This is a genomic window from Streptococcus sp., from assembly GCF_030825805.1.
In the GTDB taxonomy this organism is placed as follows: Bacteria; Bacillota; Bacilli; order Lactobacillales; family Streptococcaceae; genus Streptococcus.
This window is the reverse complement of record NZ_JAPJPF010000010.1, coordinates 1-44497: the sequence shown is the minus strand read 5'-3', so window position 1 is coordinate 44497 and position 44497 is coordinate 1. Positions and strand designations below refer to the sequence as shown.

The window sequence follows — 44497 nt, the reverse complement described above, 5'->3', positions numbered from 1 at the left end:
CAACTTTAACAGTATAACAAAACTTTTTTGTAAAGTAAAGTTACTTGACAAAAAATTGTTAAAAAAATCTCCCACCCCATCAAATGGGACAGGAGTTCTCCTTAAAGGTCTATTTCAAATGGCTCATCAATCGTTTCCGAAACGTATTTGCCATCCTTTTTTCGTTGTTTGACACATTCTGTCAGCAGGTACTCGATCTGCCCATTGACCGATCGAAAGTCATCTTCTGCCCATGATGCGATAGCAGCATATAACTTGGCTGACAATCTAAGTGGAATCTGTTTTTTCTTTTGGTCAGCCATTCTTAATAGAGACTTCCCGTATTAACAATTGGTTGTGCATCATGATTGCCACAGAGAACGACAAGAAGGTTCGAAACCATGGCTGCCTTCCGTTCTTCATCTAGCTCTACAATTTCTCCTTCGCTCAGGCGTTCAAGGGCCATTTCAACCATCCCAACTGCTCCGTCGACAATCATCTTCCGCGCATCGATAATGGCAGAAGCTTGTTGGCGTTGAAGCATGACAGCTGCGATTTCTGGAGCATAGGCCAAGTAGGTAATACGAGCTTCTAGAATTTCAAGCCCAGCATCTTTTACACGTGCTTGAATCTCTTCTCGAATACGACTGGCCACAATTTCACTGGAGCCTCTTAGGCTACCCTCATCTGCCTGGCCGTCTCCTGTCGTATCGACATTAGGAGCTACATCATAAGGATAGATGCGGACAATATTACGAAGAGCACTATCACACTGCAACGAGAGATATTCTTTGTAGTTATCCACATTGAAGACTGCTTTAGCAGTATCCACTACACGCCAAGTGACTGCAATACCGATTTCTACAGGATTTCCCAAACAGTCATTAATCTTCTGACGAGAGTTGTTCAAGGTCATCACTTTTAAGGAAATATTCTTTTTACCTGTCTCGATAGAAATACTGTTACCTTCTGCTGTTTTACTGACAGACATGGGTGACTTGGTGGTGACATCACCACTTTGGCCCAAGCGGGTGTTATTGGCAGGATTGACAGCGACACAGAAGGGATTGACAAAGTAAATACCCGCTTCTCGAATGGTTCCAATATAGTTCCCAAACAAGGTCAAAACCAAGGCCTCTTGCGGTTTAATAATTTTGATCCCCGCATAGCACACCAGACTAGCAATAAAGAGAAAAATACAGGTAATAACTGCAATCGCAAGTGGAAAACCTTCTGGTAGACTAGCAATTGCACTAATAAAGGCTAAAACTAAGACAAGATCCCCAACTAGCAAGCCTATAAGGGCAGCTAAGCCGTTTTTCTTTTGGGTTAAAATTTTTTCTTCCATGGGACAAACCCTTCTTTCTTTGTGATATCTAAATGATATCACTTTGCTTACAAAAGTCAAGATATAACTGTAAATTATTTTAGCAAGAAACCGAGCAAGCTGAATTGTCTGAAAATTCAAGAATTTTCTTCTGTCGTTGGGCCGTAAATTGTGCTATAATAATAAAAAATACGATGAGAGGGAATCAGATGACAGAATTAGATACACGCCATCGCAGTAGTGTCTACGACAGCATGGTCAAGTCCCCTAACCGGGCCATGCTTCGGGCAACTGGGATGACAGATGAAAACTTTGAAAAACCAATCGTAGGGGTAATCTCTACTTGGGCTGAAAACACGCCTTGTAACATGCACCTGCATGATTTTGGGAAACTAGCCAAAGAAGGCGTCAAAGATGCGGGAGCTTGGCCAGTCCAATTCGGAACCATTACGGTTGCCGATGGGATTGCTATGGGAACGCCTGGGATGCGCTTCTCCTTGACTTCTCGTGATATCATTGCGGACTCTATCGAAGCGGCCATGGGTGGTCACAACGTCGATGCCTTTGTAGCCATCGGCGGTTGTGATAAGAACATGCCTGGTTCGATGATTGCCATTGCCAATATGGATATCCCTGCGATTTTTGCCTATGGTGGTACCATTGCACCGGGTAATCTGAATGGCAAGGATATCGACTTGGTTTCTGTTTTCGAAGGGATCGGGAAATGGAACCATGGTGATATGACTGCTGAAGAAGTGAAGCAACTGGAATGTAATGCCTGCCCTGGCCCTGGTGGCTGTGGGGGTATGTATACGGCCAACACCATGGCGACAGCGATCGAGGTTCTTGGGATGAGCTTGCCAGGTTCCTCTTCTCACCCTGCTGAATCAGCTGATAAAAAAGCCGATATCGAAGAAGCAGGTCGTGCAGTTGTGAAAATGCTTGAAATGGGACTAAAACCATCTGACATCTTGACCCGTGAAGCCTTTGAAGATGCGATTACAGTGACCATGGCACTGGGTGGCTCCACCAATGCGACCCTTCACTTGCTTGCGATCGCTCATGCGGCCAATGTGGATTTGACCCTTGAAGACTTCAACGATTTCCAAGAGCGCGTGCCTCACTTGGCTGACTTAAAACCATCAGGTCAATACGTCTTCCAAGACCTTTACAATGTCGGTGGTGTGCCAGCCGTCATGAAATACCTTCTTAAGAATGGTTTCCTTCATGGGGATCGCATCACATGTACTGGTAAAACAGTAGCTGAGAACTTGGAAGCCTTTGCTGATTTGACACCAGGTCAAAAAGTCATCATGCCACTTGAAAATCCAAAACGTGCGGATGGTCCATTGATCATCTTGAAAGGGAACTTGGCTCCAGAAGGGGCGGTTGCCAAAGTATCAGGTGTGAAAGTTCGTAACATCACTGGTCCTGCTAAGGTATTTGACTCGGAAGAAGCTGCCATTGAAGCGGTTCTTTCGGATGAGATCGTGGATGGCGACGTTGTTGTTGTTCGTTTCGTAGGTCCGAAGGGTGGTCCTGGTATGCCAGAAATGCTGTCCTTGTCATCCATGATCGTTGGGAAAGGCCAAGGAGATAAGGTGGCCCTCTTGACAGACGGACGCTTCTCTGGTGGTACTTACGGCCTCGTTGTTGGACACATCGCGCCTGAAGCTCAGGTCGGCGGTCCAATCGCCTACCTCCACACAGGGGACCTGGTGACAGTTGACCAAGATACCAAAGAAATCACCATGCATGTCTCAGACGAAGAGTTAGCCAAACGGAAGGCTGAAACAACTCTACCACCACTGTATAGTCGTGGGGTTCTGGGTAAGTATGCCCACACGGTATCCTCTGCTTCACGCGGTGCCGTGACCGACTTCTGGAATATGGAACAGTCTGGTAAACAATAAGATATGAAAAAACTCACTTTACGAATTTGTAAAGTGAGTTTTATTGATTTATCGCGGAGGAAGGCCAAGTGCAATACGCCCATAACGGCTGATCCGTGTAATTTTCCAGGCGGGCGACCAGGTTACTTCTACTTTGACGTCTTCAATACCGTCAATTTCTTTTAGGCGAGCGACGATTGCAACAGGCAAACTTTCCGCACAGTCACAAGCGGTATCGGTAAAGGTCATGACTACCTTGCAAGTCCCTTCCTCATCCAGATCCAACTCATAAATCAAACCAAGGTTGTAGACGTCCAATTCAACATCGGTATCAAACACAAGCTCTAACTTTTCAATCAATTGTTTCTCCAGTGCTAGGGCACGGTCGTTAATCTTGATATCCTCTCTCATCTCGCTATCCTTTCCCTCCTTTAATGAAGACTATTTTCTCACAATTCTGACAATAATGCAAGTTCACCTAGAATGAGATTGAATGACAGCTACAAATCAAACCATCCGTCTTAAGACTGATTTAAAATTACAGGAACTTATCTTAAGTTTTCTTTAAGTTTTCCGATTTATACTAGTACCATCAAATGAAGACCTCCTAACTTTGTTTGATAGAAAATCCTAAACTTTTTCATAATAATCTCCCATAAAGGCCACCAAATCAGGTGGCTTTTTTCTATGTACCTTGGCGAACGTTAGTGAGCTTAGGTACATTGATGCAGTTCGAACGCTAGTGAAAACTACGTTCCTTATTTTTTTACGAGCATCAGCGAGTTTAGGTACGTTGACGCAGTTTGAGCGGAGATAACTAGACTCCTATAAAAAGTATGTGTGAAGAAAGTTTTAAAACCTTCAAAAATTTTTTTCAGCTCTATCTTTCTATTATTTCCTATATTTGTAGGCGAAATAGCTATTTTACGGGCTTTGTCTCCCGATAATTCCTTTTGCCTCCTCCAAGTTCTTGTGCTATAATGATACGGATGCTGTTCATTTTCGAACAAGGAGGTACATTATGAAACAAAGCCATTCACGTTTTCTCATTCCAGGGATCCTTTTACTAGGAGTGGTCTTGCGGGCCCCATTTACGACCCTCTCCACTGTCTTATCAGATATTGCTGCTAGCTTTGGTGTCGAGGTGAGTTCTCTCGGCCTTTTGACGAGTCTCCCCCTCCTGACCTTTGCTATTTTCTCTCCTTTTGCTACTAGCTGGGCGAGACGCTTTGGGATTGAGCGACTCTTTCTCGGAGTTTTGATCCTGATGACGATTGGATCTGCTCTACGCACCATCAATCTGCCTCTCCTCTATGTGGGAACTCTTTTGATTGGTGCTGCGATTGCCTTTATCAATGTCCTTCTACCAAGCTTGATCCAAGCTAATGAACCAAAACGTCTTGGCTTCTTAACAACCCTTTATATCACAGCAATGGGCTTGTCTACTGCGGTAGCTTCTTCTGTTGCTGTTCCTATCACTCAAGCCACCTCTTGGCAAGGCCTAGTCTGGGTGCTGACCGTTGTCTGTGCGCTTGCACTTGTGATCTGGCTCCCCAATGCTCGTCACAATCATTATTTGAAAAAAAGCTCCTCTTCTAATGAAAATAAGACTAGCTGGTATAAGAATGGTAAGGTCTGGGCTATTATGCTCTTCTGTGGTCTACAGTCTCTCTTGTACTATACGACGATGACCTGGCTTCCTACCATGGCAACCCAAGCTGGTATCGATCAAGCCAATGCAGGAATTTTAGCATCTGTATTCACCCTGATGAGTCTTCCTTTCTCTATGACTATTCCAAGTCTCACCACCAGCCTTTCTGAACGAAACCGTCGCATCATGCTGATAACGACTGTTTTAGCTGGTTTTACTGGAATTGCCATGCTGTTACTAAAGACAGACAACTTCATTTACTGGTTGATCCTGAATATCTTGATCGGAAGTTTTACGAGTATCTTATTCCCTTACCTCATGGTTACCTTCTCCATGAAGTCCAGCTCTCCTGAGAAAACTGCTCAGCTCTCTGGACTGGCTCAAACGGGAGGATACGTCTTTGCTGCACTTGGACCTATCTTATTTGGTTCAAGCCAACAAATCTTCCACTCTTGGACACCTGGTATTTTAATCCTTCTTGTCGTTGCTTTGTTTATGAGTATGGCTCTCTATCAAGTTGAAAAATCTGATATCATCCTTTAATCCACTAGGTCCCATTGAGCAATGGGATCTATTTTTTGTACGAAAAAAGAATCAGGACATTCCTGATTCTTTGCTATGTCTTAATTATTCGTAAAATGATACGTGTACGTGGTCATAGTGATTTTCTGTTACGCTACCACGGTCTGGCATTTCATTCCAAGTGTTTGCTGGTCCATAAATGTTGTCTACTGGAGCATAGAAACGTTGTTTCCAGATGATGTAAGAAATTCCATTTTCTTGCATGTGATCAATTGCATATTGAGCTACTTGGTCACCGATTGCTGAACTTTCTGGAACCATAACGTCGACCGCAAGACCTTTACCGTGATCTTCTGGGTCACCAGGACGGTAACCACCGATGTCAGTCAAGCCAAGTTCATTAATCACTTGTTCTTTGAATTTAATTGTTTGAGGTCGAAGACCTTCATTTGAAGTTGGAGTTGCTGTTGAAGGAGTTGAAGCTGTCGTATCAACAACTGGTGCTGGTGCACCATATTGTGGTGTTGAAGCAACCGCAGTAACTTCTGGTTCTGCTGGAACTTCTACGACTGGAGCTGGTTCAGCTACTGGAGCCGCTGGTGCTTCCTCAACAACTGGTGCTTCTACAGGAGCCGCTACTTCAGCTGGCGCTGCAGCAGGTTGCGCAGGTGCTTCTTCAACAACTGGTGCTTGTGCTTCCTCAACAACTGGTGCTGCTGGTGCAGGTGTTTCAGCTGGTGCTTCTGGAGTTGGCAAGCTTTCTGATACTTGCTCTGCCACTGCTGCTACAACTGCAGGTGCTTGAGGGAGTTCTACAGCTTGGTTGCTTTCATCTGCTACTGGTTTTGTCAAATCACCCACTGCAACAGTTTGGTTGTCTACTTTGATTTGATTGTTTGTCAAATCAGCAGAAGTTGTCACAGTTGCATCAGCATTTCCTGCTGTAGGAGTTTGGATTTCTACACCTGTCACTTGGTTTTGATCATTGACAGTTGTTGTCAAGACAGTTCCTGGGAAAATCAAATCAATGTTGCTGATTTGGTTCAAGTTTGCCAAAACAGTTACGTCAACATTCAAAGCTTCCGCAATCGTGCTTAGGGTATCCCCATATTTGATAGTGTAGGTTTGTTTGTTTTCTGAAGTTGAAATATCTGCACGAATTTCATCTACAGAACGGGCAACCCAATCCCCATTTGATTCTGCTTTACCAGTTGTAAATGGCAAGACCGCCATAGCAACAGTCGAAGCAATTAAAGCCTTTTTATTTACTTTCTTCATACGTTCTTTCCTCGTTTTCTTATTATCGGAGATTTATCTCCAGACAGATACATTTAATATTCTACCACATTTTTTGTCTTTAAAATGGCTCTTCTTTTCTTTTAATCTAACTGACCCTAATTTGTAACATTAGCCCTTTCTTGTTACATTCTCTTAACAATTAATTACAGTTAGTACTATTTGGATAATCAAACAAATTCATTGTTTCAGAAGCCTTTGGAAGTCATGAACGAGGGAATTTTGAAAGATTTTTCAGTTGAATAAAAGCTAAAAAACACCCCAAGTTCGTGTCTTGTAGACATCACTTGGGGTGCTGTTTTTAACGGCTTGTATCTTATTTGACTTTCATCATTCGGACCAAGTTGGCGCGTTCGGCTTCTTCGAGTTTCATTTCGATATAGTAAATGGTTTCTTTGAGGTCTGGAATCGTCGCATATTCCAATCCATTGACCCGACGGCGTGTCTTTTCGATCTCATCGGCCATGAGCTGACAAGTTTTTTCAATCTCTGCCAGGCGCAACAGGTCTGGAAGGAGTTCTTCCATTTCTTGAATGGTATTGTCCATCTGGCTATTGGAAGCCACGTAGCTATAGACCACGTCTCCCTCATCGTCTCCATATGGATTATCAATATGGGCATGCATCTTGGGCACGCGCACACTCATGATGTTCTCCGTCTCGATATGCAGGCTGACTTCCCGCGTCGGAACTGCAAAGATTTCCTGGACCATGAGGTCGTTTTCCAGACATTTGGCCAGGACAAATTCTTGCATATTGCCAATCAGAGCAGCTTCAACCTTCTGACGGAGGCGGTCATTTTCACGGACCGACTCGATGAAGCGTCGCATGAGCTCGTCTCGTTTGTCCTTGAGAAGTTTGTGTCCTCTGGTTGCCGTTTTCAGACGCTCTTTGAGGGTGTTTAACTCCATCCGAGTGGGTTTGACATTTAATCGTGCCATCTGACTTCCTCCTTTCTACTCCTAGGCTTGTGCTTCCTGAGAAGTTTTTGGGAGGTATTCGTCAATCATGTCATCCTTGATCCGCTTGAGCTCTGTCCGTGGCAAGATAGCCAACAATTCCCAACCTAGATCCAGACTTTCTTGAATGGTCCGATTGGTGGTAAAGCCTTGGTTGATGTACTCCTTCTCAAAGCGATCGGTAAACTTAACATAGAGCTTATCTGTATCGGACAAGGCGGATTCTCCGAGCACCACGGCTAATTCTTTGGCTTGTTTTCCTTGGGCATAGGCCGCAAAGAGCTGGTTCATGGTCGCCGCATGGTCTTTCCGAGTCTTTCCTTCACCAGAACCCTTGTCCTTCAAACGAGAAAGGGATGGAAGAACATTGATCGGTGGGCGGTAACCACTATTGTAGAGATCGCGGGACAAGATAATCTGACCTTCGGTGATGTAGCCTGTCAAGTCAGGGATGGGGTGGGTGATGTCATCTTCTGGCATGGAGAGGATCGGAATTTGGGTCACAGATCCTTTCTTTCCAACCAAGCGTCCTGCACGTTCGTAGAGGGTTGAGAGGTTGGTATAAAGGTAACCTGGATAGCCCCGACGTCCTGGAACTTCCCGGCGGGCAGCGGAGACTTCCCGAAGGGCTTCACAGTAGTTGGTCATGTCGGTCATGATAACCAAGACGTGCATGTCTTTTTCATAGGCCAAATATTCTGCCGCGGTCAAGGCGATCCGAGGGGTCGCAATCCGCTCGATAGCTGGGTCATTGGCTAGGTTGATGAAGAGGACAGAGCGATCAATCGCACCTGTTTCCCGCAGGTCGTTCATAAAGAACTCGGCTTCTTCAAAGGTAATTCCCATGGCCGCAAAGACCACGGCGAAGTTTTCCTCCGAATTAAGCACCGTCGCTTGACGAGCAATTTGAGCAGCCAATTCTTTATGAGGAAGCCCTGATCCAGAGAATACCGGAAGCTTTTGCCCCCGAACTAGGGTGTTCAAATGGTCAATAGCTGAGATCCCTGTCTGGATAAATTCATCCGGATAGTCCCGCGAAACAGGATTGATGGCTTGCCCATCAATGTCCAAGTACTTTTCTGGGATAATCTCTGGACCGCCATCGATGGGTTTGCCCATCCCGTTAAAGATGCGTCCCACCATGTCTTCAGACACTGGGAGTTCTAGGGGACGTCCGGTAAAGCGGACTTTGGCTTTTTCTAAGTTGATCCCGCTAGATCCTTCAAAGAGCTGGACCATAGCCTTATCTTCTTGGACTTCAAGGACTTGTCCCTGGCGGGTCGTTCCGTCATGGAGCTTGATTTCTACCAGTTCATTGTAGTGAACCCCTTCGACCTGATCGACAATCATCAAGGGGCCAACAACTTCGCTGACAGTACGGTATTCTTTAATCACGCTCATTGTCTACTCCTCCTTTTGCGACGATTTGGTGTAGGGTTTCTACGATTTCTTCTTTCAAAGCTTGGATGGTGGCCAACTGATCCTCATGGATGAACTTGCTTCGGGCAATGCGGTCCCGAAGGTCTACAGTTCCTTCCATGATTTCTGTGAAGTAAGCTCCCAATTCTAGTGCTTTTTGACTTTCTTGATCAAAGGTCAAAATGTTGGTCAACAAGGCCACCTGCTTGCTGAAGGAGGTATAGGTATCGACCTCATCAAAGGCATTTTGTTGCAGGTAATCTTCGCGGATCATCTTGGCCGCATTCATGGTCAAGCGGTCTTTTTCAGACAGGGAATCCAGACCAACCAAACGCACGATCTCTTGCAATTCACTCTCTTTTTGCAACAGGTTCATGGCGCGGGTCACTTTTTCTGCCCAGCTAATCTGTTCATGCTGATCAATATATTGGCCCACTTCATCTTGGTAAAGGGAATAAGAACTCAACCAGTTAATGGCTGGGAAGTGGCGGCGTTGCGCCAACTGAGCATCTAGTCCCCAGAAGACCTTGACGATCCGCAGGGTATTTTGGGTCACCGGCTCTGAAATGTCTCCACCTGGAGGGGAAACGGCACCGATGGCGGTAATCGAACCTTCACGCGCAGTAGTTCCGAGTGTCTTAACCCGACCTGCACGCTCGTAATATTCAGCAATCCGGCTACCAAGATAGGCTGGGTATCCTTCATCCCCTGGCATTTCTTCTAGACGACCAGACATTTCACGGAGAGCTTCTGCCCAACGCGAAGTAGAGTCCGCCATGATGGCAACGGAATAGCCCATGTCACGGAAGTATTCGGCAATGGTAATCCCTGTGTAGATGGAAGCTTCACGCGCCGCTACCGGCATGTTCGAAGTATTAGCGATCAGAACCGTCCGTTGCATAATGGATTGACCTGTCGTTGGATCGATCAATTCAGGAAATTCATTTAGAACGTCCGTCATTTCATTTCCACGTTCCCCACAACCCACGTAAATTACGATGTCTACATTGGCAAACTTGGCCACCTGGTGTTGCACAACTGTTTTCCCAGCTCCGAAAGGACCAGGAACAGCTGCAGCTCCACCTTTAGTCACTGGGAAGAAGGTATCAATAACCCGTTGGCCTGTAACCAAAGGCTCTACTGGAATCAGTTTTTGTGCAAAGGGACGGCCTCGACGAACCGGCCATTTTTGCATCAAGGTTCCAGTAAAGAGGCTACCATCTGCCTGCTCGATCTCATAAACTGGCTCTTCCACTGTGTAAGAACCTGCTGCGATCTTGGTCACACGTCCACTGACACCGAAGGGCACCATAATGCGGTGTTCCACCATATTGGTCTCCTGGACCGTACCAACGATGTCTCCGGCAACTACCTCTGTTCCTTCTGCCACGCTTGGTTCGAAGGTCCATTTGGTGTCACGGTCTAGATTTGGAACTTGCACACCACGAATAAGGAAGTCACTGGCGGTGACTTCTTGGAAACGTTCCAAGGGACGTTGGATCCCGTCAAACATCTGAGAAATCAAGCCTGGCCCTAACTCGACAGAGAGGGGAGCTCCGGTTGTTACTACTGGTTCTCCTGGACCGACTCCAGACGTTTCTTCATATACTTGGATAGAGGCTTCGTCACGCCGCATCTCAATAATTTCGCCAATCAAACCAAGATCGCCGACCCGGCAAATGTCTTGGATATTGGCCTCCTGCATCCCTGATGCAACCACCAAGGGACCGGAAACTTTGATAATTTTTCCTTGAGTCATGTATTCCTCCTGGGAATCCTTTGTTTCTTTGTTTTACTTTTGTGCTATCTCTCTTAGAGATTGCTTTTGTTGGCCATTGGCATCGAAATTGCTTGGATCCAACCAAGCTTCGAAGCGCTGTTTGATTTCTGGCCATTCTTGGTCAATGATGGACAACCAGTCTGTATCACGGGTACGACCTTTATAAACAACAGCCTGACGGAAACAGCCTTCATAGGTGAACCCTAAGCGCTCAGCTGCTTTGCGAGATGCTTGGTTTAGGGCATCACATTTCCACTCATAGCGACGGTAGCCTAAATCTTCAAACACGTAGCGCGCTAACAAATACTGGGCTTCCGTAGCCATGCGTGTTTTTTGGAGCGCTGGTGAGTAGGTCACTGCTCCGACTTCGATCACCCGATTAGCTTGATCGATCCGCATGAGAGAGAAAGTCCCCAAAGCCTTGCCTGAATCTTTGTCTACAATCGCATAGTAAAAGCGACCTTGGGCTGTCATGAGATCATCTAATAAGCGGTCCCACTCCTCTTCATTGCGGGCAGGACCTTTGAACAGAAAGGTCCACATCGTTGCGGGAGAGGCTGGTCCGTAGACCTGATAAAGATCTGCTCCATGTTTTTCTTTTGAGAGGCGTTCGATCACAGTATAGCGACCCTCGATCCGCTCAATAGCTGGCAAACGCCCTGGTGTAAAATCAGGCAGTGCATCGCCAATCGCTTGGCCAAATTCATTTGTTCTCATAAAATATCCTGTCCAACTGCTTTTTCGACATTGTCTCGAATTCGCTGCCGTCCCAGTCCAGTCGTTCCCTTATGAGTAGGGATCAAGATGACGGCTGGGGTTACTTGGCGATCATAGTGGGCAATGGTATCTGGGATTTCCTGAGCCATATCCTCCGTCAGATAGATGATGCCAAAATCTTCTTGGCTCAAGTGACGTAAGGTATTGATGGTTTCCTGAGCCTCTGCTACGGGAAAGGTCTGAAAGCCAATCATTTGAAAAGGAAGGATGGCATCTCGGTTTCCCACAACGGCAATTTTTTGCGTTTTACTGGCCATAGATTGGTCTCATCCTTTCTTTTATTTTGTCAATCGGGAGCTGATTATCCAGACCCGTCAAGACCAAACGAAGGTTCTTCACCTCCAGCTCTTTTCCAAAGAGATAGCGAGCTAAAGGTAAGGGCCCGTCTATCTCAAATGAAGCTTGTTCCAATATTCGGTACTTAAGCACATGCTCCAGGTATTCCACTGTCTCAGCAGTTACTCTGCCTGCTCGCATCTGCTCCTCATACTGTGTCAATTCCACATCATAAGGCAAGGGATTGACTTGTTGGAACCAACTGATGAGGTTGCCCTGCTCGACGCACTGGATGACTTCTCTTGCTGAGAAGGTCCCTGCATCGGACAAGAGTTGCTTCATAAAGCTGTTCGGCTTTTTCAAACTGAGGGCTCGTTCAACTGTGATGACATTGTAACAATCAATGGTCAAGGTGACCAAGGATTTTAAAAGTGGATGGTCCAGATCTTTCGCCAAGCATTTGAGATGATCAAAGTAAGCCAAATCCATGCCGATCTCCAGAACCCGAATATCCTGATAGTCGACATATTCCTGCCAGGTTGCTGCGACTTCTTGAGCCATAAACTCTGGGCAGTTCTCTGAAGAAAAGGTCTTGGCTACTTGTTCAAGAACTGCTAAGGAATAGGGACCTGCATCCAATAATAGGAAGTTCAAATCCCGCCCCGTTGCTCGCTCTTTCAAGAAGACCTTGAGATTGTGATAGGTGTACTTGAGGGCAAAGAGGTCGACCACCGCAGGGTTCGGAGCTACCTGATAAGCCCAATCGTACTCTGCCAGAAGGTGCTTCATCAAGGCTTGCTCGACCACTTGGACTTGACGCAGTTGATCTGCCTCCAAGGCATAGGCCGTCCCTTGCAAGAGATTAGCACGCGCTTCTGCATCGGAGCTATTCAGAAGGGCATCAAACTGAGCCGGGCTCAAAAAACTAGCTTCACGTACACTAATCCCGGTATTTACTTGAGAATACGTCCGTTCACTCATAGCCCCTCCTAGTTTTTCTCTTCTTTAAAAATGCTGGCTGCCATATGGAAGCTTTGATCCTCCCGCACAGCATCAACCAAATCACGGTAGAGGTAGCTGGCATCCACTTTGCCAAAGGAAAGGACAAAACCAGCCTCTTGGGCAAGCGTTTCTTTTGCTAATTGAAGCTGTGGATAGGCCTCTATCAAATCCTGACGATCTTGATCTGTCATTTTTTCTGCCGTCACAGCACCAAACGTTAAGAGCATTGCTTGATCTGCATAGCGAGGAAGAATGCGATGCAGAAATGCGAGCTCTTCTTGGCGTGACCAAGTCGCCATTTTCTGGTAGGCTTCCGCAAACAACTCTTTTAAGACCCGTTGCTTGGTGACCAATGTTGATTGGCGCTTTTGATTTTCTATTTGTTGGCTTTCACGTTGCAAGCGGCGCTCAATGGTCTGCAATTGAACCGCCCGTTGGTGTAACTTTTCTTCTACCAAACGAGCTTCCTGCAACTGGGCTTCTGCTTGGACCTTAGCCGTCGCTTCTGCCACTAATTTCCGGCCTTTTTCATGGGCCTGTTCAAGGATGGAATCCTTTAATTGGGAATAATCCGTCATTGTTTTTATTTCCTCCTTTGGAGTTCTTCGCCACCGATAATAGACGAAGAGAACATTCCTCTTCTTTGACTGAGGTGTGTCTAGATTAGCCGACGCGAAGAGTCAAAAGGAAGGACACAACGAAGGCCAAGATGGCATAGGTTTCAACCATGGCCGCAAGGATAACCCCTTTCATCATGTCTTCAGGGCGTTTTGCCAAGATTTGCATCCCAGCAGTTGCGACATTTCCTTGATGTTTCGCTGAGAAATAGCCGACGATCGCTACTGGAAGGGCTGTGAAGAAGTAAGCAACTCCTGTTTCAAGAGCCATATCTGGTTTAATTTGCAACCAGATCAAGATCCCGATAACGAAACCGTACAAACCTTGTGTACCTGGCAACAATTGCAAGATCAAGGCTTGGGCAAATTTTTCTGGTTGTTCTTTCAAGAGTGCGGCAGCTGCTTGACCGGTCTTACCAACACCGAGGGCTGAACCCATTCCACTAAGAGCCACTGCAATGGCTACACCAAGTGCTGCAAAGAAGGCACCCCCATGGGTTGAGAAATATGAAGCTAAAGATTCCATGAATATACTCCTATAAATTTTTTTATGATTGATTTACTGAATTATTTTTTTGTTTTGACATAGCGTTCCGACGGTTTTAGAGGTCGGAAGGGCTTGCCACCACCCTCGTAGAACTTGCCAAAGAACTCGACAAAGATCAAACGCGCTCCATGCACATAGCCTGATAAAAAGGACAGAAACATGTTGATGGCATGGAGGAGGACAAAGAGTACAAGGCCGACGGTGAATCGTCCCAGGGTTGGGAAGAGATTGACAATCAGGTTAAAGGCTGAACCGATGCTGGCCCCTGATAAACCAAGCGCCATCAAACGAGTAAAGCTGACCAAGTCTCCGACATAGCTGCTAACGTTGTAGAGATTAAAGAGACCTGCTGCAAGTCCTGATAATTTCTTTGCACTGACAATGGACACGACCAAAATGCCAATCGCATTGAGAATGGCTAGCCACTGGCCAATGGGGACTAGATAGGATAAACCTGGTAGGATGTTTCCGACTGCTAAGAGCATCAAGCCTAACAAGATCAAGACCCAAGCAAAGCCTGCGTTGTAGGCTTCCGTATAGTCTTTCAGGCGAACGTTTTTCATTCCACCTAGGAAGAGACCGACCAAAACGGTGATGAAACCAAAGACAACCGATAGGATCAAGATAGTCATGGCATTGGTCGTCGTACTGATCAAAGCAAAGGGCATCTCAAAGCCGAAGAAGGAACCGTAGACGATTCCCCAAAGGGCTACCGAGATTCCTAAGAGGCAGAAAAATCGAAGGTTTTTTGCTGCGCTCGGCTGAAGCTGGAAAGCTTTTAGAGCAAAGCCAGTTGCCAATGTCAACAAGAGACCATAGCCGATATCTGCTACCATCATGCCGAAGAAAACAAAGTAGAAGAGAGAGACGATTGGGGTCGGATCTTTCTCGTAATACTTGGGCAAAGCATACATCTCCGTCACTAACTCGAAGGGCTCCACCAAGGCATTGTTTTTCAGTTTGATGGGTACCTGGTTCCATTCTTCTTGAGCGACTTCACGTGTCTGCAAGACGACTTGGTTCCCAAACTCCTTTTGAAGTTTGGCTTTTAAAGCATCGAGTTGAGTAGTTTCAATCCATCCCTCTAGGGCAACCAAATGGGCTGTACTGGCAAGAGAGCCTTTGGCCTCTTCCCGGGCTCCTAGACTCAAGACATAATCGAGTTGGTACTTGAGCTGGTTGAGGTCTTCCTTGGCTTGACTGAGCGTTTCCAACGTAGCTGCTTCGACAGCACCTTGTTCTTTGATTTCTCTCTTGAGTTGCTCCAAACGTTCTTTTGGTAGCGTTTCTCCTTGGTAATCAAACTCTTTGAAATGCGAACTGGTCAGCGTATCTTGAAGGTCTGTTAAATCCCCAGACTTATACAAGACTACCACCCCATGCTCCGTTTCCGAGCTAAAGACCACATCGACCTCTACATCTGGATGAGCCAGCAAGGCTTGTCGCGCCTGATCCTGTTCACTATTCGGAATGGTACCGATTAAGCCACGAACATAACGGAAACGCTTGAGCTGATCAGGTGTTGTCGTCAAGGCAGCCCATTTTTCTAAAGAGGCGATTTCCTCTTGGGCTTGCTGGACGCGATCCCGAGCCTTTGCTAAGACAGCCAATTGTTTTTGTACGGACTGTAAAAGACGTTGCTCATCACGGATGACCCCATGAGACTCTAAATCGTGAAAAGACAAGGACAAGGGAGCTTCTTTTAGTTTTTCTAATCCCTTCTTCTGAGGAATAAAAGGCTCCAGGGCCTGAATAGCCTTTTCTAACTGCTCTTCCCGACGTCTTAGTTCATCCATTCTTAGAGCTGATCCTTTGGAACCATCACTCGTCTGAAAGGCAACCTGCCAATCCTCTTGCTCGCTCAAATCATAGATTTGGACCGACTCCTCTGACTGGAGCGACAAGAGAAGCTCGTCCATTAGATTTGTGGGCAAGACCAGAGAAAGGTGTTGCATTGGACTAATTGCCATAGGTTGCTACCACCTTTTCTACAATTTCGTCTACCAAAGTTGCACGCTTATCTGTCATGGCTTGCTGCACCTTTTCGTCATTGTGTTGACTGGTCACTGCCAGGTCTGCTTCCAAGCCAGCAATCGTCGCTTTCGAGGACTCTTCCCGCTCTGCAACCAGCTTAGCAGTCTCTTTGTCATAGGATGCTGCTACCTCCTGTAGGTGATTACCTAGCTGTTGGCGCAAATCTTGGACCTGATTCTCGTAACTTGCGACAACGGCTTCTGCTGCCATTTCAATCTCTTGCATCATTTCGAGAGTTGCGTTGGCCATCACTCCACCTCCTTACCTCTTCCTTTACAAGAAGGAACAAATTCTTGTGTAAATTATAACATATTTCATCAACTTTTTTCAGCGTCTTTCCTTTGTTTCCAGAGGTTATTTTTTTAACAAAGGTGATTCAAAAAAGATGCGGATTCTGTTCCTTCTTTCAGTCGTTCGCTGGTCGTATTCCTTGTATATCCCGGTTTTTTATGTTATACTGTGAAATATATTATAGGATTTTCTCCGGGTGTAACCTCGGTTGAAAGGAGGACTGCTGTGAAACAAGATCGTGATCTCCGAAGCATTATTAAGAGCCATCAAGAAGAAATGACGGAGCTAGAGCTAGACATTGCCCGCTATTTTTTATCTCCCGAAGCACAGCAACACTCTCTTTCCTCGTCTAGAGTGACGGAACTTTTGCATGTATCAAAAGCTGCTTTGACCCGTTTTTCCCAAAAGTGTGGCTTCACAGGCTACCGGGAATTTATATATCACTTTAACGAAGAAACCAAATCTCAAAAGCAACAATCCCCGCACGGCGAATTAACACAGGATGTCTTGCGTCGCTACCAGCAGGTCCTTCAGGCTACAGAAACCCTAGCAAAAGATGAGCAAATCAAAGAAGTCGCTAACTTAATTACTCAAGCAGATCGGGTCTACTTCTTTGGAAAAGGAAGCTCAGGATTGGTGGCTTCTGAGATGAAACTTCGCTTCCTTCGACTGGGCGTTGTTTGCGAAGCCTTAACCGATCAAGACGGCTTTGCATGGACGACCAGTATCTTGGATAAATCCTGCCTGGTCATTGCCTTCTCTCTATCAGGAACTACCCGCTCGATTATCCATAGCCTTCTGGATGCTCAAGAAATGGGAGCAAAAACCGTTCTTCTTACTGCTCAACCGGACGCTATCAAAGAGGACTTTACGGAAATTTTACCAGTTGCTCCCCTACCTGGAAGCACCTATATCGACCGTATTACGGCGACCCTTCCCTTCTTGACTATGATTGATTTAATCTATGCTCACTTTCTCGAAATGGATCGGGAGCGTAAAGAGAGAATTTTCAATAGCTATTGGGAAAACAAAAAACTCAATGGCTACGATTCACGTAGACGCTAGTCTTCTGATTTATCACCAGGAGCTGAGGATCCTTTCCTTGGTCTCCTGGTTTTTTCTTTTCCACAAAAAATGTTTACTACTTCGGTGAGCATTTCAGATTGAAAATAAAGTCTTCTGAAAAACTTTCCTTAGGTGAGTACGGACGTCAGCGAACTTCGAAGAAGTTCCATGACTAAATCAAGATACAAAGGGCGTCTGCGGATAAAGTCAAAATAGGAAGTTTGACGCAGAATCTTTAGATTCTAGGAGAACTTATCTTTTTGACACAATCTGCAGCCCGTGTTCAATTCGTTTTGGACCTCTTCGCTCTTTTATTTCCGGGCTCAGGCTCAAACAGTTTCCCAAACTGTTTTACTCCCAAAACTCCCGAGTTCCTGAAACACAAGTGTTTCAGGAACTTTTCTCACAGCGGAAAGTTTTTAATCTTCTTAAATGACTATAGATATAAGTCCTTTTTTGAAAATTATCTAGCTGTTTTATGTAAAACAATAGTTTGTCTACATTCAAAAAATGCTCACCTAAGTGGTGAGCATTTTTGATTTAATTGCGTCTGGCTTGTTGTTGTTTGAAATGGTAGTAAGCTCCTATCATCCCTGCCGTATTTTGATGATGCGCAAACTCCAATTGCGTCTTGTCTGCTAGGCTTGGAACGAGGGAGTCTTTGAGGGCTGCTGAAATCTTTGGTTTCAAAATAGCTTCCTGTCCCATAACTCCACCACCAAGAATAACCACTTGAGGATTGACAACATAACAAATATTGGCAAGCCCCTTGCCTAGGTAGTCGACCATGCGATCGATTCCTGCCATACAGATGGTATTTCCTTGGGTCGCTTCCTTGAATATGCGACGACCACTCCATTGTTCGACAGGATCTCCATGTTGCTTGGCAACATATTCAACCAAAGCTGTCGTCGAAGCCAAATCTTGGAAGGCGCCATCTTGAAGATGAAGGTAACCTACCTCGCAGGCAGAATTGCTAAAGCCATGGAAAATCTCCCCATTGATCAAGAGACAGCCACCAATGCCAGTACCGACCGTTAAACAGACGGCAACTTGAGCCCCCTGGCCATTCCCTGACATCACTTCTGCTAAACCAGCACAGTTGACGTCATTTTCAATTTCGCAGGGGATTTGATAGGTCTCTTCAATTTCTTTTTTGAACTGAGTTCCTGCATAATTGGGAATCTGAGGGCCCGCATAAAAGATTTCCCCCTTATCGGGGTCAACCATCCCAGCTGACGAAATACAGACTCCAAGGATGGTATTTTCTTCGAGGTAAGATTCTACTAAAGCTTTGGTTTTCCCTAGAATCGCAGGTCCCCCTTTTTCAGCTTCTGTCGGCATTTCATGCGACTCGATCAGATTCTCTGCTTCATCAATCAGACCATATTTGATATTGGTCCCACCGATATCAATCGCTAGGTAATAGGCCATACACCTCTCCTTTCCGATTTACACTCTTTTTTAAAGGAAACGTTCCTTGACTTCACGGATTAAGCTAGCTGCTTTTTGAACCACTTCCTGGTCTCCTTCAGTTACTGGGGTTAATGGACTCCGAACAGATCCCAGTTCTAGACCTTCATTGATCCGCAAGACTTCTTTAATGACGCCATACATGTTTCCATGAGCAGACGTCAAGGCTCCGATAATACCATTAATGGCAAATTGCAAGTCACGCGCAGTTTCCAAGTCTTTCTCAGCAATCAGCTGATTGAGTTTCAAGAAGAGCTCTGGCATAGCACCATAGGTGCCCCCAATACCAGCTCCTGCTCCCATAAGACGGCCACCTAAGAATTGTTCATCTGGACCATTAAAGACGATATGGTCATCGCCTCCCAAAGAAGCAAAGGTCTGAATATCCTGAACAGGCATAGAGGAATTCTTCACCCCAATCACCCGTGGGTTTTTCAACATTTCTGTATACAGACTCGGTGTCAAAGCTACCCCTGCCAATTGCGGGATATTATAGATGACAAAGTCTGTGTTTGGTGCTGCTGCGCTGATTTCATTCCAGTAGTGGGCAACACTGTATTCTGGCAAGCGGAAATAAATTGGCGGAATGGTCGCAATGGCATCTACTCCTAGCTCTTCTGCATGTCGTGCCAATTCCACGCTGTCCTTGGTATTGTTGCAGGCCACGTGAGCGATGATGGTCAATTTTCCTTTAGCCACTGCCATGACTTCTTCTAAGACCAGCTTGCGATCGGCTACGCTCTGGTAGATACATTCGCCGGAAGATCCGTTGACATACAAGCCCTGCACACCTTTCGCGATAAAATATTCTACCAGCGCACGTACCCGCTCCGGGCTAATTTCTCCTTGGTCATCATAACAGGCATAAAAAGCCGGGATGACTCCTTCATATTTTTTTAAATCTGACATTCTTTTCTCCTTTCACGAATGTTTACCAAATCCTATTTTTCTTTTTTATTCTTTAAAACGAGCAAATATCTTTTCCATCAATCCAACCTGTAGGAAGGTCAGGCTAGAAAAACCAATCAAGAAGAAGACCATGAGTCCTAGTAGAAAGCTTAAGACAGAAGTCACAAACACCATAGCTACTAGCAACAAGAGAGCCCCCATAACGAAGAACCATGGGAAATACAAACCAGATACAATCAGAGCTTTTTGTAGACACTCTGTCCAAGTCAATCGATAACGCGCCGCAATTGGATAGGCCGCTAGCATGACCAGAACTAGGAAGATAAAGAGCCCTAGACAAACAGCTTTTAACACCTGCATTGGCAAGGCTGTCTGACTCCAAAAGAGGAACAAGTCAAAGAGACAGATCCCTGAAATGAGCAACTCTATCCCTCCGAGCTGAAGCCCCAACTTCCAATTTTCTCGAAAGGCGTTGATATAAGTCCGAATGACTGGTAGGCGACGCTGGTGTTTGATGGCAAAAACCGTTTGATACAAACTAATCTTTGCGATCCCGATTGTGACAATCGGCAGACAGCTCAGCACAAAAAGAAGATTGACTGTGACTAAGTCCGCTATTTTCTCGCTGATTCGCATCACCAGATTGTCAGTATTAAAAACTGTTTTGATCAATCCTGTTTCTCTTTGTGACATACCGTCTCCTTTCTGACTCTCTTAATCGATTAAAATTTTCACTAACTGTTTTCGAACGACTTCTTCTTGACCCGCATAACCATTGGGCTGATGAGGTTCCCCTGGGAAGAAAATCGCAAAATTATGATACCCCAAATGAAGTGGATAAGATTCCTGGCAATGGACAAAACCGATGTCCGATGCTTCATCAAAGGCGAGCGCTTCACCTGTCACACGAGATCCATAACTCGAAAACTCATGTCCTTCTACCAAAAGATGCAAATCGGCATATTTTTTGTGGTGCTCAAAGCGATTGCTTTCTTCTTTATTGAGGGTGTTTTCTTGAACGACGAGAAAGACCTTATCCCCATCAATATCATATCTCCCCAATTCAAAAGAATCCTTCCGATGCTCATAGAGAAAATCAATGGCCTGATCTAGATTGGGATGGATCCCTTTGTAAAAGGTGATGTTTTTTAAATCATCAAATATCATACACTTTTCCTTTCGACACTTCTTAGGACGAGAAAAGAAAACAAGTGATTTCTTCCCTAGCCCCTTCTAGGGCACCGATGAAGTGTAGAACCTGCAAGAGCCCTACACCTCTCAGCCTAGAAAAAAGTATCTGTACACTACTATCGTTTGTCCAAGCAGACGGCTTATCCCTTGACCGCTCCCATGGTAATCCCTTGAGTGAAGGATTTTTGGAAGACCAGGAAGACCGTAACGATTGGCACCGCAGCCAAAGCTGCTCCAGCCATGATCAAGCCATAGTTGGTGGCCATTTCAGCCTGCATGGTCGCAACCCCTAGTGAAATAGTCAGGTTTTGACGAGAGGTCAGCATTACCAATTGCATAAAGTAGTCGTTCCAGGTGTTGATAAAGGTAAAGATGGCAAGGGCTGCAAATCCCGGCTTGACAATTGGGAAGGCAACGCTCCAGAAAGTCCGCAACTCTCCACAACCATCGATCTTAGCAGATTCTAAGAGTTCTGTTGGGATGTTTTCACTAAATTGTTTCATCAAGAAAACCCCGAATGGCCATCCGACCAGTGGCAAGATCACCGCTGCAAGAGTATCGTGGATTCCCATAAAGTTGATAATGCGTACCAATGGAACCAAGACAACTTGTTTCGGAAGGGCCATGGCTGCGATAAAGGTAGCAAAGAGAATCCGCTGACCATAGAAGCGTTTCTTAGCCAAGACATAGCCTGCCAAAGAAGAGGTCATACATACCAAAAGCATGGTAGCAAGGGAGATGAAGACACTATTCCACAACCATTGCAGGGCTGGGTTTTGTACCATCAACTGTTGGAAATTTTCCATGGTTGGTGTCTTTGGCCACCACTGAGGTGGGATCATAATGGTATCTGGCTGAGACTTAAAGGCCCCTGTCAAAATCCAATAGAATGGGAAAATGAACAAGACTGTCAAAAGGAGCAAAATGATCGTTGAAATCACTGTAAAGGCAGTGATGGGTTTCTTTTGTGTTGGTTTCATCTGAGGCTCCTTTCTTTAGTATTCTACGTCGTTTCCGAGGATCTTGAATTGCGCAAAACTGATAATAGCAATCATCACCGCAAGGAAGACACCCATGGTGTTGGCATAACCGTATTCAGAGAGCTTAAAGGCTTTTTCATATAAGTAGTACATGAGGGTACTCGTTGAGTAGTTTGGACCACCGGATGTCAACAATTGGATCAGGGCGAAACATTGGAAAGAGTTAATGGTCGTAATGATCGCAATGTACAAGGTTGTTGGCAATAAGCTTGGCCATTTGATCTTCCAGAAAACTTGCAGTTCTGTCGCACCATCGACACGCGCTGCTTCTACGAGAGAATTATCAATATTTCCCATAGCAGCGATGTAGAGGATGATCGGTTGACCAACAGAGGTGGTCAACAAGATGATGATGATGGCCATCAAAGCCCAGTGTTTGTCCCCCAACCAAGAAATGTTTTGGTTGATGACATGTCCAGATTTCAATACAAAGTTCAAAATCCCTGATAGCGGATCATAGATCCATTTCCACACAACCGTTACCGCTACACTCCCTGTAACAACTGGAAGAAAGAAGACGAAACGATAGAAGGAACGCGCAATGGCATTTTGATGATAGGTCTGAGAAGCCACAAACAAGGAGAACAATACTACGATTGGAACGGATCCGATAACGATGATGACGGTATTGATCAAGGACTTGATAAAGACCTTATCCGCAAACATGCGGGAGTAATTTTCAAGACCAACAAATTTGAAGGAGGTCATCGAGTAGTTGAAGAAACTAGTGACAAACCCCATAATCATTGGTGCTAATACAAAGACAATAAAGAAGATTAAAATGGGTGCTAAGAATGCGTAGGAAACCAGCGTCTCCCTCATTCGGATTTTGTTTACCTTCACAATAAGGCACCTCCTGATGTTCTTTTTCTATTTTTTCCTTGATTCCTATGTGGAACGGATAGCACTGCCCTTTCCTACATATGATAATTAGGAGAGCGAAAACACGAAGGCCCCCTCTTTCAATCTACACATGGAGATAAGAAATCGAGGGGGCATATGCTTTCTTATTTCTATGAAAGAATCATTTGAGTTTCATAGATGATCTATTTTTTCTTGATCGTTTCGTTTGCTTTTTCAGTAAAGGTCTTCAAAGCTGGTTCTGCTTTTTCATCCCCGTTTGAAACAGATTGCAACATTGGGAACCAAAGTGTACGCATTTCTGCAAAGCCGTCGATTGTGTTGTAGTATGGTGAGTAGTATTGAGTCCAAGTACTGATGGTTTCCATCCGTTTGTCATCATACAATTTACCAAATGAACTACGAACTGGGAAGGCACCTGTACGAACAACGTTCTTAGGACCCCATTCTTTGTCATCCGCGATGAATTGAACAAATTTCTTAGCTGCTGCTACTTTCTTTTCATCCTTGTTGTTGAAGACTGCAAAACCATTGACAAGGTATTCCAATTTTGGTTTACCGCTATCAGATGGGAATGGTACTTCGACTACTTCAACTTTACTTGCATCCAACAATTTAGCTTGGATACCGTTTTGTGAAGGTGCCCACAAGATAGTGTAAGAAGTTTGACCGTTAGCGAAGTTTTGGATGTCTGCTCCACCGTCGAATTGAGAACCATTCATCATCAAACCATCTTCAATCCATTTAGATGCTTTTTCCAAACCTTTGACAAATTTTGGATCATCTGTTGTATACTTGGTTACTTTTTCATCTGTTACAGAACCACCGTAAAGGTTAGCGATAAAGGCACGAGTACCTTGGTCTCCACCTTGACCGTTACTGAAGAGTGATCCTGGTGTGTAACCTTTGTCTTTCAAAGCTTTCAAGACTTTTTCAAAGTCGTCTGTTGTCCAGCCTTCTTTGACAAGGTCTAGAACTCCTGCATCTTCCAACATCTTCTTGTTCATCGCCATGTAGAATGGTGCTGAACTGATTGGGTACATGTAAGCAGTGTCGCCGGCCTTGCTAGCTTGGATGATATTGTCGTTGTTGACATCTTTTACAAAATCTTCAGTAAAGAGGTCGTTCAAGTCAGCCAATTTACCATTTTTACCGTATTGAATAATCCGCCCTGGTGCGTCAAAGAGAACGTCTGGAGCAGTTCCAGCTTCGATGGCAGTAGTGATCTTTTCAGGACCAGATTTGAAGTCGATGGTTTCTAGTTTAACTTTGATATCTGGATTAGCTTTTTCGAAAGCTTCGATAATTGATTTTTCGTAAGTTCCTACGCCATCTTCAGCTTTTTCTTGTGTAAAGACTGGGAAGGCCCACCAAGTGATTTCTGTTTTACCAGAATTGTCACTTGAAGATTCAGACTTAGATCCTCCTCCAGATCCACAAGCTGCAAGTGCTAGCACCGCTGCACCAGCTACCAACGAGTACAGTACTTTTTTCATTTTCATGTGATTTCTCCTCACGTTTGCGGTAAGATTTCTCTTACTTAGTGTATCCTCACCGAGGACAGTGGTCATTAAATATTTTCTTTTATACTGGGTGACTTCTCTCTTCCTAGCTTCCTCCTTGTCTCTTTTTGCTGTTCTTTTTCTATTTTAATGCTGCGACGAAGCGTTCTGTAATTTCTTTAGGTCGTGTGATAGCTCCCCCTACTACAACTCCTCTGACACCCAGGTCATGAATTTCTTTGGCTTGTGCAGGATAATGAATCTTACCTTCAGCAATCACATCGACACCCGCTTGGCAGAGTTGGCGAATCAAGTCAATGTCAGGTCCGTCTACTTTCGGGCTATAATCTGTGTACCCAGATAAGGTCGTTCCGACAAAATCAACCCCTGCTTCGACAGCTGTTAAGCCTTCTTCAAAGGTGCTGATATCTGCCATCAAGAGTTGATCAGGATATTTCTCCTTCACTTGCTGGATAAAGTCGACAATCGATAGACCGTCATGACGCGGACGTTTGGTACAATCCAGGGCAATCACTGCGATATCTAATACGGCCAATTCATCTACTTCTTTCATAGTAGCAGTAATGAATGGTTCCTCAGGAGGATAATCTCTCTTGATGATCCCGATAATCGGAAGTTTTGTCACTTCCTTGATTTCTTTGATATCGCAGACACTATTCGCTCGGATTCCAACCGCCCCTCCTTGCTCAGCTGCTTTGACCAAGAGAGGAATCACACCTCCTGCCTCTGTGTAGAGAGGTTCATGAGGAAGCGCCTGACAAGAAACGATAATGCCGTCTTTGATCTGTTGAATTAATTCTTCTTTCGTGATCTTGGACATACATTCCATCTCCTTTATTTATTACGTCAACTCGAGTACTTGTAAAGTTATTATATAGTATTTTTAAAGCGCTTACAATATTGTAGAGCTATTTTGATTATAGTTTCATATTTTAAACTATCATCCCTTTCCTCTGAAACTAGTTTCAGAGAAGCAAACATTCTAAAACTTTTTTAAAAATTTTTTCCATTTCCAGATTTTTATACGAATAGTATAAGTGACCAAACAAAAAGAAAGGAGGACTACAGATGTACTATACTCCCATTATCATCCCATGGTTTTTGTATTACTTCTTCCGTAAATAAATAAGGAAAGGGAATACCGAACATGAAAAAGAATACCAAAGCTTTTGTTCTATTAATCTTGCTTTCATTGATCTTGTTTTAAACTCAAATCTTGAAACGTAAGAAAAACACAGCATTGGCTATTGACCTTATCCTTGCTTCATCTAATCAGCTTAGCTGACACAAGATGAATAAAAGGCTACCCATACAAGCTAGCTCTATTGGAAAATTACCCTAGCTTTGCTTCTCAACAAAAATTAGGATTATTAAAATATGAGATGGCCTATCCACACTATAATCTTTGCAATCATCATCGCATTAACTGTTTTACATGATGCACATCTGATTGCGTTTCAACCACAGATTAATCTAGCCATTGCGGCTACAATCTATCTAGCAGTTGATGCTAGATGGCGACAAACAAGAAAGAAAGAGGAAAATTAAATGACAACAGAATTCACACAAAAATTCACACCCTTAACAGAAGAAGAATTGACACAAGTTGATGGGGGAGCTATCCCATTGGTTGCTTGGATCCTTGCTCATCCCTATCTATCTGGCACTATTGCTGGTGGTGTAACAGCTGTCGGAACTGCCATTTGGGGAGCATTTAAATAATCAATTTGAAGGAGAAAAGCAATGATAGACCAAGTACAATTTAAAGATCTCACGCATGAAGAATTAAGTGATATTAATGGTGGAGGACTCCCTTTTCTATTAGTTTTCGCTTACGGTTTTTCTTCTGCTTATATCGGGACAACAAAACTGATCGATGCATTTCATAGTAATATGACACGGAAATGGTAAAGGAGGAGACCAATGAGTCTGGTATTTATCACCCTCATCCTTTTGACGGGATACTGCATTCTTGATAAAAAAGCACCCAAACAGGTAGAAGGGTACTTTCCTAAATTTGCTATTGCCTTCATGGTCACTTTCACCATTCTCAACGAGGCAATTGATTTACTCTACACAATCTTACATTAAGGAGGACACTTATGGATACAAGCATCCATTATACTTACCTAACAGAAGCTGAACTGGCGACCATTGATGGAGGAGCCTCCGTTTTTGACTCGGCAAAATTCATCGTTCAAACATGGAATATTTTATACAATTCCGGACGTGATTTTGGCCGTAGTATCATCAATGGCATCATGCACTAGAAAGGAGCAAGCATGAAACTCGAAGAAACACGTTTTAGAAGCTTGTCCGAGCAGGAACTCAGCCATGTAGATGGTGGATCCGTCTGGATCACTGTCGGACTGATCGCTACTCCCCTGCTCATGGGAACCTTCGCTGGCGCCTTTGACGAATACGCTCGCAAACGAGGCAAACAGTAACACTTCTTTATCATCTCACTAAACAGTACAAAAAATCCCAGCTTTTAAAAAAGCTAGGATTTTTTCGTTTGAACGAAGCAAGCCCTTTTTCTATTCTCCCTCTTCATCATCGAGGAGAGAGATCCCAAATAAATGTCTTCTAGAACTTTCGATGCACTAGGCCGTTTTTTGAATCGGTTTTTCCTTTACGACAAACACAAAGCCAATAGAGCCGACGAATGCCCCAAGCAAGATCCAATAAACTATATCCGTTGAAGTGAACGGACCTTCTAAGAGACCAGCCAATAAAAAGAGATCAATATACAGTCTGTGTCACGATAAAAGTCCCAATTGAAATGGTAGCTACCTACTGGATGCTGGATGCTGGCGATTGGACACCTGCGGTTGAAAGACCTGAAGAAGAATCAAAATCCCTACAAAAGCAAGATAAGCAAGGCTAACAACCGAAAGCGGATCCTGTGTCGTCATAGCTACAGCCACTAAAAGTAAGACCAAGAGCCAGAAATGGAAGTCCAACCAGAACTCACGATGATATCTGTTAAAAAGGACAGGAACATGAAACTGTTCCTGTCCTTTTTGTTTCAGCATCAAACGATTGAGCCTTCTTAGCTGAGGTCATTATCAATAATGACTTTCAAGGCATTGTTTTCGCCAGCATGTTTGAAGATTTCGTATGCCTTCTCTGCCTCTGAAAGCTTGAAGTGGTGGGTCACCAACTTCGTCGCATCAATCTTACCAGATTTCAATACGTTAAGAAGCATCTCAGTTGTATTGGCATTGACCAAACCAGTGTTGAGCGTAATGTTCTTTATCCAAAGGTCATCAAGATTGAAGCTAACTGGTTTCCCATGCACTCCGACGTTGGCAATATGACCGCCGACAGAGATAATATTTTGGCAGACATCGAAGGTTGCTGGATAGCCCACACATTCCATGGAGATATCGACACCACGGCCATCGGTCACTTCATTGATAAAGGCCTTGATTTCATCAATATCACTTGAACAGATGGTATGAGTAGCTCCAAACTTCTTAGAAGCTTCGAGACGAGATTCTGACAAGTCTACCATGATAATGGTAGCTGGTGAGAAGAATTGTACGGTTAAGAGAGCTGCCAAACCGATCGGCCCTGCACCAACGATACAAACATTGTCTCCAGGTTTCACGTGAGAAGGGAGAACACCAATTTCATAGGAAGTAGGCAGAATATCAGAGAGCATAACCAGGGCTTCGTCATCTACAGAAGCAGGTGCATGATAGAGACTGCCGTCTGCGTGAGGGATATGGACATACTCTGCTTGGGTACCGTTGATCAAGTGACCAAGAATCCAGCCCCCATCTTCACAGTGGGAAGGTAGGCCACGTTTACAATAGTAGCAAGTGTTACAAGCTGTTACGCAAGAGATAATAACCTTGTCTCCTACCTTAAAGTTCGTAACCGCATCGCCGACTTCTTCGACAATCCCAATTCCTTCGTGACCCAGGATGGTCCCTTCTTTACAAGCTGGAACATCACCCCCCAAAATATGGAGGTCTGTTCCACAAATGGTCGTTTTCACTAAACGAACAATCGCATCAGTTGGTTTCTTGATCACTGGTTTTGGTTGATCAATCAACTGAAGATTTCCTGCGGATACATATGTTGCTGCTTTCATAAGCGACTCCTTTTTTGTTGGTTTCATCAAACCATTTTATTACAGTTTTTACTTTGTGAATATTATAACATACAAAGTAAGCGCTTGCAACATATTTATTAGATTTCTTTAAAAGATAGTTTTCAGGTCTCAAAAATCAATTTCTAGCGTTAAGATAAAGAAAAATCCCTCGCTCTTTTGAGCGAGGGGTAGCTGATAAACATCAGTTGTTCTCTAGCGCCTTATTTACGACGTCCTGGACGTTCTTTGTAACCATAGTATGCATCTTCGATGATTTCTTGCATGTGGTCTACCATTGGAAGACGTGGGTTAGCTGGTGAACATTGATCTTCGTAAGCAAGGAAAGCCAATTCGCGAGAATGTTTCTTCCATTCTTTTTCGTCAATTCCTTGTGCTTTAAAGTTCATTTCAATTCCTACACGTTCACCGAGTTCGTAAACAGCTTTCGCGTAAGCTTCAACTGCTTCTTCTGGTGTAGAGCATGGAAGGCCAAGCATACGAGCGATGTCTTGATACTTCTCATCTGCACGGTAGTAGTTGTACTTAGGCCATGTTGCTGTCTTAGCTGGGCGTGTACCGTTGTAGCGGATAACGTATGGAAGCAAGATTGCATTGGTCCGTCCGTGAATGGTGTGGAATTGCGCACCAATCTTGTGAGCCATTGAGTGAGAAATACCTAGGAAGGCATTGGCGAAGGCCATACCAGCAATAGTTGAAGCGTTATGCATTTTCTCACGTGAGTGGAAGTCTGCATTCTTCACTGAGCTTTCCAAGTTTTCAAAGACAAGTTTGATGGCTTGAAGAGCAAGACCATCAGTGTAGTCGCTAGCCATTTGTGATACGTAAGCTTCAGTCGCGTGAGTCAATACGTCCATACCAGTATCAGCCGCAACAGATCCAGGAACTGTCAATACCAAGGCAGGGTCTACAATGGCAACCGTTGGAGTCAATGAGTAGTCTGCGATTGGGTATTTACGGTTGTTTGCTTTATCAGAGATAACGGCAAATGGAGTTACTTCAGATCCTGTACCAGATGTTGTTGGGATCGCGATGAATTTAGTTTTCTTACCAAGCAATGGGAATTTGAAGGCACGTTTACGGATATCCATGAATTTTTGTACAAGGTCACGGAAGTCCACTTCTGGTTGTTCATAGAAGAGCCACATTACTTTAGCCGCATCCATTGGAGATCCACCGCCGAGAGCGACGATAGTATCTGGTTTGAAGGCACGCATGATCTCTGTACCACGTTCAACAGTTGTGATATCTGGATCTGGTTCAACGTCTGCAAAGATTTGGTAAACTACCTTGTTGCGACGAAGGTCAAGCTGTTCGATGATACGATCAAGGAAACCAAGCTCTACCATAGCGTGGTCTGTAACGATCATGACACGTTCAACGTCACGACATTTTTGTAGGTATTCAATTGAATCACGTTCAAAGTATGTTTTTGAAGGAAGTTTCATCCATTGCATGTTATTTCTCCGGCGTCCGACTTTTTTGATATTCAAGAGGTTGATGGCACTAACGTTGTCCCCAACAGAGTTACGTCCGTAAGAACCACATCCAAGTGTCAATGATGGCAAGAAGGCATTGTAAACATCCCCGATACCACCGAAAGTCGAAGGAGAGTTGCAGATCACACGAATGGCTTTGACTGCTTTACCAAATTCTTTGGTCAATTCTTCATCAGCAGTATGGATAGCAGCTGAGTGACCAAGACCGTTGAATTCAACCATTTGGCGAGCTTTGTTAATTCCGTCTTCACGGCTTTCAGATTTCAAAACAGCGATGACTGGTGACAATTTTTCACGAGTCAACGGTTCTTTTTCGCCAACTTCTTTACATTCTGCTGCAAGGATATTGGTTCCTTCTGGAACTGAGAAGCCAGCTTGTTCAGCGATCCATGCTGCTGGTTTCCCAACGATGTCCGCATTCAATTTCGCACCTGCACAGTTTTTGCTGTTAGCTTTCACACCAAAGCAGAACTCTTCAAGAAGGGCTTTTTCTTTTTTGTTGACAAAGTAAGTGTGGTAAGATTTGAATTCTTCAACAAACTCATCGTAGATTTCTTTATCGATGATGACCGCTTGTTCAGACGCACAGACCATACCATTGTCAAATGATTTAGACATGACGATATCGTGTGCAGCTTGGCGGATGTTAGCTGATTTTTCGACATAAGCAGGAACGTTTCCGGCACCGACCCCAAGAGCTGGTTTACCGCAAGAATAGGCAGCTTTCACCATTGCGTTACCACCTGTTGCAAGGATAGTCGCAATCCCTTCGTGGTTCATAAGGGCACTGGTTGCTTCCATAGATGGTTGCGTGATCCATTGCACACAGTTTTCAGGAGCTCCTGCTTTAATCGCTGCATCGCGGACGATTTGTGCCGCATGAGCAGATGATTCTTGCGCTGATGGGTGGAAAGCAAAGACGATAGGGTTCCGTGTCTTCAAGGAAATCAATGCTTTAAAGATTGCTGTTGAAGTTGGGTTGGTTGTAGGTGTGATCCCGCAGACTACTCCGACTGGCTCAGCAATCAAGGTCAAACCAGTGACATCATCTTCTTGAATGACACCAACTGTCTTGGTGTGACGCATGTTGTTTACAACGTGCTCACAAGCGAACAAGTTCTTAGTCGCCTTGTCTTCAAAGACTCCACGACCAGTTTCTTCATAGGCATGAAGAGCGAGCTCACCGTGAGCGTCAAGAGCAGCTACAGATGCTTTCGCCACAATGTAGTCTACTTGCTCCTGATCCAATTTGCGCATTTCTTCAAGCGCTACGAGCGCTTTTTGCACCAACTCGTCTACATGTTTTTCAGCAGCGAGTTTCTTTTCTTCAGGTGATTGAGTTCTTTTATCAGCCATTTGATGCTTTCCTCCAATGTTTGAAACCCTTATCCTTTTCCGGAACTTTTTCCTGTTTTCAGAAACTTTCAAGAATAGTGTAAGAAATTTCGATTTGTTAATTTTTTCACAATATTATTGTACTCTATTTTAGAAAATTTGTAAATAGTTTCACAAAGATTTTTTTAACTTTTTATCATGAATCCTCCTTCTCCTTCTATACAGGAGTATTTTCAAGAAAAAATTGAAGAATTTTTTTGAGAAAGCACTTCAATTTCACAAACAAATATTTTCACGCATTTTTTGTAAGCGTTTTCTTAATTTTACTAAAAAAAGCAATTTTCTTCAAGTGAAAATTGCTTAAGTCGTTTAGTAATTTTTACGGCTTAACTGGCCCCCGATTTGCTTGATCAACTGCTTCTTTTACGACGTTAGCGTATAGATTTCCCCCAACATCGATGGAGCCATCTGATTCTAAACCAAAGTGGACACTATCCGTTCCAGCCCAGATAGCTGGATTATCGACAGCCACTTGGTACCAGTCTGCTACATAGACATAGTCATATTTTTTAGCCAATTCCAACTGATACTGTCGAGTTTGAACGGTAACGCTATTGCTATCATTGGCTTCACGCCCATCATATGGGGTCACAAAGATTAGGCGATGTCCTTTTGGTAGTTCTTGAACAAACTTATCCAACAATTCTTGATAATTATTAGAAGAGTTGGTTCCAAGTGCGATTACCACGTTCTTGAGCAAGACTCTATTGGCAATATCTGTTTCATATACTTTTAAGCCTGAGTCCAGATTGCGGCTCACCAAAGCATCTAATTGGATATCTGGCAGTACTTGTTTCAGATAATCTGATGCCCGGAGGTTTACAGAATCCCCGATCATGGTCACGCCATCTGATACATTGTAGGAAGTCGCTGAAGCATTGTCAACTTGGGCACGCGTGATCTGCATCTTGCTGTCGGATTGACGAAGCCCTTCGGTAATCAGGTTTTCATCAAAGGCTCCGACGCGTGGCGCAAAGAGTGCAATCCCAAACATGAGCAAGGTCAAGGGAATCGCGCTGTAAAAGAGTGGTTTCGTGAAACTTCTGAGATCCATCGAGATCCCAAAAATCTTCGGTTCACGTCCAGCCAAGGTTGGTTCAATAATATAGAAACTCAAGGCAGCAAGACTAAAGGATACAAGCGCTGTTAATAGAGAAGCCCAGCCATTGGTCATTAATTGAGAAAAGATGATGTAAAATGGCCAGTGGAAGAGATAAACCCCATAACTTGTATCTGCAATAAAGGTAATCACTGCTGGTTCTTTCTGATCTGGTGTCTTTTCATGAAGGACACGCGTCATCACAATCATCACAGATGCAGCAAGAGTTGCTACTAAAAAGCCAAATAAATAGGTCCAAACACTATCAAAGGGAAGGATAAAGGTCAAGACCAACAAAACTAGAAAAGCACCCGCTAAAATCGCTAACGTCTTCTGTAGAGATAGCTTCTTCACTAATTGAGTAAGATTTGGGCTGGTCGTTGTAATCCCTGTCACTGTCGCTAAAGCACTCCCCACAAAGAAAGGAAAGACGTGAGCGATACTAGAAAAGTAGACATTGGACAAATTCTTGGTGACCAGCGCTCCGACAAAGAAGGTCAGGAAAGTCACCAAAAAGAGACCTGTCGAAGATAGGAAGATATAGCCTCTATATTGGCCAACTGATTTAGCTTTTTTACCCAAAAACCAAGCCAAGAGCGCCCAGAGGACGTAGTAATGAACTTCAAGAGCCAAACTCCAAGTATGAATGAAAAGATGGGGGATGAACTGACTTTCGTAACTTCCGCCACTTAACATCTCATAGAAGTTAGTCACAAAGCCAAAAACGGCTGCAATCTGCGTCCCAATCCCAGCAATAAAGTCTCGTCTGACCAAGAAGGTAAAAGGCATGACCAGCAAGACCATAAAGACTAAAGGAGGTACAATCCGGTAGAAGCGTCGTCTGAGGAAGCCCTTGAGATCAATTTTTTGATGACGGGCAAACTCATCGATTAGAAGAGCCGTAATCAAAAATCCTGAGAAAGTAAAGAAGATGTCGACTCCAATAAATCCACCAGGAAAAACTTTTTGAAAGAAATGGTAGAGAAGAACGAGAAGAAGTCCCGTTATCCGTACCAATGAAAACCATTTAATTCGCATTTTGATAAATTCCTTGTTTAAACGTTCCCTTATAAACGACATTTTGTTCTGTCGTCAAGGTTCCCTGGCCTTCTGGTTGGCCATTGACAAATTCACCTTCATATTTCCAGCCAGCCTTGGCTGTAAAGGTTCCATAACCACTAAAGGTCCCATTGACAAAATTGCCCTTGTAGGTGTCCCCGTTCTCAAAAGTCACCGTCCCTTGGCCATTCATCTTGCCTCGGACGACACTTCCGTCGTAGCGAATAGCTCCCTTATCGAGGGTCAACACACCTCCGAAAGGAATGGAGGAAAGAAATACCCACAAAGCAGACAGAACAATGATCCCCAAGGACAAGCGTTCAATATTCTCTCTCGTAACATAGACCTTATAGGTCTCATATAATTCTTTTATTTTTTCCATACTCTGTTCATTCTTTTTATCTTCAGCCGGTTAGTCCTTTAAGGAGCCAGTCCGAAACTAATCTTCTAATCGTTCCAACCACTCTTGACAACCAGCTAGGACACGGCGATAGGTCTCTTCGAAATCTCCTGTGTACCATGGATCTGGAACACTTTCTCCTGCAAAGAGATGAATCTTATGCTCTGTTCCAGGCGGTGCCATTCGTTTGAGGTCAGCCACATTGTTTTCATCCATCCCTAAGATCAGGTCAAAGGTATGAAAATCTTGGTCACTGATTTGAAGGGATGTTTTAGACACATCATAGGGTACGCCATGGCTACGAAAAATCTTTTGAGTCCCTTGGTGAATAGGGTTCCCGTGCTCCCAGTTAGAAGTAGCACGGCTTTCAATCTCATACTGGTTGGTCAAGTCCTTCATGACAAACTCCGCCATGGGGCTTCGACAAATATTTCCTAAACACACAAATACGATTTTTTTCATGACAGCACCTCCTTTCTATTATAACAGAATGTAAGAAAAATATAATCTGCTAAAATTATAATTTTGAGGCAAGACGAAAAAAGCCTGTCCACCATTGAGGTGGGCTGACTTTCTTTTTTTATTCAGGCAGGATGATCTGAAGGGCTGGCCATTTTCGTTTCCAATCTTTCTTCCGCATGCGTTCCGTATAAACTGCCAAACGCTCTGGACTAGCTAAAAAATGTGGAGTCGGCTGAACGACGAAGTTTTCGATATCCCTTGTCCCATAGGGGAGAAAGAGCTCCAACTGACCATCTTTCCTTAGGCGAACCGCAAGAGCCGTACACTGCTCGGGGTATTTAGAAACCGCATCACAGGCACTGCGATAAGGGGCCGTCCCCGGGCTATGCTGGTGCATGTAGACTTGATTCTTCACTTCCCAAGCGTACTGGGGATAGACCTTCTTTAATTCCTGCTCAATCTGTTGCGTCTCCTCATAGCTGATCGCAGGGTCATAAAAGACCAGATCCAGATCCGTTGTCGCATCAAACCCAAGTCTTCCAGAAAGCTGGTTCCAGATGAAATTTCGTACCGCACCCGCTGCTAACCAAGCATCTGCCAAATCTAGATCTCGAATAATGGCCAAGACCGCCATCATCTCTGGATCCACTTGAATTTGTTCTACTATCGTTTCTTCCGTCAGCATCTTCTGCTAGTCTCCATTGTAGGGATAGCCTAGGTGTTCATAGGCCTTGCGGGTCGCCACGCGCCCTGTACGAGTCCGCATGATAAAGCCTTTCTGAATCAAGTAAGGTTCATACATGTCTTCTACAGTCTCCCGCTCTTCAGCAATATTGACCGATAGGGTCCCAAGGCCAACTGGGCCTCCCCCATACATCTCAATCATGGTGCGCAGGATTTTTTGATCGACATAGTCCAGCCCTTCATGGTCCACATCCAGCATGGAGAGTGCCTTGTCGGTAATAGTCTCATCAATCAAGCCATCGCCCATAATCTGGGCAAAATCGCGCACCCGTTTGAGCAAGCGGTTGGCAATCCGGGGAGTCCCACGACTACGAAGAGAAAGCTCCTCAGCAGCCTCATGGGTAATCTCCATCTCAAAGATCTCGGCAGTCCGCTCGACAATCTCTGTCAGATCATCTTGCTCGTAATATTCCATATGGCCCGTAATCCCAAAGCGAGCGCGCAAGGGGTTGGACAGCATACCCGCTCGGGTCGTCGCCCCAATCAAGGTGAAAGGAGGAAGATCCAGGTGGACACTCCGACTGGTCTCGCCAGCACCAATCATGATATCGATGTAAAAATCTTCCATGGCACTGTAAAGCACTTCTTCGACTGACATTGGCAGACGGTGGATTTCATCGATAAAGAGAACATCACCCGGCTCTAGGTCATTGAGGATGGCTACCAAGTCACCAGCCTTTTCAATGACAGGACCGGAAGTCTGCTTGAGATTAACACCCAACTCATTGGCAATGACAAAGGCCATCGTAGTTTTCCCCAGCCCCGGAGGGCCAAAAAGAAGGACATGGTCCAGCGCTTCATCCCGAAGCTTAGCCGCTTCAATAAAGATTTTTAGCTGGTCCTTGACCTTATCCTGGCCGATATATTCATGTAAATATTGCGGGCGTAGCGTCCGTTCAACTGCCTCTTCATCGCCCATGATTTCATTGTCTAAAATTCTACTCATACAGTCTATTATAGCAAAAAATGATACCTTCGGTACCACAAATAGAACGTGTTTTTTAAGGATCGTAGTTCTCACTAGCGCTCGAGCTGCGTCAATATAGCTAAGTTCGCCTGATTCCCATGTCAGGTTTGGTTCAATGAAATAGTAAGAAACGTAGTTTTCCCTCTTAAAATAACTTGTTTCTTTTTATGGATCGTAGTTCTCACTAGCGTTCGAACTGCGTCAACGTACCTAAGTTCGTCGGCGTCCCGAATGGACTTGACTCACTAAGGTACGTAGAAAAAGCCACCGGTTTTGGTGGCTCTTATAGGGAGATTATTATGAAAAAGTTTTAGGAGTTTTATCATTCAAAGTTAGGAGGTCTTTGATGATGGTATTAGTATACGACAGGAAGCTTAAAGTTTCCTTATAGTTAGTTTTAAAAATTATTTCCTAAAAAAGAGGAGACCTTGAGCAAGAATTTTACATCCTTGTTTGGAGCCTCCCCTTTTCTCATTATTTCTTAGCAATGGCATGGTAGCTGGTCTTGCTAGTAAAGACTTGCCCTGCTCTCAAGATAACCTTTTCAGCTTGGTCACTATGAATGGCATCTGGCACTGTTTGAAATTCGAGAGCCAATCCATTGTGTTGAACAATTGATTTTCCTTGAAGATGAACGGCTTCATCTACAAAATTGGCTGAATATACCACCAAAGCTGGGGCTTCTGACTTGAAGGTCAAAAAGCGTCCAGATGGTTGATGGTAGAAGAAGCCTGCATTTTCATGCCCTTCTGGTAAAGCGAAAGGATGGTCCAAGCCTTCTACCAGGCGAATTTGTGGATCAGCATCCTTGAAGAGATCCTCTAATAGCATAGCTTGGTAGAGATGCTGAACGATTGGACTTTCTCTATCCACAGTGTGAAGAGGGACACCATCTGGATGGATGGGGTAAAGACCCTGATGATTGATCTGAAAGACATGGTCATTAATCGGCTGGGTGAAGTTGCCTGATAGGTTGAAATAGCTGTGGTTGGTCGGATTGACCAGGGTGTCCTGGTCTGTCTCTACCTGGTAGCTGATTTCTAACTCTCCTGCTTCAGTCAAACCATAGGTCACCCAGATCTTGAGATTTCCAGGGAATCCACCGGTGCCATCTGCACGCTCTGTGTACAGGGTGATTTCTTGGTCTGTCACCGACTCCATGCTAAATAAGGCGCTGTCCCAGCCAGTCGATCCACTATGGTTGCAGTTGGCGCCATTATTGGCTTCCAAGTGATAGGTTTGACCATTGAGGTCAAAGCTGGCACCTGCGATTCGACCAGCGACTGGACCAATGCTAGCCCCATACTTGGGGCTATTGCCAACATAGGCATCGAAATTGTCGAATCCCAGTACAATATTAGCAAATTGATCCTGTTTGTCTGGTGTCACATACTCTAGAATAGTAGCTCCATAGGTCATGACCGACAATTGATACCCCAGGTCATTCTCGAGGCGATACGCTTCTACATCTTGGCCATCTAATTGACCAAATAGATATTTTTTATAGTGTTTCACAAGTTGTCTCCTCCAACATCGTTCATTCTAGTGAAAGGGGTGAATCACCACTCCTTGTACAACACGGTTGACTGTTCCAGTTGGTGATGGCGTATCTGGGCGATTTTGAACCTTGAGCGAAGTCAAGAGAGAAATCAATTGACCGTAGATAATGTATGGGAAGGCACGGTAGATATCTAGCGACTCTGCTGAAGATGCTACCAACACTTCACGTACATGCTCAATCCTAGCAGCTTGGTCGGTCAAGAGAACGACCTGACGGGCAATCTGATCTCCAGCCACTTCTCCAACCAAATCCAAATCGTACTGGCGCGTATAAGGATCAATGGAGCCAAAAACCAAGACCAGGGTCTGGTCATTGATGAGGGATTTCGGTCCATGACGGAAGCCGACAGGGCTCTCGTACATGGTCGCGATTTTACCGGCTGTTAACTCTAAAATCTTGAGTTGAGCTTCATGAGCTAACCCAAAGAAAGGTCCTGCTCCTAGATAGATGACGCGTTCGAAGTCTAAATCCACAATTTCCTTGACCTCGCGATCTTTCTCCAAGACCTGCTCTGACAGATAAATCAATTCTTCCACTCGTTTTTTCTTGATTTCTTCCTCACTTGGATCAAAGACCAAGAGAGCTGTCAAAAGCATAGAGGTAAAGCTAGAAGTCATAGCAAAGCCAGCATCATTGGTTTCTTTTGGTTGTAAGAGCAAGAGATTGCGCTCATCTCCGTGAGCTTGCTGGGCTAGTTTTCCTTCGGCTGCACAGGTAATGGTGATCTGATAGAGATCCTCCACCAATTGTTGAGCTAACTCAACTGTCGCAACACTTTCAGGCGAGTTACCACTTCGTGCAAAGGAAACCAAGACAGTCGGCACTTCTTTTTTGAGGTAGGTTTGTGGATGCGCCACGATATCAGTCGTCGCAATGGATTGGAAATTCCAATGGCGTTCATCGTGCACTTCCTGCAAATAGGGAACCAAGGTGTCCCCTACATAGGCTGAGGTCCCAGCTCCTGTCAAGATAATCTTGATGTATCCATGACGATTCCCAATAGTCTCTAAAAACTCTTGGATTTCTTTTGCTTTCTCTTGATAGAGACGATAGGTTTCTTTCCAAACTTCCGGTTGCTGATAAATTTCGCGTGTCGTAATTTCAGCCCCCAGTTCAAGCAGTTCTTCTTTTGTATAATCTAGCATGCTTCTCCTCTTTTCTACCCGCCTTATAAGCGGTAAGAGGCCGAGACAATTGTCCCAGCCCCATTCCGAATGTTCAAGCGGTTTTCGCTATCGTATCTTACTCATCCTCGTCGTCATCAAAGTTGGATAAGAGATCATTAACCTTCACGATGCTTTCTTGTGCACGCGCTGGATAGTCTTCTTCTCCTCCGACCAGGCTGTTATTAATAAATTCAATTACCATTGGCAAGTTCATCCCTGCATAGAGGTCAATCGCACGTCCTTCAAGAATCAGGCGGCTAACTGTATTACAAGGAGTGCCTCCCAAAAGATCCGCAAAGACGATATAGTCCTCAAAGTCTGCAACACAGGCTTCAAACTTGGCTGTAAACTCCTCAGGACCTTCCTCTGGCAAGAGGGCCACGGCATGAATATTGTCTTGTGGTCCCATAATCATTTCTGTACTGGCTTTGAGCTCTTCACAGAAGCGACCATGACTGACCAATACTAACTGTTTTGCCATACCTTACTCCATTATGCCATTCCAAAGAAGAAGTGGCCAAATGCTGAGAATGCGATTGCTGCAAGGATGATGAGCAAGATAGCTTTTGTAGAGTTCATACCTTTACGTCCAAGCAACCAGTAGATTACACCTGTGATGATAGCTGGTACCAAACGTGGGAAGATAAGGTTGAGCATATCTTGAATTTCAATCGCTTTGTCCCCAATGTGTGGAGTCCAAGAAACTTCAACACCAATCATGCTGGCAATCAAGGCACCAACCATGAAGATACCCAGAACGGCAGCTGCATCAATCAAAGCTGTCAAGGTACTTTGCATGTTGTTGATGAGGTTAACCCCTTCTTTATAGGCAAATTCCAATTGTTTCCAACGGAAAATGTCATAAGCAACTGCCACAGCGATCCACAAGAAGATACCGGCTGGGTTTCCTGCAACAGCCAAAGTTGCTGCGATTGAACCCATAATAGCTGGTACCAATGATCCAAAGATTGAGTCCCCAAGAGGAGCGAATGGTCCCATGAGACCTGTCTTGATACCATTGACCGCATCTTTTGATTTGACACCATCTTTTTCTTCCAAAGCGAGGTCAAAACCAGTGATAATGGTGTGGAAGAATGGTGAAGTATTGAAGAATTGCGTATGCAATTTCATCATTTCTTTCAATTCTGGAGTGCCATCACCATACATTTTACGCAACTGAGGTAAAATCATATAAAGGTAACCAGAAGCCTGCATCCGTTCATAGTTCCAACCTAATTGGAAAGTAAACAGACTACGTTTGTTAATTTGATTAAAATCCTCTTTAGTGAGTTTGTAATTCTTAGAATTCGTCATCTTCAATTTCCCCGCTTTCTGATTCAGTTACTGGAGCAGCTACGACTGTACGTTGACTGTTTTTGAAGTGTTGTACTGCAAGGAAGATACCGATAATGGCAATACCAATCATAGATACACTCTTGAAGTTGTTAACAAAAGTAATAGCTTGTTCTTCTGGAAGTTTAGCGAACACTTCAGAACCGACAATGCTAGACACTGCAGCACCAAGGCTTTGAACATTGCTATAAAGCACTGTCAACATAGCTGTTAAGCCAAAGCCAAGTGCTAAGTAGTGAAGGTTACGACGAACAGGAAGGTAACGAAGCAAGATCGCAAATCCAAGACCTGGAAGCATTTGACCTGCAAGTTTCAGACCGTTTGCCAACCATTGTACATTAGCAAGACCTGTAACAACAGTTTCTACGAAAGCTCCACCAAAAGCAAGTGCGAAGAAAACTGGGAGAGCTCGAGAAAGAGCCCATGGAATCGCCCCAAGGAGATAGTTGCGTTCGATGCCTTTGTAATCAAAGCGTTCAATCGCAGCATCTACACGGTGAGCGAAGTAAGTTGTAGTCATACGACCAAGAATATCAAAGTATGTCAACAAAGTTGCTACCGGCACAGCGATTGTAGCAATAGCAAGCTCTGGATCAATCCCTTGTGCTACTGAGAAGGCAGTTGCAAGAACAGCACCAGAAGTGGCGTCAATACGAGAAGCTCCACCGAAAGTACCAACACCGAGCACTGTCAATTGAAGAGAAGCTCCGATAAAGAGACCTGTCTTTAAATCCCCCATGACAAGTCCTGTAATGAAACCAGCAAAGACTGGTGAGCCTGCTGATGAAACAATCGTCAACTCATCACAGATTTGATAAGCTGAGTACAAAGTAAGTAGTAAAATTTGCCACCATTGTATCATGACAATTTCCTCCTAAAATTTTTCTTTTTTATTTATAAACTATTTGAGCAACTTCAAGAAGTCTTCAATTGGATCATTTGGAACCATTTGAGCAGTTAGCTTAACTCCTTTTTCAGCTAGCTTGTGGAAAGCTTCCACATCAGCATCCACTACGTTGATCGAACGAGTAATCGGACGAGTCTCGTCTGATTGAGACATGTTCCCCACATTTAAAGTTTCAAGTGGCACACCTGCTTCTACCAAGCCGAGGAAACGATCTGGCTTGCGAGCTACGATGAAGAGACGTTGGCTGTCATATTTTCCAGCCAAGATATTTTCTGCAGCCTTTGCTACTGGCAAGATACTGAGCTTGACACCAGGTGGTGTCGCTAGTTTTAAACCACTTTTTTCGATATCATTTTGAGCGACTTCATCATCGATCACCATGATACGTGAAACATTTAGTTTGGTAGTCCAAAGATTGGCTACCTGCCCGTGGATCAAACGTCCATCGATACGGCATCCTACAATAGTCATAAGTTTTCCCCCTTTACTTCTTTGAATGTAGGTTGTGAAACAAGTTTTAAGGTCTCCGTCCAAGTGCCCTCTGTCTCAAAGACGAGGATTTCATTTTCCCCATCTTTGAGAAAACCATGAGGGATGTAGAGGGAGAGTGTTGGACCGACTTCCCAGAAACGACCGATATGGTGGCCGTTTACAAGAACGATCCCTTTTCCAAATCCAGTCATATCAAGGAAGGTATCCTCGACTTGATCTAGATGAAAAGCAAATTGATAAAAAGCTGGTTGACCTTCTTGCCATTCTTTCGAAAAATCCAGGCGATCCAGCTGTCTAAAATCAAGCGCATATTGTTTCCAATCAAGCTTGAAATGTAGATCGATACAAACTCCTGTTCGGATTCCTTTTCGCTGTGTATCCGCTAGGAGCTTGTGCCCATAATTGACTCGTCCCATGTTTTCGATCAAGAGCTTTAGGTTTGTAATCGTTTTCTTTTTTCCGTTTAAAAAAAGATCTTGTCCGATTTCTTCTTGGTATTGAGTGGCAATCAATTGATCATTGGCATATACCTGTGCTCGATCACGCGCATCGATGATACGCAAGCGCTCTTCTTCCGCATCCATTTCCACCTCTGTCTCATAGAGCAGATAGCCTAAGGGATGGTCGATTTCTTCCATGGTCTGTGGATACAGACTTTCTGTGACCTGAGCAATCTCATTTAAATTACCAAACAAACTAGTCTTGTTGGTTAACTTTAGTCTATGCTCTGGCAAAGTCGACTTCACAAGTGGATCCATCTGTGGATACTCTGGATAGTAGGTCGCCATCATCTTTTTGACTGCATGGTACTTAGGAGTCGGATTGCCCTGCTCATCTAAGAGAGCGTCATAGTCATAAGATGTTACCTGTGGCAAATCCATGGTCCCTCGTGCTGAGCAACCGTTCATAAATCCAAAGTTGGTCCCACCATGGAACATATAGAGATTGATAGAGCCTTCTTGTAAGACTTCATGGACTGCTTCTGCCAACTCTTCTGGATCTCGCTTGATGATAGGTTCTTTCCACCGATTGAACCAGCCATCCCAAAATTCCATACACATGAGTGGCCACTCTTTGTCATGCTCAGCAAAGAACTCTTTCATCTGAGAGAAGTTGTAATTCGCTCGCGAACCAAAATTACCGGTTACAAAGAGTCCATCCTCAATCAAGGTCCCTGCTCGAAGGGTCGCCCTCCAAGGTCCATCAGAGGTGAAGAGTGGACAAGTAATATCCCGCTCGATCATTAGATCTCTGATCGCCCGAAGGTAGGCCTTGTCTTCGCCATAAGAGCCATATTCGTTCTCAACCTGCATCATGAGGATATTGCCCCCACGATCCAATTGGTACTTGGCCACACGTGGCAGGAGCTCGTCGTAATAGCGAGCCACTTCCTTGAGAAAGGCCGGATCCGATGAGCGAATCCGAAGGTCTTCTTTGATTAGCCAGGCTGGCAAGCCCCCAAATTCCCACTCCGAACAGATGAACGGTGACGGACGGAGGATCACATACAAATCCAGCTCTTGAGCTACTTGGATAAAGTGCTCCAGGTCCAAATTCCCTTCAAAGTGAAAGTGGCCTCTTTGTGGCTCATGAGCATTCCATGGGACATAGGTTTCAACAGTATTAAAACCTAGAGCTTTTAGGTTATATAAGGAATGATACCAATCCTCACGATCGATCCGAAAATAATGAATTGCACCAGATAAAATCTTAAAAGGTTGATCATTTAAATAAAAATCTTTACGGATTTCAAATGCCCCCATACTGAGAACCTCCTTCTAAGAAACCCTTTTCATTTATTAATATAATATATTGATCAAAAAATGTCAACCACTTTTGAAAAAATATGTTAAAATAATATTAACAAGGGATATCGAAAGAAGAGGTGAAGCACATGGCAATCCCAAAATACCAACACATCAAAGATGATTTGAAGCAACAAATTATCTCAGGTAAATTCGAAAATGGAGATAAATTTTACACAGAAGCCGAGCTGATTAAGATTTATAATGTTAGCTCGATTACTGTTGTTCGTGCTTTGAACGATTTGGCTAGCGATGGATACATCGTCCGCCAACAAGGGAAAGGAACGTTTGTTTCGCGCGCTAGAAAACACAAACTGGTTGAGTTTTCAGACGTTGAAACCTTCCCTATCCAAAAAGCGACCGTAAAAGTTCTCTCTATTAAGCGTGGCAACGCGCTGAATATCCTGGATAAACTGGGGCTCGCTCCGACTCAATTCTATTATAAGATTGATCGGACGCGTCATATTGGTGAAGATACCTATATCTACCACCAGACCTATGTCCCAGAGCAATATATTAACCCAAATTATCCGAGTTTAGATTACTATAGTTCGATTTATGATCGCTTTAAAGAAGATTATCATATTCATATGAATGATGAACACTTTGAAGAAATCAATGATATTGTATTTCCAACACCAAGCAAAATCGCTTCTGTGTTGAATATCGATGAAAACTTCCCAACTGTCCGTCAAGTGAAAACGACAAAATTGGAAGCGACCGGTCAAATTCTCGAATATAGTGAAACCTATAAACGTGGCGACTACTATAAAATCAAATTTATCTCTTGTGATCGTGATCATTGATCATTCAAAGTCTGGGGTCTGGCCTCAGACTTTTATGATACAAATTATAGCATGAAAAATAGTTCCTAAAACATGTAAAACGAATAATCTATAATTAGTGATAGACTTCCTATAAATAGTTTAATTAGTCAAAATTTATTATGATAAATTCAGGCTCTAGAGCACCTGTTATAGGAAAAGAAAAGAGAGTGGGACAGAAATCGGTCATTCGTTAGAATTCGATTTCGTCGTC

Annotated in this window: 46 protein-coding genes; 9 read left to right on the top strand and 37 right to left on the bottom strand. The window is 44.2% G+C overall.

What is annotated here, in order from left to right:
• Positions 1-101 precede the first annotated feature (101 nt).
• Positions 102-302, bottom strand: a complete 201-nt coding sequence (locus RCH62_RS02820) for a PTS ascorbate transporter subunit IIC (protein WP_003011522.1) — start codon at positions 300-302, stop codon at positions 102-104.
• Between the two features lie 2 nt (positions 303-304).
• Positions 305-1327 carry an SPFH domain-containing protein gene (locus RCH62_RS02815; protein ID WP_048690698.1) on the bottom strand — a complete coding sequence of 341 codons (1023 nt, stop codon included), beginning with the start codon at positions 1325-1327 and terminating at the stop codon, positions 305-307.
• 188 nt (positions 1328-1515) lie between these two features.
• Between RCH62_RS02815 and ilvD the strand changes: the two genes are divergently transcribed.
• Positions 1516-3219, top strand: a complete 1704-nt coding sequence (ilvD, locus tag RCH62_RS02810) for a dihydroxy-acid dehydratase (RefSeq protein WP_006597056.1) — start codon at positions 1516-1518, stop codon at positions 3217-3219.
• 48 nt (positions 3220-3267) lie between these two features.
• On the opposite strand, the gene RCH62_RS02805 is transcribed toward ilvD, so the two are convergent.
• A complete protein-coding gene (locus RCH62_RS02805; protein WP_306474576.1) occupies positions 3268-3609 on the bottom strand; it encodes a metal-sulfur cluster assembly factor in 342 nt (113 codons plus the stop codon).
• 610 nt (positions 3610-4219) lie between these two features.
• Here RCH62_RS02805 and RCH62_RS02800 point away from each other — a divergent pair.
• On the top strand, positions 4220-5392 hold the full coding sequence (locus RCH62_RS02800) for an MFS transporter (protein WP_306474575.1): 1173 nt from the start codon (positions 4220-4222) through the stop codon (positions 5390-5392).
• Between the two features lie 84 nt (positions 5393-5476).
• On the opposite strand, the gene RCH62_RS02795 is transcribed toward RCH62_RS02800, so the two are convergent.
• From RCH62_RS02795 to RCH62_RS02745, 11 genes are all read right to left on the bottom strand, one after another.
• On the bottom strand, positions 5477-6649 hold the full coding sequence (locus tag RCH62_RS02795) for a LysM peptidoglycan-binding domain-containing protein (RefSeq protein ID WP_306474574.1): 1173 nt from the start codon (positions 6647-6649) through the stop codon (positions 5477-5479).
• Positions 6650-6983: 334 nt separating this feature from the next.
• Positions 6984-7607, bottom strand: a complete 624-nt coding sequence (locus tag RCH62_RS02790; RefSeq protein WP_023024951.1) for a V-type ATP synthase subunit D — start codon at positions 7605-7607, stop codon at positions 6984-6986.
• A gap of 21 nt (positions 7608-7628) precedes the next feature.
• Positions 7629-9026 carry a V-type ATP synthase subunit B gene (locus RCH62_RS02785; RefSeq protein WP_048690706.1) on the bottom strand — a complete coding sequence of 466 codons (1398 nt, stop codon included), beginning with the start codon at positions 9024-9026 and terminating at the stop codon, positions 7629-7631.
• Positions 9013-10803, bottom strand: coding sequence for a V-type ATP synthase subunit A (locus RCH62_RS02780; RefSeq protein WP_061564595.1), 1791 nt, complete (start codon positions 10801-10803; stop codon positions 9013-9015). Before RCH62_RS02780 ends, RCH62_RS02785 begins: the two co-directional genes overlap by 14 nt.
• Positions 10804-10836: 33 nt before the next feature.
• Entirely contained in the window at positions 10837-11541 is a 705-nt protein-coding gene (locus RCH62_RS02775; RefSeq protein WP_306474572.1) for a GNAT family N-acetyltransferase, read from the bottom strand.
• Positions 11538-11858, bottom strand: a complete 321-nt coding sequence (locus RCH62_RS02770) for a V-type ATP synthase subunit F (RefSeq protein ID WP_048717121.1) — start codon at positions 11856-11858, stop codon at positions 11538-11540. Before RCH62_RS02770 ends, RCH62_RS02775 begins: the two co-directional genes overlap by 4 nt.
• Positions 11848-12858, bottom strand: a complete 1011-nt coding sequence (locus tag RCH62_RS02765; RefSeq protein ID WP_129270536.1) for a V-type ATPase subunit — start codon at positions 12856-12858, stop codon at positions 11848-11850. The genes RCH62_RS02770 and RCH62_RS02765 overlap by 11 nt, the downstream gene beginning before the upstream one ends.
• Before the next feature lie 8 nt (positions 12859-12866).
• Positions 12867-13457 (bottom strand): hypothetical protein, encoded by a 591-nt coding sequence (locus RCH62_RS02760; RefSeq protein WP_306474571.1) that lies wholly within the window; start codon positions 13455-13457, stop codon positions 12867-12869.
• Between the two features lie 85 nt (positions 13458-13542).
• Entirely contained in the window at positions 13543-14022 is a 480-nt protein-coding gene (locus RCH62_RS02755) for a V-type ATP synthase subunit K (RefSeq protein WP_023024938.1), read from the bottom strand.
• A 41-nt stretch (positions 14023-14063) separates the two neighbouring features.
• Entirely contained in the window at positions 14064-16013 is a 1950-nt protein-coding gene (locus RCH62_RS02750; RefSeq protein WP_306474569.1) for a V-type ATP synthase subunit I, read from the bottom strand.
• Positions 16003-16326 carry a hypothetical protein gene (locus RCH62_RS02745; RefSeq protein ID WP_306474568.1) on the bottom strand — a complete coding sequence of 108 codons (324 nt, stop codon included), beginning with the start codon at positions 16324-16326 and terminating at the stop codon, positions 16003-16005. The genes RCH62_RS02750 and RCH62_RS02745 overlap by 11 nt, the downstream gene beginning before the upstream one ends.
• A 267-nt stretch (positions 16327-16593) precedes the next feature.
• Here RCH62_RS02745 and RCH62_RS02740 point away from each other — a divergent pair, with 267 nt between their 5' ends.
• Positions 16594-17433: a MurR/RpiR family transcriptional regulator gene (locus RCH62_RS02740; protein ID WP_306474567.1), complete on the top strand. Its 840-nt coding sequence runs from the start codon at positions 16594-16596 to the stop codon at positions 17431-17433.
• A 540-nt stretch (positions 17434-17973) separates the two neighbouring features.
• On the opposite strand, the gene RCH62_RS02735 is transcribed toward RCH62_RS02740, so the two are convergent.
• From RCH62_RS02735 to RCH62_RS02700, 8 genes are all read right to left on the bottom strand, one after another.
• On the bottom strand, positions 17974-18867 hold the full coding sequence (locus RCH62_RS02735) for an ROK family protein (RefSeq protein ID WP_306474566.1): 894 nt from the start codon (positions 18865-18867) through the stop codon (positions 17974-17976).
• Positions 18868-18897: 30 nt separating this feature from the next.
• Positions 18898-19815, bottom strand: a complete 918-nt coding sequence (locus RCH62_RS02730) for a dihydrodipicolinate synthase family protein (protein ID WP_306474565.1) — start codon at positions 19813-19815, stop codon at positions 18898-18900.
• Positions 19816-19860: 45 nt separating this feature from the next.
• Positions 19861-20508, bottom strand: coding sequence for a YesL family protein (locus RCH62_RS02725; RefSeq protein WP_306474563.1), 648 nt, complete (start codon positions 20506-20508; stop codon positions 19861-19863).
• 21 nt (positions 20509-20529) lie between these two features.
• On the bottom strand, positions 20530-20982 hold the full coding sequence (locus RCH62_RS02720; protein ID WP_306474562.1) for a YhcH/YjgK/YiaL family protein: 453 nt from the start codon (positions 20980-20982) through the stop codon (positions 20530-20532).
• Between the two features lie 164 nt (positions 20983-21146).
• Positions 21147-21986, bottom strand: a complete 840-nt coding sequence (locus RCH62_RS02715) for a carbohydrate ABC transporter permease (protein WP_048717106.1) — start codon at positions 21984-21986, stop codon at positions 21147-21149.
• A 15-nt stretch (positions 21987-22001) separates the two neighbouring features.
• Positions 22002-22889: a carbohydrate ABC transporter permease gene (locus RCH62_RS02710; RefSeq protein ID WP_048717104.1), complete on the bottom strand. Its 888-nt coding sequence runs from the start codon at positions 22887-22889 to the stop codon at positions 22002-22004.
• A gap of 203 nt (positions 22890-23092) precedes the next feature.
• Positions 23093-24409: an extracellular solute-binding protein gene (locus RCH62_RS02705; RefSeq protein ID WP_238656756.1), complete on the bottom strand. Its 1317-nt coding sequence runs from the start codon at positions 24407-24409 to the stop codon at positions 23093-23095.
• A 142-nt stretch (positions 24410-24551) separates the two neighbouring features.
• Positions 24552-25250: an N-acetylmannosamine-6-phosphate 2-epimerase gene (locus RCH62_RS02700; protein ID WP_306474561.1), complete on the bottom strand. Its 699-nt coding sequence runs from the start codon at positions 25248-25250 to the stop codon at positions 24552-24554.
• Between the two features lie 728 nt (positions 25251-25978).
• Between RCH62_RS02700 and RCH62_RS02695 the strand changes: the two genes are divergently transcribed.
• The 5 genes from RCH62_RS02695 to RCH62_RS02675 are packed head-to-tail and all read left to right on the top strand — an operon-like array spanning position 25979 to position 26877.
• On the top strand, positions 25979-26152 hold the full coding sequence (locus RCH62_RS02695) for a Blp family class II bacteriocin (RefSeq protein ID WP_006595268.1): 174 nt from the start codon (positions 25979-25981) through the stop codon (positions 26150-26152).
• Positions 26153-26173: 21 nt separating this feature from the next.
• The gene (locus RCH62_RS02690) at positions 26174-26341 is read left to right on the top strand and encodes a class IIb bacteriocin, lactobin A/cerein 7B family (RefSeq protein WP_006595269.1); all 168 of its coding nucleotides are present in this window, start codon (positions 26174-26176) and stop codon (positions 26339-26341) included.
• Between the two features lie 12 nt (positions 26342-26353).
• A complete protein-coding gene (locus RCH62_RS02685) occupies positions 26354-26521 on the top strand; it encodes a hypothetical protein (protein ID WP_006595270.1) in 168 nt (55 codons plus the stop codon).
• Positions 26522-26532: 11 nt separating this feature from the next.
• Positions 26533-26700, top strand: coding sequence for a hypothetical protein (locus RCH62_RS02680; protein WP_048687832.1), 168 nt, complete (start codon positions 26533-26535; stop codon positions 26698-26700).
• 12 nt (positions 26701-26712) lie between these two features.
• Complete coding sequence (locus RCH62_RS02675) at positions 26713-26877, top strand: hypothetical protein (protein ID WP_185761541.1); 165 nt, start codon at positions 26713-26715, stop codon at positions 26875-26877.
• Between the two features lie 342 nt (positions 26878-27219).
• Here RCH62_RS02675 and RCH62_RS02670 read toward each other — a convergent pair whose 3' ends face one another.
• The 15 genes from RCH62_RS02670 to RCH62_RS02600 form a co-directional block, all read right to left on the bottom strand.
• A complete protein-coding gene (locus RCH62_RS02670) occupies positions 27220-27465 on the bottom strand; it encodes a hypothetical protein (RefSeq protein WP_306474560.1) in 246 nt (81 codons plus the stop codon).
• A gap of 17 nt (positions 27466-27482) precedes the next feature.
• Positions 27483-28532, bottom strand: coding sequence for a zinc-dependent alcohol dehydrogenase family protein (locus RCH62_RS02665; protein ID WP_023027479.1), 1050 nt, complete (start codon positions 28530-28532; stop codon positions 27483-27485).
• A 221-nt stretch (positions 28533-28753) separates the two neighbouring features.
• Positions 28754-31405, bottom strand: coding sequence for a bifunctional acetaldehyde-CoA/alcohol dehydrogenase (gene adhE, locus RCH62_RS02660; protein ID WP_306474559.1), 2652 nt, complete (start codon positions 31403-31405; stop codon positions 28754-28756).
• Positions 31406-31763: 358 nt separating this feature from the next.
• Positions 31764-33581: an acyltransferase family protein gene (locus RCH62_RS02655; protein ID WP_306474558.1), complete on the bottom strand. Its 1818-nt coding sequence runs from the start codon at positions 33579-33581 to the stop codon at positions 31764-31766.
• Positions 33571-33984 carry a hypothetical protein gene (locus RCH62_RS02650; protein ID WP_129270555.1) on the bottom strand — a complete coding sequence of 138 codons (414 nt, stop codon included), beginning with the start codon at positions 33982-33984 and terminating at the stop codon, positions 33571-33573. Before RCH62_RS02650 ends, RCH62_RS02655 begins: the two co-directional genes overlap by 11 nt.
• A gap of 57 nt (positions 33985-34041) precedes the next feature.
• Entirely contained in the window at positions 34042-34464 is a 423-nt protein-coding gene (locus RCH62_RS02645) for a low molecular weight protein-tyrosine-phosphatase (protein ID WP_129270557.1), read from the bottom strand.
• 118 nt (positions 34465-34582) lie between these two features.
• Positions 34583-35149, bottom strand: a complete 567-nt coding sequence (locus RCH62_RS02640; RefSeq protein ID WP_306474557.1) for a nucleotidyltransferase family protein — start codon at positions 35147-35149, stop codon at positions 34583-34585.
• A gap of 6 nt (positions 35150-35155) precedes the next feature.
• Positions 35156-36154, bottom strand: coding sequence for a Holliday junction branch migration DNA helicase RuvB (ruvB, locus tag RCH62_RS02635; RefSeq protein ID WP_023024896.1), 999 nt, complete (start codon positions 36152-36154; stop codon positions 35156-35158).
• Between the two features lie 495 nt (positions 36155-36649).
• Positions 36650-37690, bottom strand: coding sequence for an aldose epimerase family protein (locus RCH62_RS02630; RefSeq protein ID WP_306474556.1), 1041 nt, complete (start codon positions 37688-37690; stop codon positions 36650-36652).
• A 27-nt stretch (positions 37691-37717) separates the two neighbouring features.
• Positions 37718-38881 carry an SIS domain-containing protein gene (locus RCH62_RS02625; RefSeq protein WP_306474555.1) on the bottom strand — a complete coding sequence of 388 codons (1164 nt, stop codon included), beginning with the start codon at positions 38879-38881 and terminating at the stop codon, positions 37718-37720.
• Between the two features lie 97 nt (positions 38882-38978).
• Entirely contained in the window at positions 38979-39383 is a 405-nt protein-coding gene (locus tag RCH62_RS02620) for a PTS sugar transporter subunit IIA (protein WP_306474554.1), read from the bottom strand.
• Positions 39384-39394: 11 nt separating this feature from the next.
• Positions 39395-40216 (bottom strand): PTS system mannose/fructose/sorbose family transporter subunit IID, encoded by an 822-nt coding sequence (locus RCH62_RS02615; RefSeq protein ID WP_306474553.1) that lies wholly within the window; start codon positions 40214-40216, stop codon positions 39395-39397.
• A complete protein-coding gene (locus tag RCH62_RS02610; protein WP_306474552.1) occupies positions 40203-41117 on the bottom strand; it encodes a PTS mannose/fructose/sorbose/N-acetylgalactosamine transporter subunit IIC in 915 nt (304 codons plus the stop codon). Before RCH62_RS02610 ends, RCH62_RS02615 begins: the two co-directional genes overlap by 14 nt.
• Positions 41118-41156: 39 nt before the next feature.
• Positions 41157-41633: a PTS system mannose/fructose/N-acetylgalactosamine-transporter subunit IIB gene (locus tag RCH62_RS02605; RefSeq protein WP_126403582.1), complete on the bottom strand. Its 477-nt coding sequence runs from the start codon at positions 41631-41633 to the stop codon at positions 41157-41159.
• Complete coding sequence (locus RCH62_RS02600; RefSeq protein ID WP_306474551.1) at positions 41630-43417, bottom strand: beta-galactosidase family protein; 1788 nt, start codon at positions 43415-43417, stop codon at positions 41630-41632. The genes RCH62_RS02605 and RCH62_RS02600 overlap by 4 nt, the downstream gene beginning before the upstream one ends.
• Before the next feature lie 131 nt (positions 43418-43548).
• On the opposite strand from RCH62_RS02600, the gene RCH62_RS02595 reads away from it, so the two are divergent.
• Complete coding sequence (locus RCH62_RS02595) at positions 43549-44265, top strand: GntR family transcriptional regulator (protein ID WP_006595289.1); 717 nt, start codon at positions 43549-43551, stop codon at positions 44263-44265.
• The last annotated feature ends 232 nt before the right edge of the window (positions 44266-44497 follow it).

Coding starts and splice junctions, on each gene's coding strand:
- RCH62_RS02600 (WP_306474551.1), bottom strand. CDS start 43,417: ATGGGGGCATTTGAAATCCGTAAAGATTTTTATTTAAATGATCAACCT.
- RCH62_RS02755 (WP_023024938.1), bottom strand. CDS start 14,022: ATGGAATCTTTAGCTTCATATTTCTCAACCCATGGGGGTGCCTTCTTT.
- RCH62_RS02775 (WP_306474572.1), bottom strand. CDS start 11,541: ATGAGAACAAATGAATTTGGCCAAGCGATTGGCGATGCACTGCCTGAT.
- RCH62_RS02800 (WP_306474575.1), top strand. CDS start 4,220: ATGAAACAAAGCCATTCACGTTTTCTCATTCCAGGGATCCTTTTACTA.
- RCH62_RS02745 (WP_306474568.1), bottom strand. CDS start 16,326: ATGGCCAACGCAACTCTCGAAATGATGCAAGAGATTGAAATGGCAGCA.
- RCH62_RS02720 (WP_306474562.1), bottom strand. CDS start 20,982: ATGATATTTGATGATTTAAAAAACATCACCTTTTACAAAGGGATCCAT.
- RCH62_RS02770 (WP_048717121.1), bottom strand. CDS start 11,858: ATGGCCAGTAAAACGCAAAAAATTGCCGTTGTGGGAAACCGAGATGCC.
- RCH62_RS02605 (WP_126403582.1), bottom strand. CDS start 41,633: ATGACTATTGTAGGATGCCGTATCGATGGACGTTTGATCCACGGGCAG.
- RCH62_RS02715 (WP_048717106.1), bottom strand. CDS start 21,986: ATGAAACCAACACAAAAGAAACCCATCACTGCCTTTACAGTGATTTCA.
- RCH62_RS02665 (WP_023027479.1), bottom strand. CDS start 28,532: ATGAAAGCAGCAACATATGTATCCGCAGGAAATCTTCAGTTGATTGAT.
- RCH62_RS02790 (WP_023024951.1), bottom strand. CDS start 7,607: ATGGCACGATTAAATGTCAAACCCACTCGGATGGAGTTAAACACCCTC.
- RCH62_RS02785 (WP_048690706.1), bottom strand. CDS start 9,026: ATGAGCGTGATTAAAGAATACCGTACTGTCAGCGAAGTTGTTGGCCCC.
- RCH62_RS02695 (WP_006595268.1), top strand. CDS start 25,979: ATGACAACAGAATTCACACAAAAATTCACACCCTTAACAGAAGAAGAA.
- RCH62_RS02685 (WP_006595270.1), top strand. CDS start 26,354: ATGAGTCTGGTATTTATCACCCTCATCCTTTTGACGGGATACTGCATT.
- RCH62_RS02595 (WP_006595289.1), top strand. CDS start 43,549: ATGGCAATCCCAAAATACCAACACATCAAAGATGATTTGAAGCAACAA.
- RCH62_RS02780 (WP_061564595.1), bottom strand. CDS start 10,803: ATGACTCAAGGAAAAATTATCAAAGTTTCCGGTCCCTTGGTGGTTGCA.
- RCH62_RS02670 (WP_306474560.1), bottom strand. CDS start 27,465: ATGCTGAAACAAAAAGGACAGGAACAGTTTCATGTTCCTGTCCTTTTT.
- RCH62_RS02690 (WP_006595269.1), top strand. CDS start 26,174: ATGATAGACCAAGTACAATTTAAAGATCTCACGCATGAAGAATTAAGT.
- ilvD (WP_006597056.1), top strand. CDS start 1,516: ATGACAGAATTAGATACACGCCATCGCAGTAGTGTCTACGACAGCATG.
- RCH62_RS02655 (WP_306474558.1), bottom strand. CDS start 33,581: ATGCGAATTAAATGGTTTTCATTGGTACGGATAACGGGACTTCTTCTC.
- RCH62_RS02765 (WP_129270536.1), bottom strand. CDS start 12,858: ATGAGTGAACGGACGTATTCTCAAGTAAATACCGGGATTAGTGTACGT.
- RCH62_RS02750 (WP_306474569.1), bottom strand. CDS start 16,013: ATGGCAATTAGTCCAATGCAACACCTTTCTCTGGTCTTGCCCACAAAT.
- RCH62_RS02610 (WP_306474552.1), bottom strand. CDS start 41,117: ATGATACAATGGTGGCAAATTTTACTACTTACTTTGTACTCAGCTTAT.
- RCH62_RS02620 (WP_306474554.1), bottom strand. CDS start 39,383: ATGGCAAAACAGTTAGTATTGGTCAGTCATGGTCGCTTCTGTGAAGAG.
- RCH62_RS02645 (WP_129270557.1), bottom strand. CDS start 34,464: ATGAAAAAAATCGTATTTGTGTGTTTAGGAAATATTTGTCGAAGCCCC.
- RCH62_RS02700 (WP_306474561.1), bottom strand. CDS start 25,250: ATGTCCAAGATCACGAAAGAAGAATTAATTCAACAGATCAAAGACGGC.
- ruvB (WP_023024896.1), bottom strand. CDS start 36,154: ATGAGTAGAATTTTAGACAATGAAATCATGGGCGATGAAGAGGCAGTT.
- RCH62_RS02725 (WP_306474563.1), bottom strand. CDS start 20,508: ATGTCACAAAGAGAAACAGGATTGATCAAAACAGTTTTTAATACTGAC.
- RCH62_RS02680 (WP_048687832.1), top strand. CDS start 26,533: ATGGATACAAGCATCCATTATACTTACCTAACAGAAGCTGAACTGGCG.
- RCH62_RS02675 (WP_185761541.1), top strand. CDS start 26,713: ATGAAACTCGAAGAAACACGTTTTAGAAGCTTGTCCGAGCAGGAACTC.
- RCH62_RS02815 (WP_048690698.1), bottom strand. CDS start 1,327: ATGGAAGAAAAAATTTTAACCCAAAAGAAAAACGGCTTAGCTGCCCTT.
- RCH62_RS02640 (WP_306474557.1), bottom strand. CDS start 35,149: ATGCTGACGGAAGAAACGATAGTAGAACAAATTCAAGTGGATCCAGAG.
- RCH62_RS02705 (WP_238656756.1), bottom strand. CDS start 24,409: ATGAAAATGAAAAAAGTACTGTACTCGTTGGTAGCTGGTGCAGCGGTG.
- adhE (WP_306474559.1), bottom strand. CDS start 31,405: ATGGCTGATAAAAGAACTCAATCACCTGAAGAAAAGAAACTCGCTGCT.
- RCH62_RS02625 (WP_306474555.1), bottom strand. CDS start 38,881: ATGCTAGATTATACAAAAGAAGAACTGCTTGAACTGGGGGCTGAAATT.
- RCH62_RS02805 (WP_306474576.1), bottom strand. CDS start 3,609: ATGAGAGAGGATATCAAGATTAACGACCGTGCCCTAGCACTGGAGAAA.
- RCH62_RS02760 (WP_306474571.1), bottom strand. CDS start 13,457: ATGACGGATTATTCCCAATTAAAGGATTCCATCCTTGAACAGGCCCAT.
- RCH62_RS02820 (WP_003011522.1), bottom strand. CDS start 302: ATGGCTGACCAAAAGAAAAAACAGATTCCACTTAGATTGTCAGCCAAG.
- RCH62_RS02795 (WP_306474574.1), bottom strand. CDS start 6,649: ATGAAGAAAGTAAATAAAAAGGCTTTAATTGCTTCGACTGTTGCTATG.
- RCH62_RS02730 (WP_306474565.1), bottom strand. CDS start 19,815: ATGTCAGATTTAAAAAAATATGAAGGAGTCATCCCGGCTTTTTATGCC.
- RCH62_RS02650 (WP_129270555.1), bottom strand. CDS start 33,984: ATGGAAAAAATAAAAGAATTATATGAGACCTATAAGGTCTATGTTACG.
- RCH62_RS02735 (WP_306474566.1), bottom strand. CDS start 18,867: ATGGCCTATTACCTAGCGATTGATATCGGTGGGACCAATATCAAATAT.
- RCH62_RS02615 (WP_306474553.1), bottom strand. CDS start 40,216: ATGACGAATTCTAAGAATTACAAACTCACTAAAGAGGATTTTAATCAA.